Here is a 57,340-nt window from a genome sequence, read left to right as displayed (position 1 = left end):
GCGTGTACGCGATCAGGGGCGGCGCGGTGCGGGTGCGGGCGTCCGCGCAGACCCAGTGGCGCCCGTCCGCCCCGGCGCGCACGCCCACGATCAGGGCCGGCTGCTCCTCCCCGAACAGCCGCCGGGCCGCCCGGTGGGCGAGCAGGCCCCGGCCGTAGAAGGACGTCCCGGCCACGAGGAGTACCAGGGCGATGCGCTGCTGCCCGACGGCGTCGTAGGCGACGCCGGCGTCGGACGGCTCCCCGAACAGGCCCTCGACGAGGATGCCCGCGGCCACCAGGCAGAGGGCCAGCCCGAGATAGACCTGCTGGTGGCCGCGGTGGCCGTCCGTTTCCGGGGTGCCCTTGGGCAGCGGGAAGCGGCGGCCTCCCGCCGCGGCGAGGGCCAGGGCCCGCTGCCGGCGGCGGGCCCGCAGCCGGAGGCAGCTTCCCGTGAGCGCGACGGCGCAGGCGGCGAGGACCACCAGCCATCCGGCCGACGCCGGAGCGTCCACATCGCCGGGCCGGGCCAGGGCCCGGCCCGCCTCCCCGGCGACGAGCAGGGCCGCCGGCACGGCCGCGACCGGAACGTACCGGTACCAGAGCGGCAGGGCGGTCAGCAGGACCAGCCCGGGATACCTCAGCCAGTCCGTCCCCGACCCGACCCCTGATCCGCCCCCGTCCCCGGGCCCGCCGTGCCAGGCCAGGGACGCGGAGGAGATCCCGAACAGCAGGACGTACGCGGCCGCCACCAGCACGGCCAGGATCCAGCCGCCCACGGCCGGGGCGAGAACGGCCGGGACCGCCGCCCTCCGCCAGCGCTCGGCGTCGGTCACGGCCCAGGTGGCGATGCCACCGGACAGCCGGGAGGCGACGCCGCTCCCGGTCACGGTCCAGGTGTCGGATGCGCCCTCGGGCAGGATCCCGGTCGGCAGATGCTTGATGGGGTACGCCGTCACCGGACCACCGCCGCGCGCCCCCGCATGCTCATGCCGTACGCCCCCCGACGCTCGCTCCCCCGTGCACTACCGGCCAGTCTTCCCACGCCGGTCCTCCCCCACACGGCATCACGCGGGCCTCGCACCGCATCGCACGGCATCACGCCACCGCACACGGCGCCGCACCGCGGAGAGCGCTTTCCGGACAAGCATTCCGGTCCGGTAACAACGCCCTCGCCTCCTGCCGCAAGCCTTTAGGGTTCCTCACGGTTGCCCCTTGAAGGTGTTTGGGGGGCTCTCCTGGGGAGGGGGACTGCGAGATGCGCAGTGGAGCGAAGGTCGCCGTGATCGGCGGAGCGTTCGTCCTGGTGGCCGGAGGGATCGGCTACGGGGCGTACAGCATGCTCGGGGACACGGGCGGCGGGGACGGGGGTACGCGGAGCGCGTCCGAGTCGTCGAAGGTGAAGACGGGGCCGCCGAGCGCGGAGGAGATAGCCCAGACGTCGAAGGGCTTCCTCGACGCGTGGGCGACGGGGGACGCGAGGACCGCGTCGCTCCTCACCAACAACGAGACGGACTCGGAGCCGGTGCTCGCCTCGTACGGCGAGGACGCCCGCATCGGCAAGGTGAAGATCACCCCGGGCCCGGCCGTCGGCACGAAGGTGCCCTACACGGTCAAGGCCACCGTCTCGTACGACGGGAAGTCCAAGCCCCTTTCGTACGCCTCGGAGTTGACCGTGGTGCGCGGCCTGACGACGGGCAAGGCCCTGGTCGACTGGGCCCCGACGGTCGTGCACCCGCAGCTGACGGAGGGCGCGACGCTGAGGACGGGCGAGTCCTCTACGCCGACGATCGAGGCCGTCGACCACAGCGGGAAGGTACTGACCAAGGAGAAGTACCCCTCTCTCGGGCCGATCCTGGACACGCTGCGCGAGAAGTACGGGGAGAGCGCGGGTGGTTCGCCCGGCATCGAGACGTGGATCGAGCCCGCCGACGAGACCCAGCCGGACGTCAACCTGCTGACCTTGGCCAAGGGCAAGCCGGGCAGGGTCCAGACGACGATCGACGCGGGCGCGCAGGCGGCGGCGGAGCGGGCGGTGAAGCAGTACGCGGAGGCCTCCGTGGTCGCGGTCAAGCCGTCCACCGGGGCGATCCGCGCGGTGGCCAACAACCCGGCGACCGGGTTCAACGCGGCGTTGCAGGGCAAGCAGGCACCCGGCTCCACGCTGAAGATCATGACGGCGGCGATGCTGCTGGAGAAGGGCCTGGTCACGGCGAACGGGGCGGCGGAGTGCCCCAAGGAGGCCAGGTACTACACCCGCACGATCCACAACCTGGACCACTTCTCGCTGCCGGACGGCTCGACGTTCACGCAGAGCTTCGCCAAGTCGTGCAACACCGCCTTCGTCAAGCTGATCGACGACGTCGACGACGACTCGGCGCTCGCCAAGGAGGCGCGGGAGGTCTTCGGGATCGGTCTGGACTGGAAGTCCGGCGTCGTCACGACCGACGGCAGTGTGCCGGAGGAAGTGCAGGGTGAGGCAGCCGCCCAGTACATCGGCCAGGGCACGGTCCAGATGAACGCCCTCAACATGGCGTCCATCACCGCCACCGCCCGCACCGGCATGTTCCGTCAGCCGGTGATCGTCCCGCAGTCCCTGGACAACCGGCAGTTGGCGACGGCCTCGCGCTCGCTGTCGCCGTCCGTCACCCAGCAGCTCACGACGATGATGCGGGCCACGGCCGCCTGGGGCACCGGCGCGAAGGCGATGGCCTCGGTCGGGGGCGACAAGGGCGCCAAGACCGGTTCGGCGGAGGTCGACGGGCAGGAGACCTCCAACAGCTGGTTCACCGGATTCAGCAACGACCTCGCGGCCGCGGCGGTCGTCCAGACCGGCGGCCACGGCGGCGACGCGGCGGGCCCGGTCGTCGCGGAGGTGCTGAAGGCGGGCGGCTGAGGCCCTACCTGGCCGCCCAGTCCCCCCGCCCCGCCAGGTCCAGCACCAGGGCGGCGATGTTCCACGCGTCGTCGTCGCCCCGGTGGTGGCGGCCCTCCAGCGGGAGGCCGGCCACCTCCAGTGCCTGGGCCATGCCGGGGCGGCGGCGCAGCCCGTACGAAGCGGTGAAGGCGACCTTGGCATTCGTGTGCCGCTGCCCGAAGGGATATTCCGCACCCGTCGCCCGGCACTGGCGCGTGAACTGGTCGCGGTCGTAGTCGCCCCAACTCGCCCACGGCACAAGCCCCGTACGGTGCACGGCCGCCAACACCCGGCAGGCCTCGGCGAAGGGCAGGCCGCCGTCCACCTCCGCCTGCGTCAGCCCGGTCAGCTCCGTGCAGAACGGGCTGACCTCCGAGCGTGCGGGCCGGACCAGCAGCCGGTGCTTGGCCAGCCGTTGGCCGGCGCGGAGGTCCACGACGGTGAGGCCGATCTCGATGATCTCGCTGACCTGGCCGGGCGGCGGCCGCCCGGCCCAGCAGGTGGCCTCGACGTCGACCACGTTCAGCAGGTGGTCGACGTGCCGCCGCTGCTCGTCCTGCTCACCGCGCTCGTCCCGTTCGCCCCGCGCCCCCATGTCCATGGGGCGAGCGTAGGAATACCCCCGCCCCGGGTCATCCGGGTTTCGCCGCCCCGCTCCCGGAGCGCGCGGCGGCGACGGCCCCGGGCAACCCGGCCCCCGGCACACCCGGTTCGGGCAGGGTGCGGAAGAACAGCCAGCTCAGCAGCGGCATCGCCACGAGAGGCGCCAGGGCGGTCCGCAGGGACGTGGCGTCGGCGAGTGCGCCGATGGCGGGACTGGCCAGGCCGCCGATGCTGACGGTCAGACCGAGCGTGATCCCGCCGGCGGTGCCGACGCGGGAGGGCAGGTAGTCCTGGCCGAGCGTCACCTGGAGCGAGAACGGCACGTACAGACCGGCCGAGGTCAGCGCCAGGAACAGGAAGACGGCCGGGCCGGGCACCCACACCACGCCCGCGACGGCCGCGGCCGTGGCCAGGTACGACCAGCGCGCGACCGCCACCCGCTCCCACCGGGCGGCCAGGGAACCGCCGAGCACCGCGCCGACCGTGCTGCCGAGGTAGAGCACGAACAGGGCCGCGGTCCCCACGGCGATGCCGCCGCCCAGGCGCTGGCGGACGTACAGCGCGATGAAGGTGCTCAGGCCGATGAACGCGATCGACCGGAAGACCACGGCCAGGGACAGCCGCACGAAGGAGGCGACGTCGTCGCGCCCGGCCGGCGGCGACGGCGCCTGTGACCCGGCGGCCTGCCGCTGCTGGAGGACGCGCACGACCGGCAGGCACAACGCGGCGCCGACGAGGGCGGGCAGCACGAGCAGGGGCGTCCAGCGCAGCCCTCCGACGCTCATCACGGCGGCGACCATGAGCGGGGCGAGCGCGAAGCCGACCGTGCCGCCCGTGGAGAACCAGCCCATCGCCCGGTGGCTGCCCCGGCCGGCGATCCGGGCGACGCGGGCGGATTCGGGGTGGTAGGCGGCCACTCCGATGCCCGACAGCGCGACGAACACCAGGGTGAGCGGATAGGAGCCGCTGAGGCCGCTGAGCGCGATGCCGAGACCGCCGAGCAGCGTGCCGGCCGGCAGGAGCCACGGCATCGCCCAGCGGTCGGTGAGCATGCCGAACAGCGGCTGCGCCACGGAGGACAGCAGGGATGCGGCCAGCACGATGCCCGAGGCGACCGCGAGGGAGTAGGAGCGCTCGGCGATGAAGAACGGCACCAGGGCCGCGACGGAGCCCTGGTAGATGTCGACGCAGGCATGGCCCACGGACAGCAGCACGATCGGCGTGTTCCTTCGCATCCCGCCATGTTCCGGCCCGAGGCCGGTGTCGCGCTTTCGATAAACTGCCATGTGATGACGAACATCCGCCAGGCTTCCCTCCGCCAGGCCTCCGTCCGGCAGGCCGCCGTCCCACAGGCCGCCGCCTCACGGGCTTCCATCGGGCACGCCGCCATCCGGCACGATCCGGTGGCACCGACCCGCACCCGGCGGCTGGCGCCCGGCGGCTCGATCGACGCACACCGGCACGACGACCACCAGATCGTCTACGCGGGCCGCGGGGTGCTGACCGTCTCGACCGGCGCGGGCTCCTGGGTCGCCCCGGCCACCCGCGCGATCTGGGTCCCCGCGGGCGTCGTCCACGCACACCGGGCCTACGGCGAACTCGATCTGCACCTGGTGGGCCTTCCCGTCACCGAGAATCCGCTCGGCCTCGACTCACCGACCGTGCTGGCCGTCAGCGCCCTGCTGCGCGAGCTGCTCATCGCCTACACGCGCGTCGAGGGCGACGACGACCGCCCCGAGCGGGCCCGCCTGCGCGCCGTACTCCTCGACCAGCTCCGGGCCTCCGCCCAGCAGCCGTTGCACCTGCCCACGCCGGCCGACCCCGTGCTGCGCGCCCTGTGCGACATCCTCCAGGCCGACCCGGGCGACAGCCGTACGCTCGCCGAACTCGGCCGCCGGGTCGGGGCGAGCGACCGGACCCTGTCCCGGCTGTTCCGCAGCGACCTCGGCATGACCTTCCCGCAGTGGCGCACCCAGCTCCGTCTCCACCACGCCCTGATCCTCCTGACCGAACGGACGCCGGTGACCGCGGTGGCGCATCAGTGCGGCTGGTCGTCCACCAGCGCCTTCATCGAGGTGTTCCGCCGCACGTTCGGCCACACCCCGGGCTCCCACCGGACGGAGTGAGGCCGCCTCGCGCCCACCACCCGGAGCCCCCTCGCATGCACACTGCACCGACCGCTAGCGTGCAGCCATGAGCACTCCCGAATCCCCCGAGACCGTGCCCGCCGCCCCCGTCTCCCCCGCCCACCCCCGGTTCGCCGAGGCCCTGGCCGGGCTGGGCCTCCGGGTCGAGGTGCGCCGCTTCCCCGACGCGACCCGTACGGCGGCGGAGGCCGCGGCGGCGGTCGGCTGCTCGCTGAGCGAGATCGTCAAGTCGCTGGTCTTCACGGCGGACGGCGTGCCGGTGCTGGTCCTGATGGACGGGTCCTCGCGGGTGGATGTCGAGCTGGTACGGCGCGAGCTGGGCGCGCAGAAGGTCAAGCGGGCGGACGCGGACCTGGTCCGGGAGACGACGGGTTACGCGATCGGCGGCGTACCGCCCTTCGGCCACGCCACCCGGACCCGGGTCCTGGCGGACCGACGCCTCCTGGACCACGCGGTGGTGTGGGCGGCGGCGGGCACCCCGCACACGGTGTTCCCGCTCGACCCGAAAACGCTGATCGCCCACGCGGGCGCGACGGTCGCGGATGTGCGCGAGCCCGCCAAGTGACCCCTCTGGTCGCTCTCGCGGTCCTCATGGCCGCTGTCACGCACGCCAGTTGGAACGCCATCGCGCACGCGATCAAGGATCAGCTGATCTCGTTCACGCTGATCTCCGGCGGCGGTCTGCTGATCGGCGCGGCGATGGCCCTCTTCGCCCCGTTCCCGGCGGCGGAGGCCTGGCCGTACTTGGGGGCGTCGGCCGCCCTGCACGTGCTGTACATGCTGCTGCTGATGCGCTCGTTCACGCTCGGCGACTTCGGGCAGATGTACCCGATCGCCCGGGGCACGGCCCCGCTGGTGGTGACGGTCCTGGCGGCGGTGTTCGTCGGCGAGCGCCCGGACGCCTGGGCCACGGCGGGCGTCGCGGTGGCCTCGGCCGGGCTGGTCGGGCTGGCGCTGTGGGGCATCCGGGGCTCCGGCAAACGCCCGCACTGGCCGGCGATCGCGGCGGCCCTCGGCACGGGCCTGGCCATCGCCGGATACACCACGGTCGACGGCGTCGGCGTACGCGCCTCGGGCACCCCGCTGGGCTACATTGCGTGGCTGATGATCCTGGAGGGCCTGGCCATCCCGGCGTACGCGTACTACCGCCACCGCGCCGAACTCCTCCCGCGGCTGCGGCCCTACGCGGTACGCGGCCTGATCGGCGCGACCCTGTCGGTGGTCGCGTACGGGCTGGTCCTCTGGGCCCAGACGAAGGCCCCGCTCGCCCCGATCGCGGCGCTGCGCGAGTCGTCGATCATCGTGGGCGCGGCGATCGGCACGCTGTTTTTCAAGGAGCGTTTCGGGGCCCCGAGGATCGCGGCGGCGGGGCTGATGGTGGTGGGCATCGGCTTGATGCTGCACACGAGTTGAGGCCCCCCGCCCCGCGTGACGGTCGGGGCGAGGGGCATCGGTCGTGAGTGGTCGGGCTCAGACGGTCGCCTTGGACGGCTCGTCGTCCTTGTCCCCGTCGTCGCCGTCCGTTCCGCCGGCCTGCCGGGTGCGGACGTATGCGAGGAAGGTGTTCAGCTCGCGCTTGACGACGGGCGCGAGGAGGTAGAGGCCGATGATGTTGACGACGGCCAGGGAGAAGAGCACCGCGTCGGCCAGGTCGATGAGGGTCTGGAGGGTGAGCAGCGACCCGGAGACGGCGAGCAGGGTGTAGAGGGACTTGAAGACGGTCTCGCTGGTGCGGCTGCGGCCGAAGAGGTACGTCCAGGCCTTGAGTCCGTAGTAGCCCCAGGTGAGCACCGTGGAAATCGCGAAGAGCAGCACGGCGACGGTCAGGACGTACGGGAACCAGGGCAGCACGGTCTCGAAGGCGTCCGAGGTGATCGTCACGCCGCCGATCGACTCACCGTCGCGCGCCTCGCCCCAGCTCGCCGGGTTGGCGATGACAATGGTCAGCGCGGTCATGGTGCAGATGACGACCGTGTCGATGAACGGCTCCAGCAGGGCGACCAAGCCCTCGCTGGCCGGGTGCCTGGTCTTGACCGCCGAGTGGGCGATCGGCGCGGAGCCGAGGCCGGCCTCGTTGGAGAACGCGGCGCGCTGGAAGCCGATGATCAGTGCGCCGAGCACACCGCCCGCGACGCCCTCGGGGTTGAACGCGCCTTCGATGATCGTGCCGAACGCGGCGGGCACGGCGGTGACGTTGACGAGGATGACGACGAGGCAGGCGGCGATGTAGATCCCGGCCATCGCGGGGATGAGCCGGCTGGTGACCGAGGCGATGGAGCGGATGCCGCCGAGCAGCACGATGCCGACGAGGGCGGCGACGAGGACGCCGAAGAAGAGCGCCCCGGCGGAGGAGCCCATCGCCCCGTCCTCGCCGCCGGTGACGGAGACGAGCTGGGCGTAGGACTGGTTGACCTGGAAGAGGTTTCCGCCGAAGAGCCCGAAGAACAGGATCATGATCGAGGCGAGGACGGCGAGGACCTTGCCGAAGGTCCTGCCGTTCTTCCCGAAGCGTTCGCCGAGCCCCTTGGGCAGGTAGTGCATCGGTCCGCCGGAGACCGTGCCGTCGGCGTGGACCTCGCGGTACTTCACGCCGAGGGTCACCTCGACGAACTTGGTGGCCATGCCGAGGAGACCGCAGAGGATCATCCAGAACGTGGCACCGGCACCGCCGATGGAGACGGCGACGGCCACACCGGCGATGTTGCCGAGGCCGACCGTGCCGGAGACGGCGGCGGTCAGCGCCTGGAAGTGGTTGACCTCGCCCGCCGAGTCCTTGTCGTCGTACTTGCCGCGCACCACATCGATGGCGAGGCGGAACTTGCGCACCTGGACGAATCCGAACCAGCCGGTGAAGACGAGGCCCGCCACCACCAGCCAGGCGACGATGAGCGGGAGATCCGTCCCGCCGACGGGGACGGCGTAGAAGACGATCTCGCCGAGCCATTCGGCTATCGGTTCGAAGAACCCGCTGACGGCTTCGTCGACGTTCTCGGTTATGGATTCGAGTGACACGTTGGCTACCTCGATGACGCGGGAACGGCGGACAGGTGGGGTGTCTTCGCCGTTCGGTGTGCGATGGGGGGACGTATCTGGAGGGTTGAGCGAACGCCGTGGACCGGTCGGCGATTCGGCGTGTCCCATGGAGTGGACGACGGCGACGATCGCTCCGGCCTGTCACCGGGGCGGTCCCGGCACTGTGCTTCGGCGAGGGTTCCGCCTAGGAAGTTGGGCATTTGTACCACGCTTTTTACCTGATCTTTAGTGATGCAGATCACTTTCTCGGGTAATGCGCGTGAAGATGCCGGGCAGACGAGGTCACCGTTACGTGGAACCGCAGTTACGTTTATCGGACACCTATCGGCAGGTCGGAGGGGGTATCGCCTCCGGGCGGAGGGAGTGTTCCACCTCGCTTACCCCGCCGGTCGCCGCGTAGACAGACCGGCGCGGCTCATCGACCCGTCGCGACGGCCGCGCAGCACTCCCGGATCGCGGCGAGGACCGCCTCCGGCGACTCGTCCAACAGAAGATGCCCCGCCCCCTCGATCACCCTGAACTCCGCACCGAGCCGACGCCGGGCGGCCGGACCCAGGTCGCGTGGCGGCAGAAAGGGGTCGAACCGCCCCGCGACGACCAACGTGGGCACGGAGCCCCGCAGTTCGAGCAGGCCGGACGGAAGGGGAGGCGGAGCGAGGCTGGTACGGCAGCAGCGTCCGACGAGGTCCATCCACTCCCCCAGGACGTCAGCCACATGCCCTTGCCCCGGCGCCGCCATGCGACGCGCCAAAGCAGCCGAACGGGCGACCGTCGGCCGCAGGAGCCAGGGGACCGTGGCGGCCAGAAGAGGGGCGGGCACCCTCAGCCGGACCAGGCCGGCGCTGGCGAGCAGCACCCGGCCGACGATCTGCGGGGCGTCGCAGGCGAGGGCGACCGCGCCGCCCAGGGAATGCCCCACGACGACGACCGGCCCGGGCGCGGCCCGCGCAAGTGCCTCGGTCAGCCACTTCCCGTACCAGGACGAGCGCTTGGCACGAGGCCTTCGGTCCGCGCTGAGCCCCGGCTGACCGGGCAGGTCCAGGACGACCACATGCCGTTCCCGGGCGATCGCCTCCGCCACCGGCAGGCACAGAGCGGCGTTCATGTTCGTCCCCGGCAGCAGGACGACACTCGGCTCCCCTTCGCGCGGCTCCGGCCCTGCGGTCACGACTCCGGTGACCCCCGCCGAGGTGACCACCTCGCTGCGGGCAGCGGCCAGGCCCGAACCGTCGATCCGGTTCACGCACCAGCGCCGCACTTCCGCTCGCGCCTGTTCGCTCCGGTACACGGAAATCATGAGGCCCGTCCTGGTCGGCGGCGATATCCGCATCGGAGGCCACGCACCTCGCGATCGGGGCGGTGAGGTCAGTGCGCCGCGGCGTACGCGACGAAGCCTGCCCACGCGGCGGGGGCGACCGCCAGACGTGGGCCCCGCGCGTTCTTGGAATCGCGCACGTGAACGGCGTCCGGGACGGTCGCGACCTCGACGCACTCGCTGCCGTTGCTGCTGTCGCTGTAACTGCTCCGGAACCACCGCAGGTCGGACGCTTCCCCGGCGAACGGCTTGCACATCATGTCTCTCCCAGCACTTTCTCGATGAAGGCCGTCGACTCCGGAGGGGTGAGAGCCTGGGCACGGATCATTCCACACCGCAGATCAAGGATTCGGACCTGCTTCGGATCCGAGACCGGGCGACCGCCGAACGCCCCCTCGGAACGCCCTACCGCCGTGCCGTCCTTGAACTTCAGCACCTGGATCTCCCCATCGATTCCTGCGTGCTCTTCCCGATCCATCGGCATCACCTGCACGGTCACGTTACGCACTCATGATCAGCAGGTGTTCGAGCTGGCGACGCAACACCATCTTGCCTCCGAGGGGACGCCGGAGCACCACCTCTTCCAGGACGAATCCGAGCGTCGGGGCGGGTGACCGCTCGAAAATGGCCTGCCGAGCCATACGCGCGACAACTCCACGTTCGATCTCCTCCTGCGGGTAGGCAGGTTGGCGCATCGAGAACAACGCTCGCGCATACTCGGTCGTCTGCAACAGCCCATGGACGCTGCTGTTGCCGTACGCAAGCACCTCCACCGCTGCGGCCTCCAGCTTCGCCAGCTCCCGGATCTTCTTCGGGTACCGCACCTCCGCCAAATCGGACTTCATCGCCGCGAGCTTTCCGTCCGCGCCCACCGCAAGGTCCGCCGCGTCCATGAACTCAGGACGGGGGATGCGCCGACCTCCCTCGACCTTGTAGACGAGGTCCTCGCCGTACCCCATGGCGGAGCCCAGCTCGCACGCCCGCAGGCCCGCCGCCTCGCGCCAGGCCTTGATCTGGCGGCCCACCGCCGCGACCACCGCCGCACCCGGCTCGTCATCGGGATCGACGTCCCAGCCGGGCTCGTCCACCCCGCCGTCCCCACGCTCCGTGCCGTCGCCGACCACACTCATGCGAGCCCCGTTTCCAACGCGCCTGTCGTCCTTCTCCCAACCGCGCCCCTGCCCCGTACGTCACGGGGGACAGCCGGGACAAGGCCGGACAAGCCCTGGACACTCACCGTACGCAAGGGCTCGGTCACTGGGCACAGTACGCAGAGGCGGCCACGCTGAGTGACATGAATCGAGAAACCACCCGCACCCAACACCTCCCCGTCGAGCGTGCGTTCACCGTGCTGCTCTCCCCCACCCGCCGAGGGGCCCGGCTGGCTCGACTGCTCACCGCAGCCCATCTCGGAGCGTGGGGGCTCCCGTCCGAGGCGGAGACGGCAGCGCACATCGTCGCGGAGCTGGCGGCGAACGCCACGGTGCACGGGCGCGTGAAGGGCCGGGACTTCCAACTCGGCCTCACCGTCGGCGGAGGCACGCTGCGGATCGAGGTCACGGACACGCGCGGCGACAGCATTCCGCCCGGACCGGGAGCGGTGAAGCCGCCCGAGGACGACGACTCGGAGACAGGGCGGGGCCTGCTCATCGTGGAGGCTCTGGCCGACCACTGGGGCATCACTTCCGGGCCCGTTCCCCGTAAGACCGTATGGGCGGAGATCGACCTCGTACGGTGACGGCTTCCGCCGGGTCGTGCGCTGCCGCGACCCGGTGCCTCCCGATGGACCCCCGACCGGATCGTTCTCGGCCGCGACCTGGTGAAGCGCGACATCAACTACTCAAAGAAACAAGAGAAAGAACCCCACCCGACCCACCCCCGGCGACCACCTGACGCATCCCAGGGGCTCGTCACCCACACGGGTGAGGTTTGCCAACTCGGCTCGCTTTCGGGCGGGTTGTCCGGCATATGCTCACGCCAGCAACACCCCACCCGACATACGTCGGCCCCCGACCGGGACTGCAATCCCGACCGAGGGCCTGACCACCAAGGAAGAAAGCCGCTTCCCGATGGATACCCAGCAGAATACTGCGCTCACGCGCGCCCTGGCAGAGATTCCCGGACCCCTGCCCACCTCCGGCGTGATCCACATCGCCATCCCGCACACCGACCGCTTCACCGTCGTCGGCAACCACCTCGCCCAACACCCCGACCTCAGCTGCACCGCAGTCGGCATCGCCGTACGCATCCAGTCACTGCCCCAAGGCGCGGAAGTCGGCATCAAGGCACTCGCCGCCCACTGCCGGGAAGGCGAGAAGCGCATCGCGACCGCCCTGCGCGAACTGGAAACCCTCGGCTACCTGCAACGCCTCCGGGAACGGCTTCCCAGCGGCCGGGTCATCACCCGCACGGTCTTCTGCAACCAACCCACAGCGCTCTTACGCCCCCGTCGTCCGGCAGTTGCACCCCCTCACACCCAGGCACCGGCCCAGGCCCAGGCACCAACACAGGCGCCGAACCCGGCCCCCGCACCGGCGGCGAGGCCCGAACAACCCATGCCGCCCGACCAGCCCGAACAGCCCAGGCTGCCCGCCCAGTGCGAGCCGCCCGCACCCGAGACGCTCGCAGCTCCGCCCGCACCGCCGCCGCCCTCCTTCGTAACGCCCACGGCCCCGCCCCCACTCTTCGTACCGCTGGTCCCGCCCCCGACCGCACCCAAGCCGCCGCCCCGCCCGCTCCCCCGCCCCAGCGAGCCCGCCCCGGAACTCGACCGTGCGGCCACCGCGTTCCTCAGCGACCTGCACCGCCACGCGCCCCAGTTCACGCTCTCCGAGGACGACGTCCGTCGACTGGTCCCCGGCGTCGCGGCCTGGCTCGAACGCGCGGCCCGCCCCGACGCCATCCGTCACGCCCTCACCGACGACCCGCCCCACCCGCTCAAGCACCCGGCCAAACTCCTCAAGTACCGGCTCACCGAGCTGCTCCCACCACCGCCTCCAGGCATCCGCGACCTCGCCGCACTCGCCCGCCCCCGCATCACCGTCACGCCCTTCCAGACCTGCGACGCCTGCGAACGCGCCTTCCGCTCCCCCACCCCCGGCCACTGTCGCGACTGCCGCGAAGACCGGTCGCGCGCTGCTCAGGTGCCGCTCGGACCCTCGCCGGCGTTGTCGTCCTCTTCGTAGGCGGTGTAGTCGACGGGGATCGGATCGTCGGCCGAGTTCACCCCGACCACCGCGTTCGTGTACAGCAGTACGGCGTGGACCGCGTCCCCCGCAGCCACCAGAGCGGCGAACAGATCGGTCATGGCGGTCGCCGTCTGCGTGTACCAGGCGTCGAACTGCCTCGCCCTGGGCTCGCTGAACTCGCCGCGCTTGTTCTGTCGTGCCACCTGATCGGTGATCATGCCGAGGGAGAAATCACCCAGCGGATCCGTGTTCGCCCACAGGCTGGAACCGCACCGCTGGATCGCGCGGTCGATCCTCTGGGAGAACGCCCCGTATTCGATGGAGTTCTGGTCCCCGTCAGAACTCTTCGTCGCGCCCACCATGGCCGCGCGGAAGTCCCTGTTGTCGCGGCCGGTCGCCGCAGGTCCCACCGCCGCATCCAGCGCGTTCAGAGCTGCTATCGCCGCCGTGTGCAGTGCTTTGAAGTCCTTCACGGAGGCCCTGTCCTCGCGCGACATGTGGGGCGCGCTCTGCCTGAGGAGGTTCTGGCGGGCGTCGAGCCTGCTCCTGAGGCTTGCCGCCGCCCTGGCCGCCACGTCGTGGAACGCGTTGAAGATGTGCTCTCCCTGCAAGGAGGCCCCCGGCTGCTGTGCGGCCTCGCCCTTGGCCTTCTTGGCCCGTTGCACCGCCGGGTCCGACCGTTCCGAGCGGGCACCCGAGGCCGGACCGTGCTCCGTACCCTCCGCGCCCTCCGCCAGGCGCTGGATCGCGGCCGGTCCCCGCATCACGGCGGTGGCGTTGGCCTCGGCTTCGCGTTCGAAGCGGTCGGAGGGGTCGGAGACGCTGAGCCCCGACCCGTTGTCGGTGCCGGCGACGGGTCCCTGACGCTGCTGGATGACGTGGGTGAGCTCGTGGGCGAGGGTGTGCTTGTCACCTCCGCCGTCGCCGATGACGACGTGGCTGCCGGAGGTGTAGGCGCGGGCCCCGATCTCGGCGGCGGAGGCCTTGGCTGCGGCGTCGTTGTGGATGCGTACGTCGGAGAAGTCCGCCCCGAGCCGGGCTTCCATGTCGGTGCGGGTGGCACGGTCCAGCGGCCGCCCCGCACCGCGCAGCACGCCGTGGACGGCCGAACGCTGTACGGGGGCCTGTCCGGCCCGCTCTGCCTGCTCGGCCTGCTCGTGGCCGCAGCCGTCGCCGTGCCGGTGCCGGTCCTGGTCCTGGCCCTGGTCCTGGAGGCGGCCGGACGCTCGGAGCAGTTGAACGACGGCCGCGTTCCCGATCGTGCTCTGGAGGGCGAAGGGGCCGTTGACCGGTACTCCACCCGCCTCGACGGGCTTGGCGGTCTGCACCGGAACCTTGCTGTTCTTGACATCGGGCTCTCGGGCGCCGTCCTGGCTGTACATGGAGACCTCTTCGCGGCTGAGGGAATGGCCCTTCCTTCATACGTGGGGGCACGGCTCCGGTTCCAGGCCCTCAAGGGCACAGTTGGCCGCACGAAGGGACTGCCGACGACCGTGCTGGAAGCCTCAGGGCTGTCCCGCTGTTCCCGGTGGCACAGCCCTCAGTCGCCGAGCGCCGAGACCAGGCTGGCGACGGTGACCGTGTTGAAGACGAAGGCGATGACCGCGTTCGCCGAGATGGTCCGCCGCATGTCGCGGGAGGTCACGTTGACGTCGGTGGTGCCGAAGGTCGTCATGACCGCCACAGCGAAGTAGACGTAATCGGCCCAGGCCGCGGTCCCCGTTCCGGGGAAATCGAGCGCCTCTTCGTCCTCCACCAGATTGTCGGCCTGGAAGGCGACCGCGAACGCCACGACGACGCAGGTCCAGGCGATGACGACCAGCGACAGCGCCATGAGGGCGCGCGGCCCCTCGGCGAAGGTGGTGCTGAGGTGGCCGGGCAGCCACACGACAGCCACGGCCAACGCGGCCGCCGCGATGAGGATGGACGCCCCCGGTCCGGGCGCGGTGCCCAGGACGTACCGCTGGAGGAACGTGCCGCGGGCTTCGCGGTCCGCCCAGGAACGGATCCGCTCCGGTGAGGCGCTCAGGAAGGCGGCCAAGGTGATGGCCAGGTACGGGACCAGGTAGGCGAAGAGCACCAGCACGCCGACGTCGGCGGCCGAGACCCGCACGACACTGTCGAGGGGCAGCACGAGCGCCGCGCTCACCGCGATGAGGAGACACACGAGTGAGCGGCGTCGTTCGGACAGCCAGGAATTCACGGACGGGCTCCTCCGGGCATGCACGGTGCGGATGCGGCGACGCTAGACGAGTCGGCTCCCGCCGAGGCCGGGAGCCCTGGCCGCGTCCAGGAGGTGGTGCGTTCCGTCCCCCGAACGGCGCACGGACGGCCGCCGGCAGGACGGCTCATGACGGATCGGTCCTGGCGTCCGGTTTCCGCGCGACGCACGGCGGTCCGTTCCAGCAGCTCGGGAACCGGCACGGAACGGACCTCAGGAGCCCCCTCCAAGGGAAGGGACTGCGGTCATGCCGCCGTTCGGGTGCCGCGGCGCCAGACGGCGCGGGTGTTGAGAGTGTCGCTGATGTTGCTGGTCGGGTCGCCGTCGACCAGGAGGAGGTCGGCGCGGAGGCCCTCGGCGATACGGCCCCGGTCGCTCAGGCGGAAGCGGCGGGCCGTGGTCGCCGTGGCCGCGCGCAGGGCCCGTGCGGGTGTGAGACCGGCTGCCACCAGGTACTGCAGTTCGTGGTGCAGGCTCGCTCCGTGTGCCAGGCCCCCGAAGAACGTCTCGGGCATGGAGACGTCGGTGCCGGCGAGCACGTCGACTCCGGCAGCGTCCAGTGCGCGCACGGTGTCGTACACGTCGTGGAGCTTGCCCTGCGGGTAGCGGCCATAGCTGGAGCGCAGGGTCCGGTCCCAGTCGGCGTCGAGGCGTGCGGCGACCCGGGGGTCGTCGGCGAGTTCGCTGCCGGTGATCCCCATCATCGAGGCGTTGAGAGTGACGCAGGGGATGACGAACATGCCCGCGTCCCTGATCAGGCTGATGATCTCGGCGGTGTGCGGCTGGTCCATGAACACGTGGGTCACGCCGTCGACGCCGGCTTCGGCGGCCGTCCTGGTGGCCTCCACGGTCAGCGCGTGGGCCACGGTCAGGGCGCCGTACTTCTTGGCTTCGGCGACACCGGCGTGCACGGTGGCCCGGTCGAGCGTGGGCAGCCCGGGGTGTCCCTCTACGCTGCCGTCGTCGATCATGAACTTGATGAAGTCGGACCCCCGGGCGAGAAGTTGCGGCACGAAGGCGGCGGCCTCCTCGGGTGTGGTGGAGAACGGCATCAGGGGCATGACCGGGGGAAGGTCCCACTTGGGCCGAAATCCTTCGGGCATCAGCTCGCTCGGGTGACCACCGGGCGGTGTGATGGCGAAGCCGGAGGAGCGCACGTCAGCCTGTGTGTCGTCGTCGGTGATGGCCCCCCGGTTCTCCCGGGTGTTCATCCCCTGCATCTCCAGTTCGGTCGTCACCCCGAACCGCAGGGCGAGCGCCAGGGAGCCCGGGGCGGAGTGGACGTGGGCGTCGATGAGTCCCGGCAGCAGTGTGGCGCCGCTGCCGTCGACGATCTCGCTGCCCTCGGGAGCGTCGCCACCGACGCGGGCGATCCTCCCGCCGTCGAGGACCACGGTCCGCACGCCGACCGCCTTCTCCCCGTCGAAGATCTGCGCGTTGGTGATCGCGGTGAGTGCCATGGCGGTCCGCCTCTTTTCCTGGTTCGTTCAAGATTTACATACCTGATGCTATGGACTTATTGAATGGTATGCAAATGTGCCGGCCGGGCCTAGACTCGGCACATGAGCAGCACCTCCTCCTCCGAGCAGTCCCCCGACGACCGGACGCTGGATCAGATCGGCCCCGCGCTGTCCCGTCTGCGGCGACGCGCACCGGCAACGGGCAAGGACCTCTCCCGCAACCTCGTACTCAACGTCATCGCCGACGCGCCGGGCGAGACGACCGTCGGCGGGCTTGCCGCCGAGATGGGCGTCGCGCAGCCGGTGGCCAGCCGGACCGTCGCCGCCTGCATAGCGGACGGGCTGCTGCGGCGGGCGGCGTCCCAGTCCGACGGACGCCGCACCGTGCTCGAACTCACCGAGCACGGCGAGGCCGAACGCAACCGCTTCGCCGTCGAACAGCGAGAAGCGTTCCTGGAGATCACTGTCGCCTGGTCACCGGAGGAGCGGACCCAGTTCGCACGACTCCTGACTCGATACGGAGTCGACGCCACCGCCTGGTCAAGGAAACGAACCCCACACCGCGACTGAACGAGCAGCGCCGCGAGACCGAGCCACGGCAGGATCCCGGGCGTCGACCGCGCCGACAGGCGACCCAAATCGATCAGCCGGTCCAGTCGTCCGCGCCCCGCACCCGCCCCCGTGCCAGCTGTTCGGCGAACCCGCGCCCGCCGAGCGCCGCCCGCAACGTCGCGCCGATCCGCTCGACGTCGCCGCGCTCCCCCGGCGGCAACGGCGACCCCACCGACTCCCGTGCGGCCTCCGCCGCACCCAGCAGCCGGGCCGCCTCGTCGTACTGTCCGGCCAACGCGCGCGCACCTGCCGTCCCCTCCAGCGCGAGCGCCACCGCGCGGACGTCACCGGTGCCGCGTGCCGCTGCCAGACCCTCCTCGTGCAGCGCGGTCGCGGCGGCGGCGTCGCCGCGCAGCTCGGCCACGAAGCCCAGTTCGGCCAGGATCAGCGCGATGCCCTGGGCGCCCTCCCACTGACGGCACCAGGCCAGCCATTCGCGCAGGTGCGCCTCGGCCACCGCCAGCCTGCCCTGCCGCCGGGCGACGAGGGCGAGGCCGACCTCGGCGACCTCCCGGGCCCGCTGGTCGGCGTGGTGGACGGCCAGCCTGCGGGCGCGCTCGTGGTACTCCTCGGCCCCGGCGAGGTCGCCGCGCAGCAGCGCGGTGCGGCCGGTGCGGGAGAGCAGAGCGCTGGTCTCGGAGACCAGGCCCAGCTCCTCGGCGATGCGCAGGCCGTCCCGGTCCAGGCGTTCGGCCGCCGCGTAGTCCCCGGCGATCTCGACCAGCCCGCGCCGCACACGCATCGCCCGGAGCATCCCCCAGCCGTCACCGACCTGTTCGAACAGGGCCAGGCTCCGGCCGCTGTCCCGCAGCGCGGTGTCGGCGCCGGAGGCGTGCAGCTGCGATGCCCGTACGCTCAGCGCGGCAGCCGTGCCCCATGGGTCGCCGAGGGCGGTGAACCCGGCGTAGGCGCGGTCGATCAGGTCCTGGCTGACGGCCTGATCGCCGAAGCCGGTGTGCGCGAAGCCGAGGAACCACTGGGCCATGGCGCGCGCGGCCGGGTCGGCGACGGCTGCCGGGAAGTCCGGAACCCGCTCCAGCGGGGCGCGGTCGGCACCGTCCAGGATGAGCAGCGCGATGCCCGCCCGCCAGGCACGGGCCCGCGCACGCAGGTCCGGGACGGGGGCCGGCTCCGGGAGCGGTATCGGTTCCGGGACGGGGCAGGGCACGTCCGGGGCCGGCGCCGGATCCAGCGCCAGATCCAGGGCGCCGCGCGCCTCGCCGAGGCGGCCGCGCAGGTACCAGTACCACGACAGCGCGTTCACCAGCCGCAGCGCCAGTTCCGCCGCGTCCTCGCAGGTGCCGCGGGCCAGGCCGGTCAGGGCCGCCCGCAGGTTGGTGGTCTCGGCGTCCAGCCGGCGCAGCCAGTCGCGTTGCGCGTGGCCGCGCAGTCGGGGCTCCGCCCGCTCGGCCCACTCGACGTAGTAGCGGTGGTGCCGCGCCCGTACCCGCTCGGCCCCGCCCGGCTCGTCGTGCTCGTACTCCGCCAGCCGTTCGCGTGCGTAGGCGTGTACGGACTCCAGCAGCCGGTACCGCGCCGGGGCGCCGGCGACCGCCACGACCAGCGAGCGGTCCACCAGCTGCCCCAGCAGTCCGAGGACCTCCGCCCGCCGCACCCCGTCGCCCGCGCACACCGCCTCGGCCGCCTCCAGCGTGCAGCCGTCCGCGAAGACGGACAGCCTGCGCAGCACGGTCCGTTCGGCCCCGGTCAGCAGTTCCCAGCTCCAGTCGATCACTCCGCGCAGCGTCTTCTGCCGCGCCGGGGCGGCGCGCCGGCCGCCGCCCAGTACCGAGAAGCGGTCATCCAGCCGGTCGGCCAGTTCGGCCGCGCCGAACATCCGCATCCGCGTGGCCGCCAGCTCCAGTGCGAGCGGCAGCCCGTCCAGGCGGCGGCAGACGGCGGCCACCGCGGCGGCGTTGCCCTCGTCGACGGTGAATCCGGGGGCCGCGGCGGCGGCCCGTACGGTGAACAGCCTTACGGCGCCCGACTCCCGCAGCGCACCGTGCGACGCACCCGGCGGCGGAATGTCCAACGGCGGTACCGGGCACAGCAGTTCGCCGGGAACCTCCAGCGGCGCGCGGCTGGTGGCCAGCACGCGCAGGCCGGGCGCCCTCTGCAGCAGCGCCTCGGTCAACTCGGTGACCGGGCCGATCACGTGCTCGCAGTTGTCCAGGACCAGCAGCATCCGGCGGGTGCGCAGCGCGTCGGCCAGTTGGTCGGCCGTGGTGGTGCGGCCCTCGTCGCGCAGGCCGAGGACGGTCGCCAGCGCCTGCGCGATCCGGGGCACGTCCGACGTCCGGTCCAGCACGGCGAGTTCGGCCAGCCACACGCCGTCCTCGTACGGACCGTGCGGCTCGTCGGGCTCGTAGGTGCCGTGCGGATCGGCCGCCTCGGCGGCGGCGGCCAGCGCGAGCCGGGTCTTGCCGACACCGCCCGGGCCGGTGAGCGTGACCAGCCTGCCCCGCCCGAGCAGCTCCCGCACCCCGGCGAGGACGGCTTCGCGGCCGATCAGGCCGGAGAGCGGGGCGGGCAGGTTCGAGGGCAGGGGCGGGGCGGCGGCGTACGGGGCGGAGCCCGGGGTGAGGGCGGGTGCGATAGCCGGTGCGAGGGCGGGCTCCTGGCGGAGCATCGCCTCGTGCAGCGCGGCCAGTTCCGGGCCCGGATCGACGCCCAGCTCGTCGGCCAGCAACCGGCGCAGCTCCTGGTAGGCGGCCAGCGCCTCGCCCTGACGCCCTGCCCCGTACAGCGCACGCAGATGCGCCGCCCGCAACCGTTCGCGCAGCGGGTGGGCGGTGACCGGTGCGCTCAACTCAGCGGCCAGTGAGCTGTGTTCACCCAGTAAGAGCCGTGCCTCCGCCCGGTCCTCCAGGGCGGTCAGCCGCTCCTCCTCCAGCCGGGCGCTCTCCGGCCGCACGAACGCCTCGTCGGCGAAGTCGGCGTACGCGGGGCCGCGCCACAGGGCCAGCGCGTCGGCCAGCAGCGCGGCGCGCTCCGCCGGGGCGGCGGTCGTACGGGCCCGCACGGTCAGCGTCCGGAACTGTTCGGCGTCCACGCTCCCGGGCCCGTCGCCGGTCCGCAGCAGGTATCCGGCGGGGCTCCACTCCACCAGCGCCCGCGCGCCCGGTTCGGCCTGGTCCAGCGCAGCCCGCAGCCGCGACACCTTCGCCCGCAGCGCCGCCGCCGGGTGCACGGGCTGCCGCGTACCCCAGAGGCCGTCGATCAGACGGTCGGCCGTCACCGGTCGCCCGGCGTGCACGAGCAGTGCGGCGAGGACGGCGCGGACCTTGGTCTCGCGGACCTCGACCAGCCTCCCGTCCGCCGCCCTGACCACCAGCGGGCCCAGCACCCCGAATCGCATGTGTCCACGATATGTGCCGACCGACCGGCACCGGAGCGGCACCTCAACGGCACGCCCGGCGGCCACAGTCGTCCCATGACGACGAACGACAGCACCAGCCCCGCATCCGCCCCCGCCCAGCCCCCCGTTCCCGTGGCCCTGCTCGGCCTCGGCCTGATGGGCCAGGCCCTGGCCGTCGCCCTTCTGGAGGCCGGCCACCCCACCACCGTTTGGAACCGCTCGCAGGCAAAGGCGGACGCACTGGTCGCCCAGGGCGCCGTGAGCGCGCCGACCGCCGGCGACGCCGTCCGCTCCTCCTCCGTGGTGATCGTCTGCGTGTCGACGTACGACGTGGTCAACGAGGTGCTCGACCCGCTGGCCGCCGACATGGGCGGCCGCACCCTGATCAACCTCACCAGCGGCACCCCCGACGAGGCCCGCCGGTCCGCGGCCTGGGCCGCCGAGCACGGCGCCGAATACCTCGACGGGGCGATCATGGGCGTGCCGCAGATGATCGGCCTGCCCGACACCCCGCTTCTGCACGGCGGCTCGCGGAAGACGTTCGAGGCCCAGGAAGGCCTGCTGCGTGTCTTCGGCGGCGCCAACACCTACCTCGGCGACGACCCGGGGCTGCCTCTGCTCTACGACATGGCGCTGCTGACGCTGCTCTACGCCACCCAGCAGGGGCTCACCCACGCCCAGGCCATGGTCGGCACGGCGAACGTCTCCGCGACCGAGTTCCAGCCGCTCGCGGCCGGTATCTTCCACTCGGTGCTCGCCGGACTCTTCGACACCGAGAGCGCCCGTGTCGTCGACGAGTCGGACTACGCCACCGAGGTCTCCAACGTCTCCACCAACCAGCTGGCCGTCGGCCACATCATCCGCACCAGCCGCGAACTCGGCCTCCCGACCGACTGGTTGGAGCCCGTCCAGGCAGGTCTCGACCGGGCGGTGCGGGAAGGGCACGCGGCCGACCACCCGGCCCGCGTGATCGAGTACATCCGCCCGAACGCCTCCTAGTCCGCCGCCGGCGGCCGATGGCCGGACGGCGGGACCCGCGCCGGGGCACTCACCCGGCCGCGACTACGATCCCAGCCCATGAGGTCCACCACGCGCGGCGAAGACGGGAACGGGAACCAGGGCGCCGACAGGTACGAGATCGACACCGATCCCGAACGCCTCGACGTCGCCCTGGTTCACCACTGGCTCTCCACCGACGCCTTCTGGGCGCTCGGCCGCAGCCGTGATCTCGTCGAGCGGTCCGTGCGGGGGTCGCTCAACTTCGGTGTCTACGGCCCCGGCGGGGCCCAGGTCGCCTACGCCCGGGTCGTCACGGACCGGGCGACCTTCGCCTGGCTCTGCGACGTCTACGTGGCCCCGGCCCATCGCGGCCGGGGCCTCGGCGTGCGGCTGGCGACCGCCGTGCGCGACCACCTCGCCCCGTACGAGCTCAAGCGGACCCTCCTCGCCACGCTCGACGCCCACGAGCTGTACGCCAAGGTCGGGTTCGCCCCCGTGAGCGACCCCACGATGCTGATGGTCCTGAGCGCCGATCGGTAGGTGGGCGCCGTGCCGGACAGGGACGGGACACCGCTTCCCGGCGAGGGCCCGCGCCGCTCGCTCCGCTCCCTCGCCGCCCTGCTCACCCGGGAGTTCGGCGCGGAGGTCGAGCCGCGGCACGACCCGGACACGGGACGGTGGACGCTGGAGTGGACGGACGGCGAGACCGTCGAGCGCGTGGAACGGGCGGTCCGGGCGGCCGACCCGGAGGCGGCGCGGGGGCTCCCCCACGCGCCGCGCCTCCGGCGGCGGCTCTCCGAGACGGCCGTCGCCCTCGGAGCCGTACGGCTGGCGACCTCCACGGACGGTTCAGGGCCGCGGCCCTCCGTGGACGCGGCCGCCGTCGAGGCGTTCTGGCGGGGCGTACGGCTGCCGAGCCCGCTCACCGAACGCGAGGCGTTCCTCGTGTACGGCCTGATCTACCAGGCCCACGACGACCACCGCCACAACGAGGCCGAGCCCGAGCAGATCTGCCGCCTCGTCCGGCAGGCGGGGCTCGCGGTGTTCCTTCTCCGCCGGCCGGAGGCGCTGACCCCCGCCGAACTGCTGACCGCCCGCTACGCCGGGTCGCACGGTCACCCGGCCTGGCGGTACTGCCTGGTCCCGATGGACGACGCCCGGCTCGTACAGGCGGTGGACGAGGACCGGACCGCCACGGCCGAACACCTGCGGGCCGCCCTCACCCTCGCGACCGCGCTGCCCGGCACCCCGGAGCCGGTCACGTCCCGGCTCCGGGCGCGGCTGAGGCGTCGCGGCTGAGGCAGTGGGGTGGGCAGGCGGTCGATGGGCGATGCCGTCGATCAGCTCCCTGGGTGCCCGTCAAGGATCGCGAGGAGCGGGGCGCTCAGGTAGCCGGAGCCTCCCCGCTCTCCCCTCACCCAGCCCCTACCTCCACTCAGCCACCACCTCCCCGTCCTCCTCCACCCCCGTGGGCCGGAAGCCGAGCGACGTGTACAGATGCGCGGCGGCCCGGTTCTCCGGGGCGTAGGAGAGGCGCACCGCCGTGCCGTCCTCGCGGGCGGAGAGCCAGGACGCCAGGGTCCGTACGGCGGCGCGGCCGATGCCCGCCCGCTGGTGGGCGGCGTCGATCAGCATGCCGCCGATCCAGTGCGAACCGTCCTCGTCGCGGGCCCACATGAGGTGCCCGGCCACCTCGCCGCCCGCGCAGACGGCCAGCGAGGTCCAGGTGTCCTCGCGGCTGCTCAGCACCAGGTAGCGGGCGGCCAGGGCCGGGACCCAGTCGCGCTGGTCGTCGCGGGGCGCGCTGTCGGCGACCGCCCGCCAGTTGTCCGCGTGCACCTCGTGGAGGGTGACGGGGCGGCCGGTCCTGTCCGTGTGTCCGTGGTCGATCATCAGCGCAGGGTAGGTTCCCCGGGCGGTGCCCGACCACGGGTTTACGGCTGCGTCCTCACGGCTGCGCCATCACCTGCCGGAAGCCCGTGTTCACCGCGAGGATCCCGCCGTCCACGCGCAGCGTCGTCCCGGTGATCCAGGCCGCGTCGCTGGAGGCGAGGAAGGCGACGGCGGACGCGATGTCCTCGGGGGTGCCGACGCGTCCGAGCGGGTAGAGGGCGGCGACCTGGTCCAGTTCGGCGTCGCGGCCCGCCCAGGCGTCGGTGCGGATCGTGCCGGGGGCGACCAGGTTGACGCGTACGCCGCGTGGTCCGGCGTGGCCCGCGAGCGTACGGGTGAGGCTGGTCAGGCCCGCCTTGGCGGCGCTGTACGCGTGCCCGCCGAAGTCCTGTTCGCCGTTGACCGAGCCGATGGTGACGATCGCGCCCCGGCCCGAGGCGACCAGGTGCGGCAACGCGGCGCGTGCGCAGCGGAACGGGCCGGAGAGGGTGATGTCCAGGTCGCGTTCCCAGACCTCGTCCGTCTCGTCCTCGAAGAGCGGGGTGTCCGTGCCCGCCGCGTAGGCGTTGTTGACCAGGACGTCGAGCCGGCCGAAGGCGGCGACCGCGTGGGCCACGGCCGCCTCGACCGCCGCCCGGTCGGCCACGTCGCAGACGAGGGATTCGGCGGTGCCGCCCGCCTCACGTATCGCCGCCGCCGTGTGGGCGGCGCGCTTCGCGTCGAGGTCGGTGACGAGGACGGAGGCCCCTTCCGCCGCCAGGCGGCGGGCCGTTGCCGCTCCGATGCCCTGGCCGGCGGCGGTGATCAGGACGCTGTGTCCGGCGAACCGGGCCGGGATCTGCGCGGGTGCTGGTGTCATAGCGCCGACCGTACTGCCCTGACCAGGGCCTGGGCACGGGGGTCGGCGGTGACTCCCTTCTGGAGGCCGTTGGTGACATAGCCCAGCGCGATGCCCGACTCCGGGTCCGCGAAGCCCAACGAGCCGCCCCGGCCCGGGTGGCCGAACGAGCCGGGGCCCAGCAGCGGCGCCGCCGGGCCGTGCAGCATGTAGCCCAGGCCGAAGCGGGTGCTGACGACCAGCACCCGGTCCGGGCCCGCCGACTCCTCGGTGCGGGCCAGGGTGAGCGTCGCGGGCGCGAACAGGCGGCGGTGGCCGTCGACGGGGCCGATCATCGCGGCGTAGCAGCGGGCCAGGCCCCGGGCGGTCGCGATGCCGCCCGACGCGGGGAGTTCGGCCGCGCGGTAGGCGGGGTCGTTCTCGTCGGGGAACGGGTCGATCGCGCCGAACGCCCTGCGGGTGAGCGAGTCCGGGTCGCGGTAGGCCTCGACGACGGATCGTTTGGCGCGTACGCGCAGGGCGCCCGACGCCGCGGCGGCGGCCGGGGGCTCCACCGGGCCGATGCGGCCGATGCGGTGGGCCTCGTCGGCCGGGAGCCCGAACCAGAAGTCGAGGCCGAGCGGGCGGGCGATCTCCTCGGCGATCCAGCGGCCGATGGTGCGGCCGGTGGCGCGGCGGACCAGTTCACCGATCAGCCAGCTGTAGGTCTGGGCGTGGTAGCCGTGGTCGGTGCCGGGCTCCCACTGCGGGCGTTGGGCGGCGACGGCGGCGGGCCCGGAGACCCCGTCGGCGGCCTCGGCGGGGGTGAGGGCGGTGTCCAGGGCGGGGACCCCGGCCCGGTGGGCGAGGAGGTCGCGGACGAGGACGCGTTCCTTGCCGTTCGCCTTGAACTCCGGCCAGTAGGTGGAGACCGGGGCGTCCAGGTCGACCTGCCCGCGCTGATGGAGCAGCAGGGGGACGGCGGCGGCGATGCCCTTGCCCGCCGAGCGGACGATCTGGACGGTGTCGACGGCCCACGGCTCGGTGCCGTCGACGTCTCGCGTACCGGCCCACAGGTCGACGACCTTGCGCCCGTGGCGGTAGACGGCGACGGCCGCGCCGCGCTCCCCGCGCTGCTCGAAGTTACGGACGAACGCTTCCGCGACCGGTTCGAACCCGGGCGCTACCGTGCCCCGTACGTCCACGGCGACGGGGACGTCGACCACGGGACCGTCCGATGCCGTACCCGGCTCGGCCTTGGTGCCTGGTTCCGCGCCCGCGCCTGATCCCGATCCTTGTCCCGGTCCTTGCCCCGGTCCCTGTCCCGATTCCGCATCCGCGCCCGCCGTCGTGCTCACTCCCGCGCTCCCGCTCATCCCCCCATGGTGCACGTCCCGGCGGGGCGTTCGGGGGGCGGGTCGCCGTGACCACCGCGCTGTCACGACCTGTTCACGCCGACGGAACGCCGACGGAGCGCGGGTCGAAGCCGAACGGCAGCTCCAGCCGGTGGGAGCGCATCGGCTTCTCGTCGCACAGGAGGTCCTGCCGGCAGACAGACGGCGAGGGCGGCGTGAAGGCGGCGGCCACGGAGACAGGTGCGTCGATGAAACCATCGGGTACATGCATGGGAGGCTCCGCTTCCGCGGGGTCCGCACGGTCTCCACGCCCGTGCGGACGAGGTCCTGCGGGCGAGGTCATGTACCCATCAACGATAGTGCCCTCCTGCGAACTGCGTGCAGGAGCGGAGGCCCGGCAGGTGGATCCAGCCTCGCCGTGCCGCTTCCGCAAAATATGGGACATTAGAGGACAGAGCTATGCATACAGGAGGAGCCGGCCCATGTCCCCCGTGATCGAAGTACATGCCCGCGCCCGGCTCATCACCGATGGCCCCCTGACCCGCCCGGTCCCCGTCGACCTGCGCTACGACCCGGCCGACGAGCGCCGCACCGTCCACATAGGCCTGCCCGACGGCACCGACTGGGCGTTCGGCCGCGACCTCCTGGAACGCGGCCTGCGGACCCCGATCGAGCGCGGCGACGTCCGCGTCTGGCCGTGCGGCCGTACGCAGCTGATCGTGGAACTGCACTCGACGGACGGGGTCGAGGTGTTCCAGTTCGAGATCCGGACACTGATCCGCTTCCTCGCCCGGACCCGCGCGCAGACGTCGGCCACCCCGCCGGACGCCGGCCGGGAACCGAAGCCGCAGCCGCGGTCGCCGTCCCGCACCACCCGCCCGGAGCGGGGCGCGCAGGCGGAGCGGGGTGCGCAGCCGGCCCGCGGCTGAAACGCGACAGGAAGGGCCCACCGGGAGGGGCGCCAAGAGGAACGCGAGGAGGGCCGCTCAGTCGCGACCTGAACCCGACCCGGCAGGGCCGCCCGAAACAGAGTCCGGCGCAACGTCCGACGTCTCGTCCGACGTCTCGTCCGATGCCGGTGCCGTGTGGAGAATGTCGCGGGCCTGCTCGGCGGCGCGGGCTATGCCCTCGGAGACGAAGTCGAGGAAGCGGGCGACGTTCTCCATGCGGATGGCGGCCGGAGTGCCGGGTCCGAGGACACCCACACCCTGCCGCGCGGTGTCGACCAACTGAGCGGTGGCCCGGGCGCTGACCATCATCGACTGGTACCAGATGTCGTCGTCGACGATATAGCGCTCGCGGCGGCGCTCGTCGCGTTCCCGGCGGACCATGCCCTGACTGTCGAGGAACGCGATCGCCTTGGAGATGGACGCCGGGCTGACCTGGAGGCGCTGGGCGAGCTCGGGTGCGGTGAGGCTGCCCGAGTCGGTGAGGGTGAGGCAGGCCAGCACCCGGGACATCATCAGGGGCATGCCCGACGTCATGATGACGGTGGCGAACTGCTCCTCGTACGCCCGCACGGCCCCGCCATCGCGCCCGTAGGGCTGCGCCGACGCCCGCGGATCCCGGGGGGCCGCCTGCTTCCGCCGGTGCGCACGGTGTTCGGTGGCACGGTGAGCCAGATCGGCGCGGTAGGCGGCGGGGCCGCCGTTGCGCATCACCTCACGCGTGATGGTCGAGGTCGGACGGTCCAGGCGCCTGGCGATCTCCGCGTAGGCGAGGCCGTCGGCCAGGCCCAGGGCGATCTGCTGGCGTTCCTGCTGAGTGAGCCTGCCTCCCGGCATCGCGGTTCTCCTTCGTGGTCCACGGAGCCCCCACTATAGCGTTCACTCTCAATCTATTGCAACGCAACACCATCTGACGTTGCGTTAACCACAAGAACGTTGCAACGATTTAACCACTCCCACCTGCTAGTACAGTAATCACTTGCAACGAATCTGTTGAGCAATCTGTAAATGCAACGTAGCTTTTCCCTCATCGGAAACGACGATCGCAAGGGGAGCACGATGCAGAAGTTCGACACCACCACCCCGGTCACCGCCGTCCTCGACATCCCCGCCGGACGCGTCCAGTTCATCGCCGCAGACCGGGCCGACGCCACCGTCGAGGTCAGGCCCGCCGACGCCTCCAGGAGCCGGGACGTGAAGGCCGCCGACCGGATCGAGGTCGCCTACGGCGACGGCGTCCTGCGCATCGCGGCCCCGGCGGCCGGAAGCCGGGTCCTCGGCGGCTCGGGCTCCGTCGAGGTGACCGTCCAACTGCCCGCCGGGTCCCACGTCGAGGCGCACTCGGGCGCCGCCGAACTCCGCGGCGTCGGACGCCTCGGCGATGTCGCCTTCGACGGCGCCTACCGCCGGATCAAGATCGACGAGGTGGCGAGCCTCCGCCTCACCGCGATCGAGGGCGACGTCGAGGTCGGCCGGCTGGGCGGCAACGCGGAGATCAGCACCACACGGGGCGACATCAGGATCGCCGAGGCCACGCGCGGCGCGGTCGTGCTCCGCACCCAGGCCGGGGACATCTCGGTCACCGCCGCCGCCGGCGTCTCGGCCGCCCTGGACGCCGGCACCGACCGCGGCCGCATCAGCAACGCCCTCAAGAGCGACGGCACCGCCGAACTCGACATCCGCGCCACCACCTCCCACGGGGACATCGCCGCCCGCAGTCTCTGACCGCCCCGCACCCCGGGCACACCCCCGGCCGCACCCTGCGGCCACCCCTCCGAACAGCCCCCGTCCACACTCTTCGAGGAGCAACGACCATGACTCATCCGGCCATCGCGGCGAACGGGCTGCGGAAGTCGTACGGCGACAAGTCCGTCCTGGACGGCATCGACCTGACCGTCCCCGCAGGCACGGTCTTCGCCCTGCTCGGCCCCAACGGCGCCGGCAAGACGACCGCGGTCAAGATCCTCTCCACCCTCATCACCGCCGGCGCCGACTCCGGCGAGATCCGCGTCGGCGGACACGACCTCGCCACCGACGCCCAGGCGATCCGCGCCTCGATCGGTGTCACCGGGCAGTTCTCCGCCGTCGACGGCCTGATCACCGGCGAGGAGAACATGCTCCTCATGGCGGACCTGCACCATCTGCCCAAGCGCGAAGGACGACGGATCGCCGCCGAACTCCTGGAGCGTTTCGACCTGGTGGACGCCGCGAAGAAGCCCGCCTCCACCTACTCCGGCGGCATGAAGCGCCGCCTCGACATCGCCATGACCCTGGTCGGCTCCCCGCGGATCATCTTCCTCGACGAACCGACCACCGGCCTCGACCCCCGCTCCCGCCACACCATGTGGGGCATCATCCGCGAGCTGGTCGCCGGCGGCGTCACCGTCTTCCTCACCACCCAGTACCTGGAGGAGGCCGACGAACTCGCCGACCGCATCGCCGTCCTGAACAACGGGAAGATCGCCGCCGAGGGCACCGCCGAGCAGCTCAAGCGCATCGTCCCGGGCGGCCACGTCAAGCTCCGCTTCACCGACCCGGACGCCTATCGGTCCGCCGCATCCGCCCTGACCGGGGCCGCCCCCGACGACGAGTCCCTGTCACTCTCCATCCCCAGCGACGGCAGCCAGCGCGAACTGCGCTCCATCCTCGACTGGCTGGACTCGGCCGGCATCGAGGCGGACGAGCTCACCGTCCACACCCCCGACCTCGACGACGTGTTCTTCGCCCTCACCGCCTCCACCACCGTGCCCGCACAGGCCGGCCAGCCGAAGGAGAACCTCCGATGAGCACCCTCGCCCTCGCCGTACGCGACACCACCACCATGCTGCGCCGCAACCTCCTGCACGCCCGGCGCTACCCCTCGCTCACCCTGAACCTGCTCCTCACGCCTGTCATGCTCCTGCTGCTTTTCGTCTACATCTTCGGCGACGTGATGAGCGCGGGCATCGGCGGCGAGGACCGCTCCGACTACATCGCCTACATCGTCCCGGGCATCCTGATGATGACCATCGGCTCCACCGTGATCGGGGCCGCGGTGTCCGTCTCCACCGACATGTCCGAGGGCATCATCGCCCGCTTCCGCACCATGGCGATCCACCGAAGCTCCGTGATCACCGGGCACGTCGTCGGCAGCGTGCTGCAGATCCTCGCCAGCCTGGTCCTGGTCGGAGCCGTGGCCGTGGCCATCGGCTTCCGCTCCGTCGACGCCACCGCCCTGGAGTGGCTGGCCGCCTTCGGACTGGTCACGCTCTTCGCCCTGGCGCTCACCTGGATCGCGGTCGGCATGGGCATGGCCAGCCCGAACGCGGAGGCCGCCGCCAACAGCGCACAGCCGCTGATCCTCCTCCCGCTCATCTCCAGCGCCTTCATCCCTGCCGACACCATGCCCGGCTGGTTCCGGCCGATCGCCGAGTACCAGCCCTTCACCCCCGTCATCGAGACCCTGCGCGGCCTGCTGCTGGGCACCGAGATCGGCCACAACGGCTGGCTGGCCCTCGGCTGGAGCCTCGGCCTCGTGGTGCTCGGCTACCTGTGGTCGAAGTCGCTCTTCCTCCGCGACCCGGCGGCGCGCTGACCGCGTGCGGCGCCCCGCCCGCGCCTCGCCCGCCCTCGACAAGAGGAACACCGCAGGAGGAAAGCCCCCGTGCAGTTCGCACGGGGGCTTTCGCTGTGCCCCGGTCCCCGTCCCCACAGGTAACCGGTGCTTCCGGGGCCACGCTCCGCTCGGACGCGGCCCCGGAGCCGGGAGGGCGCCGTCGGGACGGACGGGTCAGACGCGGGCGAGCTCGCGCTCACCCTCGCCGCCGCCGTCACCGGGCCCCTGCTCGGAGCCGGTCTCGTCGGTCAGCCGCTTCTGCAGCTTCTCGCCCTCGACGTCCACGTCGGGCAGCACCCGGTCCAGCCAGCGCGGCAGCCACCAGGCCCGCTTGCCGAGCAGGGCCAGGACGGCGGGCACGATCGCCATCCGCACCACGAAGGCGTCGAAGAGGACAGCGACCGCCAACGAGAAGCCGATCATCTTGATCATCTGCTCGCCCGAGCCGATGAAGCCGGAGAAGACCGCGATCATGATCACCGCCGCGGCCGTGACCACCCGCGCACCGTGCTTGAAGCCGGTCACGATGGCCTGCCCGGGGCTCTCGCCGTGGACGTATGCCTCCCGCATCCGGGTGACGAGGAAGACCTCGTAGTCCATCGCGAGACCGAAGACCACACCGACCATGAAGATCGGCATCATGCTCATGATCGGACCGGTCTGCTCGACGCCGAAGAGCGAGCCGAGCCAGCCCCACTGGAAGACCGCGACGACCGCGCCGAGTGCCGCGACCACCGAGAGCAGGAAGCCCAGGGCCGCCTTCAGCGGGACGAGGATCGACCGGAAGACCAGCATCAGCAGCAGGAACGCGAGGCCGACGACGAGCGCCAGGTAGGGCAGCAGCGCGTCGTTCATCTTCTGCGAGAAGTCGATGTTCATCGCGGTGGCGCCGGTGACCAGCACTTCGGCGCCGGTGTCCGCCTTGATGTCCTGGCCGGCGTCGCGGATGGAGTGGACGACCTCCTCCGTGGCCGCCGAGGACGGCCGGTCCTTGGGGATGACCACGATCGTCGCGGTGTCGCCGGCCTTGTTGAAGGTGGCCGGGGCGACGGCGACGACGCCGATGGACTCGATCTCCTCGGAGACCCGCGCGACGGCGGCCTTGCCGTCGGAGCTGCTCTTCGTGTCGACGACCGTCATCAGCGGACCGTTGAACCCGGGGCCGAAGCCGTCCGAGAGCATGTCGTACGCCTGACGCTGCGTGGTCGACTCCGACTGGGCGCCGTCGTCGGGCAGGCCCATCTCCAGCGAGGCCGCCGGTACGGCGATGACGCCGAGGCCGAGGACGCCGACGAGCATGACCCAGACCGGCTTGCGCAGCACGAACCGCGCCCAGCGGGTGCCCATGTTCGGCTTGGCCTCGGGGCTCTTCTCCGCCTCGGCGGCCTTGCGCGCCTTGCGGCCCATGACCCGCCTGCCGGCGAAGCCGAGGGCGGCGGGCACGAGGGTGAGCGCGATGAGGACGGCGACGGCGACCGCGCCGGCGGCGGCCAGGCCCATCTTCGTCAGCATCGGGATGTTGACGACGGAGAGGCCGGCGAGGGCGATGACCACGGTCAGGCCCGCGAAGACGACCGCGGATCCGGCCGTGCCGACGGCCCGTCCGGCGGCTTCCTCGCGTTCCCGGCCCTCGGCCAGTTCGGCGCGGTAGCGGGAGACGATGAAGAGGGCGTAGTCGATGCCGACCGCGATGCCGATCATCGTGGCGAGGATCGCGGTGGTGGAGCCCAGATCCAGCACATCGGCCAGCGCGGTGATCGTCCCGACCCCGATCGCGACGCCGATGAGCGCGGTCAGCAGCGAGAGTCCGGCGGCGACCAGCGAGCCGAAGGTGATGACCAGGACCACGGCGGCGATGGCCACACCGATGACCTCGGCGGTCCCGGTGTGCGGCATGAGCTGGAGGGCGTCACCGCCGATCTCCACCTTCATTCCGCTGCTCTGCGCGTCCTTGCCCGCGTCCTTCAGGGCTTCCCGGGTCTCTTCGGTCAGCTCCATGGAGCTGACCTCGTAGCCGACCGAGATGTACGCCGTCGAACCGTCCTGGCTCACGGCCTGCTTCAGGAACGGGTCGTCGACCGAGGCGATCTGCTCCGAGCCGGACTCCAGCTCCTTGACGATGCCGGAGATCTCGCTCTTGTTGGCGGGGTCGGTCACCTTGTCGCCGTCGGGCGCCTTGAAGACGACACGGGCGGTGGCGCCGTCGGCACTGGTGCCGGGGTTGCGCTGTTCCAGCAGGTCGAAGGCGCGCTGCGCCTCCGTACCGGGGATGGAGAAGGAGTTGGAGGTGTCGGTGGACGCGGTGGCGAAACCGACTCCGGCGACCGCCAGCAACGCCACCCAGATCAGGGCGACGAAGCGGCGGCGGCGGAAGGTGAGCCGTCCGAGCTTGTAGAGGAAAGTGGCCACGGGGGCGTACTCCCGGTCAGGTCGTATGAGGGAAATTGGGCATGAGGAACCAGCCCGACGACGAGAGCGGCGTGTCAGGTGGAGCGTCGGGGAGAGGGCCGTACGGGTAGGACGGGGACGTCAGACACCGAGGGCGGGGAGAACCACGGAATCCACGTAATCGATGAGGAACGCCTGGTCGACGGGACGGTCCTCGATCAGCTGCCGGGCGGCCAGCGCGCCGATCAGCATGTGCGGGATGTACTTCAGCGCCGGATTGTCCGGACGCAGCTCACCCCGGTCCACCGCCCGTTGCAGCATCTGGTCGAAGCCGGTCATCTCCGGCTCGATCAGCAGCTCGCGCAGGGCCTGGAGCAGCTCGGGGAACTCATGGACGGCATGGCTCAGACCCCGCATCAGCGCGGCGTCCTTCTCCATCTGGCAGTCGTCGGTCCGGCTCAGCGCGGCATGGAAGTCCCCGCGCAGCGAACCGGTGTCGATGTCCGCTAGGTTCCCCGGCTTGTTGTGCCGGAGCGCCTTCGCGACCAGCTCGGGCTTGGAGCCCCACTGGCGGTAGAGGGTGGCCTTGCTCGACCGGGTGCGGGAGGCGACGGCGTCCATGGTCAGGGCGTCGTAACCGACCTCGCGGAGCAGATCGAGGACGGCCTCGTACAACTCGCCCTCACGCTCGGGGGTCAGCCTGGTGCGTGCCATGTGCCGACCTCCTTCGCGTTCGCCCTGCCCGCCGGTGTCCGGCGCGGCAGTTTCGACCAGTCCCGATCAGCGGTCCCGACCGGTATTCCCGACCGGTGTTCCCGATCAACAGCCCCGCTCAGCATCGAACGAAACCGTTTCGTACACCTGAACCGTACCCGCACGGTCCAGCGAAACGAAATCGTTTCGCTTGTGTCCTGCACCACAAGTTGCCCCGGGCCCCGCGCACCGAAAACATTGGGGGGTGAGTGACGACGTCGCGTATCTCCGTTTCCCGCACCTTCACCAGGACTTGCTGTGCTTCGCGGCCGAGGACGACCTCTGGGTCGCGCCCCTCGCTCCCGCCGGGCACCGCCCCGGACGGGCCTGGCGGGTGACCGTCGACCGGACCCGGGTCAGCCATCCGCGCTTCTCGCCCGACGGCTCCTCCATCGCCTACACGACCTGGCGCACCCTGGACCCCGAGATCCACCTGGCCCCGGTGGACGGCGGTCCGGCCCGTCGGCTCACCCACTGGGGCTCGACCGACGCCCGGGTCTGCGGCTGGAGCCCCGATCCGGGCGAGGCCTGCCAGATCCTCGCCGTGTCCTCGCACAACCAGCCGTTCTCGTACTTCTCCTGGGCCTACAGCGTCCCCACCGACGGCGGCCCCGGCGGCAGGCTCCCCTGGGGCCCGGTCTCCGACATCGCGGTCGCCGACATCGACGGCGAGCGCCGCACCCTGCTGCTCACCGGCACGCCCCCGCACGAACCGGCCGCCTGGAAGCGCTACCGGGGCGGGGCCATGGGCCGCCTGTGGCTGCACGGCGAACGCCTGCTCCCGGACATCGACGGCCACCTCGCCAACCCGATGTTCGTCGGCCGCCGCATCGCGTTCCTCTCCGACCACGAGGGCGTCGGCAACCTCTACTCCTGCCTGATGGACGGCACCGACCTGCGCCGCCACACCGACCACGACGCCTTCTACGCCCGCAACGCCGCGAGCGACGGCCACCGGGTGATCTACCAGTGCGCGGGCGAGCTGTGGCTGGTGGAGGACCTGGAGTCGCCCGACGCCACCCCGCGCAGGCTGGAGGTACTCCTCGGCGGCCCGCGCACCGGCCGGCGCGTCCACCAGGTGCCCGCCGCCAGCAACGTCGACTCGCTCTCCGTCGACGAGACGGGCCGGGCCAGCGCCGTCACCGTACGCGGCAGCCTCTACTGGCTCACCCACCGCGACGGCCCCGCCCGCACCATCGCCGACACCCCCGGCGTCCGGGTGCGGCTGCCGGAGATGCTCGGCAGCGGCGGTCGGGTCGCGTACGTCACCGACGCGGACGGCCCCGACGCGGTCGAGATCGCCTACCTGCCGCGCGCCAGCGGCGACCGGCCCCCGCGCAGGCTGGCCTCCGGGCTGCTGGGCCGGGTCCAGGAGATGATCTCCGACCCGGACGGCGAACGCCTCGCCATCGCGTCGAACGACGGCCGCCTGCTGCTCCTGGACACGGGGGAAGGGGAGGCGGAGCTCCTGGAAGCGGAGACTCTGGAACCGGAGACTCTGGAACCGGAGACTCTGGAACCGGAGGCAGAAGCTCCGCAAGCCGCGGAGAAGGCCCCCAGCGGCTCGACCCGCGCCGACCTGCACGCGGCCACGGGCGCGGCGGCCCCGGGCAGTGCCACGCCGATCGACGAGCACCCCGGCCTCACCGAGCTGATCCGCTCGGTCAACGGGCCCGTGCGCGACCTCGCCTTCTCCCCCGACGGCGACTGGCTGACCTGGTCGCACCCGGGCATCGGCCGCTCACTGCGGCAGATCAAGCTGGCCCGGATCTCCGGCCCCGGTGCCCCGGTGATCGTCGACGTCACCAACGGCCGCTTCGAGGACGAGAACCCGGTCTTCACGGAGGACGGCCGCTACCTCGCCTTCCTCTCCTGGCGCGGCTTCGACCCGGTGTACGACGTCCACACCGGCGACCTGTCCTTCCCGCTCGGCTGCCGCCCCTACCTGGTCCCGCTCTCCTCGGCGACGCCCTCCCCCTTCGCGCTCTCCCCGGACGGGCGTCCGGCGGCGGGCGGCCTGGACCCGGTGGACGTGCCGGAGGGCGGTACGTCGGAGGGGTCCACGGTCATGGTCGAGTTCGAGGGGCTGGAGAGCCGGGTGACGCCGTTCCCGGTCTCCGCCTCCAAGTACTCGGCGCTGGCCCCGGTGAGCGGCGGCGGTCTCGTCTGGCTGCGCTGGCCGATCTCGGGGGCGCTGGGCGAGACGTTCGCGAACCCGGCCGACATGTCGGGGCGGCCGACGCTGGAGCACTTCACCATCGCGAAGGCCCGCAGGACCGAACTGGTCGACCACCTCGACTGGTTCGCGGTCAGCGGCGACGCGTCCCGGCTCGTCGTGATGGACGACGGCGAGCTGCGCGCCCTGCCCGCGACGGAACCGGGCGACATCGACTCCACGGTCTACCTGGACCTGCGCCGCATCCTGCACGAGGTCGATCCGGGCGCGGAGTGGCGGCAGGCGTACGGCGAGGCGGGGAGGATCATCCGCTCCTACTTCTGGGAGCCGGACATGTGCGGCATCGACTGGCGCGGGGTGCTGGACCAGTACCGCCCGCTGGTCGAACGGGTCGCTTCGCCGGACGAGTTCGCGGATCTGCTGCGCGAGGTGCTGGGCGAGCTGGGCACCTCGCACGCGTACGTCTCCCCCGCCCGCCGCAACGAGGGCCCGCCGCACTACCAGCGCGCGATCGGCCTGCTGGGCGCCAACCTCGTCTGCCGGGACGGGGCGTGGACCCTCCAGCGCATCCTGCCCGGCGACTCCTCGGACTCCAAGGCCCGTTCGCCGCTGGCGGGTACGGGGATCAGGGAGGGCGCGGCCCTCACCCATGTCGACGGCCGACCGGTGGACCCGGTCGCGGGCCCGTACCCCCTGCTGACGGCGGCGGGCGGCACGACGGTGGAGCTGACCTTCTCCCCGGCGGGCGGGGGCCCGTCCCGCCGGGTGGCGATCATGCCCCTGGTCGACGAACGCCCGCTGCGCTACCAGGACTGGGTGGCCAAACGCCGGGACGTCGTACGGGAGTTGAGCGGCGGCAAGTGCGGTTACCTGCACATCCCGGACATGGGCGGCTCGGGCTGGGCCCAGTTCAACCGCGACCTGCGTCTCGAAGTCTCCCGTCCCGCCCTGATCGTGGACGTACGGGGCAACGCGGGCGGCCACATCAGCGAGTTGGTCGTGGAGAAGCTCACCCGCAGGATCCTCGGCTGGGACCTGACCCGCAACGCCCAGGCGGTGAGTTACGCCTCCAACGCGCCGCGCGGCCCGGTGGTCGCCCTGGCCGACGAGGCGACCTCCTCCGACGGCGACATGATCACCGCCGCGTTCCGGCTGCTGAAGCTGGGCCCGGTGGTGGGCCAGCGCACCTGGGGCGGCGTGGTCGGCATGACCGGCCGCCACCGCCTGGGCGACGGCACGGTGATCACGGTCCCGATGAACGCGGCCTGGTTCGACACGTACGGCTGGTCGGTGGAGAACCACGGCGTGGAACCGGACGTGGAGGCCCTGCGCACCCCGCTGGACTGGGCGGAGGGCCGGTACGCGGTCCTGGACGACGCGGTCCGCCTGGCCCTGGACCTGCTGGCCGCGCACCCGGCGGCGACACCGCCGTCCTACGACACGGCCCCGAACCTGCGGCGGCCGCCGCTGCCGCCACGGCGGTGACCCGGGGCTCGAGACAGAACGTCACCGCTCCCAGCCCCGCCCGGATGCTCTTCGAGTCGACCACGCTGACGGACGATCCGCCGCGAACCGCCGCCCGCCCCGGCCTCCTCCAGCCCCGGGGAGGGGTTGGTCCCCCACGCCAAGAAGGAGGCGCACCCGGTCACCCGGGTGCGCCTCCTGAAGCGACGCGTACGCACGCGCGAACCGCAGCACGCACGCGTCACACCTCGATGACCGTCAACGGTCAAAACGCTCGCGCGCCTGGTCCTTCGCGTCCCGGGCACGGTCCTTCACGCCCGAGGAGGAGTCCGACTCCTGGTCAGGGGCCCGGGAGGCCCGGTCCTGGGCCTCGTCCTTGCCCTGACCGGCCTTCTGCTTGGCCTGGTCGGCGAGCTCCTGCGCCTTGTCCTTGAACTGGTCTGCGATACCCATGCCGTTCACTCCTGGGGGATGCGTGGGGTACGTGGGGGACGGCCCCCTGCGGGGCCTCGCCCAGCGTTGCACGGCCCGACATGCCACGCATTTCGTACCGCTACGTACGGTCAGCGCGCTCCGCACGCGCGTCCTGGTCCGCCGCTCCCCCGGCCCCCACCAGCCCCTTCGGCACGGTGTGCAGCCGCGGCTCGAAGCGCCGCATCTCGCGCTGCCCGCCGATCGCGGTGACGGAGGGCAGATAGCCCCGGACCGACTGCATGCCGCGCAGCCACCACTGGGCGTACACGTGCGGAGAGCGCCGCGCGATCCCGTCCACGATCCGGTCGACGGCCGGGCCGAGCGGGTACGTACGGTTCAGCGGCCACGGCAGCCGCTGCCGCAGCTCGCGCATCACGTCGTCCTGGTCCGCGCCGCGCACCATGTCGGTGTCGGTCCAGGAGAGATAGCCGACGCCGACCTTGACGCCCTTGTAGCCGACCTCGGCACGCAGGCAGTGCGCGAAGGCCTCGACGCCCGACTTGGACGCGCAGTACGCGGTCATCATCGGGGCCGGGGTCATCGTGGCCAGCGACGCTATCTGGAGGAAGTAGCCGCGGCTCTCCATCAGCACCGGCAGGAAGGCCCGCCCGGTGACCGCGCCGCCGATGAGGTTGACCTCGATGACCCGCCGCCAGGCGTCCGGGTCGGAGTCGACGAACGGGCCGCCCGAGGCGACGCCCGCGTTGGCGACGACGACGTCGACCTTGCCGAAGCGCTCCTTGACCTCGCCCGCCACCCGGGCCATCGCCTCGTGGTCGGTGACGTCGGCGAACCAGTGGTCGCTCTCGCCGTGCAGCCGCTCGGAGACGTGCTTCAGCTCGTCCGGCTCCAGGCCGACGAGCGCCAGCGTCGCACCGCGCGCCGACAGCTTGCGGGCCAGCAGCTCGCCCACGCCCCGGGCCGCGCCGGTGACGACGACGACCTGGCCCTCCAGACTCCGCTTGCCGCTCATGCGACATCCTCCTTCTCCGCCGAGGCGGCCTTCCGCTTGGCGGTCGTCCCCGTGGAGACGTACCGGGTGACCAGCTCCCTGATCCTCGCCGTGACGGCCTCCGGGGCCTCCACCGGCGTCATGTGCCCCACGCCCGCCAGCTCGGTCAGGCCGAGCCCGAGGGGCAGTGCGGCCGCGATGGCCCGCGCGTGGACCGGCGGGGTCAGCCGGTCGTCGGTGCCGGCGATCACCGCGGTCGGCACCCGCAGCTCACGCACGCCCGCCGCGAGGTCCAGCCCGGCGAGCACATGACCCCACTCCACCCTCGCGCGGCGCGGGCAGGCGTGCACGATGCGGGCGCACGCGTCGACCCGGCCGGGTGCCGACCCGGCTCCCATCGTGGCGTACTTGAGGACCTTCCTGGAGACCGGGTTGACCGGCCCGAGCGGTGCCTTCGCACCCAGTACGGCGGTGGTGAGCCGGGTCCGCAGCGCACCCGCGCGCAGCGGGAGGACGCGGGCCTCGGCGGCCAGCCGCGTACTGCCGGTGGAACAGAGAAGCACGGCGGCCGCGTGCTCGCGCAGTCCGGGGCGCGCGGCCGCGGCCATCACCGTCATCGCGCCCATGGAGTGCCCGGCGAGCACCGCCCGGCGGCCCGGGGCGAGCGTCGCGGCGAGGACCGCTTCGAGATCGTCGGCCAGCGCGTCCGTGCTGTAGCCGCCGGGGCCGGGTTCGGGGGTGAGCCCGTGGCCGCGCTGGTCGTAGGCGATGACCCGGTGGTCGGCGGCCAGGTCGCGTATCTGGGCGTCCCAGAAACGGGTGTTGCAGGTCCAGCCGTGGGCCAGGACGACCGCCGGGGCGTCCTCGGGGCCGTGCAGTTCGACGTGGATCCGGGAGCCGTCGGCGGAGCGCGCGGTCACCTCGGCCGCGGGCACCGGCGGTACGGTGTCGCGGTGCAGGAGGCGGCTCATCGCGCGGCCTCCTCGGCGACGGAACCGGCGGCCGGGCCGGCGACGGAAGCCGTGTCGGACGTGGCGGTCACGGTCTCGCGATCGGCGCGGCCGGGCTGCTCGGGGACGCGTCCGCTCCCGGCGGCCCGCCGAGACCCGCCCGCCGTACCGGCCCGGACGACGTCGTACTCCGCGAGGTCCACCGAACGCGTCTGCCGCCGGAACTCACCCGTGGTGCCGGGCCAGACGGTGGTGTTGCGGCCCGCCTCGTCCAGGTACCAGCTGGTGCAGCCGCCGGTGTTCCACACCGTGCGCTTCATCCGCTGCTGGACCCGGTCGTTCCACGCGGTGACGGCGGCGGAACGGGCGCCGAGCGCGGCGCGTCCGCCCAGTACGTTCAGCTGCCGCAGGTAGTCGGCCATGTAGTTCAGCTGGGACTCGATCATCAGGATCATGGAGGAGTTGCCGAGCCCGGTGTTGGGGCCGATGATCGTCATCCAGTTGGGGAACCCTGCGGCGGTCGCGCCGCGCAGCGCGTTCATCCCGTCCTTCCAGGACTCGGCGAGCGTGATGCCCTCCTCGCCGACGACCCGCTCCGCGATCGGCATGTCCGTCACATGGAAGCCGGTGCCGAAGACGATCGCGTCGACCTCCGCCTCGCTCCCGTCGGCGGCGACCACCGTGGAGCCGCGGATCTCGCTGAGCCCGGAGGCGACGACGTCCACATTGGGCTGGGCGAGGGCCGGATAGTACGCGCTGGAGAGCAGGATCCGCTTGCAGCCGATGCGGTAGTCCGGGGTCAGCTTGGCCCGCAGGGCCGGGTCCTTGATCGCCCGCGCCATGTTGGACTTGGCGATCCTCTCCACCAGGCCCAGCTGGTCGGGGTGCTTGGTGAAGGCGCTGACCTGCAACTCCCTGATGCCCCACAGCAGTCCGCGACGCGCCGTGCCGGTGACCGGGACGGCCCGGTGCAGCGCCCGCTCGGCCTTGCTTATCGTGCGGTCCATGCGCGGCATGACCCAGGGCGGGGTGCGCTGGAAGAGCGTGAGCTTCGCGGTCCTCGGCTGGATCGCCGGGACGATCTGGATCGCGGACGCGCCCGTACCGACCATCGCGACGCGCTTGCCCGCGAGGTCGTAGTCGTGGTCCCAGCGCGCGGAGTGGAAGACCTTGCCGGGGAAGGAGTCGAGCCCGGGTATGTCGGGCGTCTTCGGGTCGGAGAGCGGCCCGGTGGCGGAGACGACGACGTCCGCGTGGAGCACGGCCCCGTCGGCGGACTCGATCACCCAGTACAGGTTCTCCTTGTCCCAGGTCATCAGCTTCACCTCGTGGTTCAGCCTGATGTGCGGGCGGAGCCCGAAGGTGTCGGCGACCCGCTCCAGATAGGCGCGGATGTGCTCCTGCCCGGAGAAGGTGCGCGGCCAGTCGGGGTTCGGGGCGAACGAGAACGAATAGAGGTGGGACGGTACGTCGCAGGCGCAGCCGGGATAGCTGTTGTCGCGCCAGGTGCCGCCCACCGAGTCGGCCCGCTCCAGGACGACGAAATCGGTGATGCCTTCGCGGCGCAGCCGTACGGCGGCCCCCAAGCCCCCGAATCCGGTTCCGATCACCGCCACACGTACGTGCTCCTGCTGGGCCATGCTGCCGCCTCCCGCGATACGTCACGCGACTCCGCCAGCAATCACTGGCATGGTTCGGAGAGTAGAGGAGGACCGTACTGATGGGTAGGGGGCGGACCCAGGAAAGTTACCGGCGGTACAACATAGGGTGCCCCTGTGGCCGAAGGACGCGAGCACCGCGAATACCGCATGGAGGAGCTGGCCGGAGAGGCCGGCATCACCGTGCGGACCCTGCGCTTCTACCGGGAGCGCGGGCTGATCCCACCGCCTCGCCGCGAGGGCCGCATCGCCTGGTACGACGACCACCACCTGGCCCGCCTGCGGACCATCGCGGGCCTGCTGGAGCGCGGCCACACCCTCAACGGCATCGCCGACCTGGCGGCCACCTTCGAGAGCGGCCGGGACGTCGCCGAGGTGCTGGGCCTGGGCGAACCGACCGAGGAGACCCCGGTCCGCCTCACCCCGGAGCAGCTCGCGGACTACTTCGAGGGCGAGGTCACGCCGGAGAACCTCGCCACCGCACTGGACCTGGGCTATCTCGCCACCGACGGGGACGAGATCGTGCACATCAGCCGCCGCCTCCTGGAGGTGTCGGCCGAGCTCGTACGGGAAGGGGTCCCGCTGTCCACGGTGCTCTCCTCGGGCCGGCGCGTACGCGAGCACGCGGACGCGCTCGCCGAGATCTTCGTACGCGTCCTGCATGCCCACACCAAGGAGGCCGAACCGGCCCAACTCCGCCCACTGGCCCGTGCGGTGGTGGATGCCGAGCTGTCCATGGCCCTCGACCGGAGGCTGCGCCGCGAGGACGGCACACAGCCCCCGAAGTCCGACTGACGCACGCGCCGTCCGGGGCGCCGAGGGACTACCGCCCGTAGACGACCGTCACCGGGGCGTGGTCGCTCCAGCGCTCGCCGTGCGTGGCCGCCCGCTCCACCCAGGCCTTCACCGCGCGCCCGGCCAGCCCCGGGGTCGCCATCTGGTAGTCGATGCGCCAGCCGCTGTCATTGTCGAAGGCGCGCCCCCGGTACGACCACCAGCTGTACGGCCCCTCGGCCTCCGGGTGCAGCGCCCGCACGACGTCCACGTACGCCGCCTCCTCCAGGACCCGGGTCAGCCAGGCGCGCTCCTCGGGGAGGAAGCCGGAGCTCTTGCGGTTGGCCTTCCAGTTCTTCAGGTCCGCCTCCCGGTGGGCGATGTTCCAGTCACCGCAGACCACGACCTCGCGGCCGTCCGCCGCCGCCCGCCCCTTCAGGCCCTGGAGGTAGGGCAGGAAGGCGGCCATGAAGCGCTCCTTCTCGTCCTGGCGCTCGGTGCCGACCTCACCGGAGGGCAGGTACAGGCTCGCGACGGTGACACCGGGGAGGTCGATCTCCACATACCGGCCGCTCGTGTCGAACTCCTCCGCCCCGGGAACCCCGAAGCCGCCGAAGCCGATCTGGACCCGCTCGGGGGCCTGCCGGGAGTAGAGCGAGACGCCGGCCCGGCCCTTGGCGGCGGCGGGCGCGTGGACGGTGTGCCACCCTTCAGGGGTGCCCACCCCTTCGGGCAGCTGGGCGAGCTCGGCCCGCACTTCCTGGAGGCAGACCACATCGGCGTCGGTCCCCGCCAGCCACTCGACGAAGCCCTTCTTCGCGGCGGCGCGGAGCCCATTAACATTCACGCTGGTAACGGTGAGCATCCCGGAACAGTACCCACTCCACCCCTACGCATAGATGTACGATATATAGCATGATTATTCAGACCCGGCCTTTCGACCACCCCGATGCCGTCAAACTCAACGACCAGGTGCAGCTCGAATACGACGAGCGCTACGGCGATGGGGGCGATCTCACACCGCTCGACCCCTCGATGTTCCTTCCACCGCGCGGCCTGTACCTGCTCGCCTACGACGAGCTGGACCGCCCGGTGGCGACCGGTGGCTGGCGGACCCAGGACCGCAACGCCGAGGGCTACGGGGACGGCGACGCCGAGATCAAGCGGATGTTCGTGATACCCGAAGGGCGCGGCAGGGGCCTGGCCCGGCGGATGCTGGCCGCCCTGGAGGAGGACGCGCGCGCCGCGGGCCGCGTCCGGATGGTCCTGGAGACCGGCGACCAGCAGCCCGAGGCCATCGCGCTGTACGCGTCGAGCGGCTACACGGTGTGCGAGAAGTTCGGCCACTACCGGGAGTACGAGAGCAGCATCTGCATGGCCAAGCCGCTCCAGCGGCCCGGCGCCTGATCCGGCTCCCCGGCCCCCGGGGAGCCGGCCCGTCCGGTGGGGCGGTCCCTCAGGCGCCCCCGCCGAGCACCAGGACCACATGCTCGTTCTCGCCGTGCCGCTCCGTGCCGGCCGCCGTGAACCCGCACTTCTCCAGCAGGCGTACCGAGCCGGTGTTCCCGGCGACGGGGTCCGCGTACAACGGGCGGGCCGTCTCCCGCTCCAGGAACGCGGTCAACGCGCGGGTGCCGACGCCCCGGCCCCAGTACGGACGGCCGAGCCAGTAGCCGATTGTGCGCCGCTCGCCGTCCCACCAGGCCACGATGTTCCCCGCCGTGGCGCCGTCCACGACGACCGTCTGCACGAGGTTGGCGGGGTCCCCCAGCACCTTCGACGTCCAGTGCGCCATGAACGCCTCCCGCTCCCGGGGAGGGAAGCGCGATCTCCGGACCGCCTCCGGGTCGTGCTCGTACGCGAGGAAGAACTCCAGGTCCGCCGGCTCGACATCCCTGAGACGCACACTGTTCTCCATGCCGACCGAGTCTGGCACCCGCCACTGACAATCGGCCCGGCCGCTCAGCGCGGGGTGGCCAGCACCTGGGTCCAGTAGGGGCCGCGCGGGGAGTCGGCGATGCCCACGCCCACGTGGACGAAGTCGCAGTTGAAGATGTCGTCGTCGCGGCCCGGACTGTCGCGCCACTCCTCGACGACCGCGGCCGGATCGCTCGTGCCGGTCGCGATGGTCTCCCCGACGGCCGACCAGTCGTAGCCCGTGGCGTCGACCCGGTCGCCCGCGCCCCGGCCCGAGGAGTCGGTGTGGTCGAAGTAGCCGTGCGCGGCCATGTCCTCGGAGTGCCGCTGGGCCACCTCGGTCAGCCGGGGGTCCGTCTCCAGCTCCGGGCAGCCGTTCGCGGCGCGCAGGCTGTTGACCCGGGTGACCACGCCGGCCTCCGGGCGGGGGCGCGGCTCGGCGGGCTCGGGCGGAGCGGAGGGCGACGGGGAGGCGGTGGGCGGCCGGGTGGCGGCGGTGCGGCTCGGCGGCGGCGAGGGCGGGGCCGTGGTGGGCGTGGGGAGCGGCTCGGCGGGGGCGGCCGCGGGCGGCGGGGCCGAGGGGCTGCGCGTGACTCCTCCCCCGCCCCGGGCTTCGGGCGGAGCGGGGGCGGAGGGCCAGATCAGTACGGCCAGGGCCGTCACGGCGGCCGCGCCGGCTATGAGCCCCGCCGCCTTCCCGGCCGAGAAGGCGGCGGAGGCGGAGGGGCCGGAGGTGAGCGGGGCGGAGGCGAGCGGCGCGGAGGCGGCCGGGGCGGTCGCGGACGCGGCGGCCGGGGCTGCCGACGAGGCGAAGGCCACCGCCGCCTGCTGCCCGCTGTCGTAGAGCGGCACCACCAGGGCGAGCCCGGAGAGCAGCCCCTCCGGCGGGACCAGCCCCGCACTGCCGTCGGAGCAGGAGGCGCAGCCCCGTACATGGCGGGCGATCCGCTTGCGCCACAGCGGCGTCGGCGTACCGTCCCAGTCGCCCAGCAGGTCCTGGAGGGCCGGGCAGCGCGGGTCGGACGCCAGGGCCCGGACGACCGCGCGGCCGACGTCGAGCTGGTTCTTCACCCGCTGGACGCGTACGGCGGCGTGCTGCGGGGAGAGGCCGAGCGCCTCGGCGAGTTCGGGCCGGGTGAGGTCGCCGGTCGTCTCCAGCCACCACAGGGACAGCACGTCGCGCTCGGAGTCGTCCAGCCAGCGGGTGGCCTCGGCCGTCTCGCGCCGCTGGCCGGAGAGTTCGAGGCGCAGGATCGTCAGGTCGACGAAGTCGGCGGCGGGGTCGGCGGGCTCCTCGGCCGCCTCCAGCGGGGCGGGCCGGTGGCCGAGACCGGACCAGCGGCTGCGGACCTGGTTCATGGCGATGGCGACGAGCCAGGACCGGAAACGGGACGGATCGCGCAGCGAGGGCAGCCCGGACAGCGCCCGGAGCATGGTCTCCTGCACCACGTCGTCCACGTCCGGATGGCCGTTGAGGGCGCGCCCGACGACGTTGTAGACCAGGGGGAGGTACTGGGCGGCCAGCCGGTCCCCGGCGGCCCGGTCGCCCTCCCGTGCCGCGATGACCAGAGCGATGCCGTCCACGTCGTTCACGCCCTTCGTTCGGTCCGCACCGGGATGTGGGACAGGTCACCCCTGAGGGTTTTGTTATCCGTCCCCCGTCCGGTGGTCAACCAGTATGCGGGGGCCCGTAGGCCGTCCCGCCGAGAGAGTGCCGGGAACGGGAGGGACATGTCGAGCGATACGGACACCGAGGCGCAGGTGACCGAGGCGCAGGTCACCGAGGCCCACGCCACCGCGGCGCGGACGGGCGAGGCCATCACCGCCTCGGCCCTGCACGCGGCGGCGACCGGCGCCGACACCTTCCCCGGGGCCCTGCGGGAGGCCCTGAACCGCCGCGGGCTCTCCCTGGAGCGGGTCAGCGAACGGCTCAGGGTGCGGGGCATCGCCATCAGCCAGGCCACCCTCAGCAGTTGGCAGCGCGGCCGCAGCCAGCCCGAACGGGCCCGGTCCCTGCGGGCGGTGGACGTGCTGGAGGAGATCCTGGAACTGCCCGCCGGAACCCTGCGCTCGCTGCTCGGACCGCGCCGGCCGCGCGGCCGGATCACGCCGCCCGGCGCGGAGGGCGCGGCGCTCCAGATCCTCGGCGAGGACTCCGTGGTGGAGAAGGCGCTCGGCGCGCGCTTCCGCCACTTCAACCAGGAGACCAGCTCCCTGATGGTCCACGACATCGTGCGGATGGGAGAGAGCGGCACCCTGAGCGCGATCTCCACCACGAACGTGCTGCGGGCCAGCCGGGCGGGGGCCGACCGGGCGATCTTCGTGCTCAGTTTCGACGACGAGGCGGCCGAACCGGTCGACATCAGGGTCAGCTGCGGACGCCTCGCCGAGGCCACCTACCTGAAGGGGCTCAAGTCCCTGGTGCTGGAGATCCACTTCGGCCGGGAGCTGGCCAAACTGGACACGACGGTGGTGAGTTACGCGGTCGAGGTGAGCCCGTCCGAGATGCCTGCCACCCACTACGAGCGCTGGTCGCGGACCAATCTCCACGAATACCTCCAGCAGGTCTTCTTCCACCCCGGCGCCCTGCCGTCGGACTGCCACCGCTACGTCCGGGAGAAGGTCGGCGACCCGCCCCGCGCCCGGCGGCGCATCCCGTTGAGCGAAGCGCACGACGTCCACGTGCTCACCTCCCGGTGCAAGCCCGGCGTCCACGGGGTGGCGTGGGACTACGGGACGGGAACAGGTGGAACGGGAGACCGCCCAGGATGAGTGGACGGCCTCCCGCGTGGGGGGTGGCCTTCGGCCGGTCCGGATCCGTCGTCCGGCTACTTGGTGTTGAGCGTCAGCCCGTAGTACGCGAGGGCGTCGTCGAGCGGCTGGAAGTAGGAGGAGCCGGGCGAGTTGACCTGGCCGTTGCAGCGCTGGTTGCTGGGACCGCCGGACGTCATGCCCTGGGCCTGGTCACCGGAGATGTACGCGCCTCCGCTGTCCCCTCCCTGGGTGCAGACGCTGGAGCTCGCCAGGCCGGTCACGACGGTGTCCGGGCCGCCGTTCTGGTCGGTGTAGGTGACGCTGACGTTGTACGAGCCGACCTTGCCGCAGGTCCAGTTGGTGGTCTGGCCGGACTTGCAGAGCGCCGCGCCGGACGGGGCCCGCTTGCTGCCCCTGACCGGGACGGTGCCGGCCCGGCCGTACGTGGTGACGTCGAGGCCGATCGAGTGGCCCGCGTCGACGGAGGCGATACCCATGTCGACGCTGCGGGTGCCCAGCGCGAACCGGGTGTGGGTGCCCTTGGCGAACCGGGTGCCGTTGTAGGCCAGCGCGGGCAGGTCCTCGATGCAGTGCCCGGCGGTCACGAGCACCTGCTTGCCGCCGCGGTCCTTGGCGCCGTAACCGACGGAGCAGAGATAGCCGTTGAAGGTCATCCGGCTGCCGGGCGGGACGACGGCCTGGGTCTCCAGCTTCTCCTGGCCCTTCACGACGCGTACGGCGTCGCCGTTGCTCCTCGCCGCCTCGAGGAAGCTGCGGGTCGCGGCGTCGGAGTCGCCGTTGACCTCGACGGTCACGGTGTCCGACGCGAGGTCGACCGACCACGCGGACACCCCGGCCGGGGCGCTCCCGAGCGCCTCGGCGTCGAGCCGCGCCTTGATCCGGTCCAGCTCGCTCTCGCCGCGCTCGGGGACGCGGGCCTTGAGCCCCGCGGCCCGGACGTCCACCGCCGCTTCGGCGTCGGCGGCGTTGACGACCAGCGAACCGTCCTCGGCGAAGAAGGCCCCGAGCGTGTCGACCCGGTCCTTCCGCAGCTCCGCGAACCGGTCCTGCTGGTCGGCCTCGCGGTCCAGCCGCCGCACCGCGGCCTTCTCGCTGACGCCCAGGGTGGTGGCGAGCGCCTTCACCATCTCCGGCTGGTACGCCGGAGCCGAGGGGGACGAGGGCTCCGACGTCGTACCGGCATAGGCTCCCGTGGCGACTCCGGCCGACAGGAGGACGCCGATCGAGGCGGCCACGACGGATCTGCGCGCGTTCTTCTTCCTGCTGTGCTTCACGCGATTCCTTCCGCTACGCAGGCAAGCGTCCAGACAATGGGGGGGTGGCCACACCGCGCCTGGGGAAGCGCGACGTGTTCCATGGACACTGCCCGGCGGCGATGACATGTTCCTGTCGCCGCGCCTCGAACTCTGGCGCAGCCGTAACTGCCTCGACAAGAAGTGGCGGTGGGGCTCTTTTCTACAGAACTGGCCGAGAACTGTAGAGAAACCCGGCGGAGACATGGTGGAACGGCGGCAGCGGCCGGTGAGGGTTCACCGCGCCGGAGAGCCGCCGGCCCCCCGTCGCCTCCGGAGCGCCGGCGTCAGCGCGGCCGCTGCCAACGCTGCCAGAGCCGCCGTCACGAAGGCCGTCCGGAAACCCGCCGCGGACGGTACGAGCGACGCCGTCCCGGCGACCGACGCGGCGTCCCAGTCACGCGACAGGATCTCGGTCATGACGGCACTGGACACCGTCATGCCGATGGAGCGCATCAGTGTGTTGAGGCCGTTGGCCGCCGCCGTCTGCTCGGGCCGGACGTCGGCCACGATCAGGGCCGGCATCGCGGCGAAGGCGAAGGCGAGTCCCGCCCCGACGACGACCGATACGGCGACCACCCCCCAGACCCCGCCCCACAACGGGACTCCGGCCGCGTAGCCGAGCCCCATGACCGCGGCGCCGCAGCCCAGCGTGGACCGGGCCCCCCACCGCGCGCAGGCCCCCGCCGCCCGGGGCGAGAGCAGCATCATCACCACGCCCGCGGGCGCCAGGCAGAATCCGGCGCTCACCATGGAGAGTCCGGAGCCGTACCCCGTCGCGCGGGAGAGCTGAAGGATCTGAGGAAGGATCATCGACAGGGCGAACATGGAGAAGCCGACGAGCAGCGCGGCGACATGGGTGGCGAGCAGGGATCTCCCCACGGACGCGCGCAGATCGACCAGAGGGTCCGGGCGCCGGAGTTGGTGGTGCACCCACACCCGGCCGATCACCGCGGCACCGCCGAACGCGCCGAGCGTGTACGGACCGGTCCAGCCCCACTCGGTCCCCCGTGAGATCCCCAGCAGGAGCAGGGTCAGCACGACGGTGAGACCGAACGCGCCCACATGGTCGAACCTGCCGCCCGTCGCGCGGGGCGAGGCGGGCACGCACCAGCGGACCAGCAGGAGGTTGGCCACACTCGTCACGGTCGCCAGCCAGTACACGGCGTGCCAGTCGACGTACTGCGCCATGAACGCGGCCAGCGGAAACCCCAGGGCGCCGCCGAGCCCGACCGACGAACTCATCAGGGCGAGGGCGCGGCCCAGCCGCTCGGGGGCGACCTCGTCCCGCATGACGCTCAGGCCGAGCGGCAGGATGCCCGCCCCGGTGCCCTGGAGGGCCCGGCCGACGACGAGCACGAGGACCGAGTCGGCCACGGCGCACAGCAGCGAGCCGGCGACCATCAGGGACAGGCACCACAGCATGACCCTCCGCTTGCCGTACATGTCCCCCAGCCGCCCGCTGATCGGCGTACAGACAGCGGCGGCGAGCAGGGTCGCGGTGACGGCCCAGGAGGCGTTCGACGGCGAGGTGTGGAGGACCTCGGAGAGCCGGGGGAGCATCGGCACGGGCAGGGTGTTCATGAGGGAGACCGAGGTGCCGCACGACGCGAGGGCCGGGACGAGGGCGCGCCCGCGGACACCCGATGACCCGGGGCGCGGCCCTGTGGTCACCGTCATCGGCTCCCGGGGCCCTTCGTGGGCCGGGACAGCCCGCGCGCCATCGCCCGCAGGGTCGGTTCCCGTACGAAGTCGGCCATCGGGTACTGGACGCCGAACGCGTCGCGGACCCGCGTGAGAACCCGCACGGCCCGCAGCGAGTTGCCGCCGAGGTCGAAGAAGGACCGGTCGCCGGGCAGGGACGCGACACCCAGTTCGTCGCACCACAGGTCGTGCAGCACCTGCTCGGTCGCGTCGGGCGCGTCGGCGCCGGGAACGGGCGGCGGGGGCTCCGGCAGCCGGTCGACGGCGATCTTGCCGCTCGGCCCCACCGGCAGACGGGGTACCCGCACCCACCGCTCCGGTACGAGGTAGTCCGGCAGCACCGCTCGCAGCGCGGCGCGCAGGGGGTCGGCCCAGTCGGTCCCTCCGGCCGGCTCCCCGGCGAGGACCACATGGGCCACCAGGGTGTTCTCACCCCTCTCGTCGGTCCGCACCGTCACGGCGGCGTCCCGCACTCCGTCCAGGCGGCACAGTGCGGACCGCGCCTCGCCGGGCTCCACCCGGTGGCCGCGCACCTTCACCTGGTCGTCGAGCCGCCCGACGAACTCCAGCACCCCGTCGCCGCGTCGACGCACGAGGTCCCCGGTCCGGAACAGCCGCTCGCCCGGAACCAGCGGGTGGGTGACGAACCGTTCGGCCGTGAGCCCCGGGTCACCGAGATATCCCGCGGCGGGCGCCTCGCCCCCGATGTGGAGCTCACCGACGGCTCCCACCGGAAGGTGCCTCCCCGCCGCGTCGAGCACATGGGCCGTGACTCCGGATAGGGGCCGCCCGATCGGCACGGGCTGCCCGTCCCGCTCCGTCACCTCGTGCGACGTGACGATGACCGACGCCTCGGTCGGACCGTACTGGTTGAAGAGCCGCAGCCCCGGGTGGGCGTCCAGGAAGGCGCGCAGCCCGGGCGTGACCAGCAGGGGCTCCCCGGCCGCGCACACCTCCTTCAGGGAGGGCACGCGCAGTCCGTACCCGGTCACGTACTTCAGGGGCGTGGAGGGGAGGTGGAGCCGTTCGACCTGGTGCCGGTCGAGAAGCTTCTCCAGGACGGCGGGGTCCGCTCGCGCCTCGTCCGGCACGGTGACGAGCGCGGCGCCGGAGGCCAGCGTCGTGAAGATCTCCTGGACGCTGACGTCGAACCCCGCCGACGTCCACTGGGCGGTGCGCAACGGCTCGTTCTCGCGCAGGTGCCAGCGCACCAGGTTGACCGGCCCCCGGTGCGGAACCCGCACGGCCTTGGGGCGGCCGGTCGAGCCCGAGGTGTAGATGAGGTAGGCGATGTCGTCCCGGGCGTCGGGCCACCCGGCGGGATCGGCGGAGTCGACGGGATCGGTGGAGTCGACGGAGCTCGTGGCGGTCCCGTCGAGGGCGAGCGCGGCGTCATCGGCGTGCAGGTCCTCCGTCAGGCCCTCCAGCCCCGGATGCGCCTCGCGGAAATCCGCGTCGCTGACGACCAGCACGGCCTCGCTGTCGGCGACGAAGTGCTCCAGTCGGGCCGTCGGCACGGCCGGGTCCAGGGGAAGGTAGGCCGCTCCCGCCCTGAGCACGGACAGCAGGGCGACGACGAGCCCCGCTCCGCGCGCCATCCCGACGGCGACGATGTCGCCCCGGCCGACCCCCCGGCCGGCGAGCCCGCGCGCCAGCCGGCCGGCGGCGGCGTCCAGCTCCGCGTACGTGAGGACCGCGTCGCCGTCGATGACCGCGGGCTCGTGCGGTGTGGCGCGTGCCTGGTCCCGGACGAGTCCGTGCAGCGTGGCCGGCGCCTCCGCGGCCGCCGGGCCCTGCCAGGCGGCGAGCAGATCCCGGTCCGCTTCGGTGAGGGCCGTCAGGTCGGCCGGCCGTACATCGGGGTCCGCGCAGCCGCGCTCCAGGGCCCGCGCGACGTAGTCGAGCAGCCGCCGCACGGTGGCCTCTTCGTAGAGGTCCGCGCGGTACTCCACGGTGCAGCGCAGCCCGCCGTCGTGCCGGGCGAGGTACAGGGTCAGGTCGAACGGCGCCCGGTCACTGGGTACGTCGAGGATCTCGGCCCGGACCGCCGGCTCCGCGAACTCCGTGCCCGTGTGCTTCTCGTACTCCACCATCACCTGGAACAGCGGGTTCGCCCCGGCCACCCGGGGCGGGTTGAGCGCGGTCACCAGATCGTCGAACGAGACGTCCTGGTGGTCGTACGCACGGGTGCTGCGCTCCCGCACCCTGCGGACCAGGCCGCCGAATCCGGGCTCGCCGGAGAGATCGATCCGCAGCACCACGGTGTCCACGAAGAGACCGACCGCGTCCTCCGTCCCCGCGGGCCGGTTGGTCACCGCGGTCCCGAGCAGCACGTCCTCCTGCCCGCTCATCCTGCCCAGGACGGCGCCCACGGCCGCCACGAGCACCATGAACGGCGTGGCTCCCCGATCGCGGGCGAACGCCGAGAGCCGGTCGGCCAGGTCCGGGCCGAACTCGTGGACGAGATGGGCGCCCCGACCGGCCGCCTGCCCGGACCGCGGGCGGTCGGTCGGCAGTGCGAGCGCAGGTGCGCCGTGCAGCTCCCGCACCCAGAAGGCGAGCCCGTCCTCCCGGCCGCCGGCCCCCGGCGACGACGGCGCGCCGCCGACCGGCACCGGAGGAAGACCGGCGGGCAGTCCGGGCCAGGCCCGGTAGCACGCGCCCAGGTCCCGGACGAACACCCGCGTCGAGAACGAGTCGAAGACGATGTGGTGCGCGTGGAGGTACAGCAGGTGCTGCTCGTCGGAGAGCCGGATCAGGCGCGCGAGCAGGAGCGGGCCGCGGGCCAGGTCGAACACGGTGTGCCGTTCCGCCCGTACCGCCTCGGCGAGCGCTTCCTCCACCGGGACGCCCTCCCGGTCGATGACCGGGCAGGGCACCGGGGCAGCGGGCCGGTCGAACCGGCGTACCTCACCGTCGCTCTCGCGGAAGACGGCCCGCAGCTGCGGATGGCGGGCGACGACCCGGTCGAGTGAGTCCTGCAGCGCGCCGTGGTTCAGGCGCCCGGTCAGGAGGATGCCCTTCGGCTCGTGGTAGTCGTTGCTCCCCGGGTACATCTGTTCGAGCAGCCACAGGCGGCGCTGCGCCGGAGGGACCGGCACGCCCGCATCGCGTACGGGCACCGAAGCGGTGGCGGGCCGAGGGAGAGGGGCGACGGGCCCGACGACCGGCGTCACCGGGGAGGGCACGGGCGGGATTCCGGTGCCCCCGGCAGCCTGCCGCTCGTTCAGCTCGCGGATCAGCGGCAGGCCCGCCGCCATCAGCTCCGGCGCCATGCCGAAGTCGACGAAGCACGCGATCTCGTCGGCCCCCGCGTCGCGCACGGCCTCGACGATCGGCGCGCCGCTTTCGACCGTGCCGATCAACGCCCGGCTCTCGCAGTAGCGTTCGTACGCGCGCCGCAGCAGGAAGTCGACGTCCTCCGGCGCCGTACGTTCCAGATCGGCGTCCAGCCCGAGGCTGTTCGCCATTCGGTCGAACAGCGACAGCGACGACCGCAGATAGGAGACGAAGGGAGCGGCGGCCTCCTCGCGCGCCTCGGCGAGGTCCTCTCCCAGGTAGGTGTGCAGCAGCACCACCACCCGGCCGCCGGCGGGATCAAGGCCGCCTTCCTCCCGCGTGCACCGGTAGAGGGCGATGTTGTCCGCCAGCTCCGCCACGCTCTGGGACATCAGGTTGGTGACGATGCCCAGGCCCTGGAGCGCGGCGCGACGGTAGCTCTCCGGGTTGTCGACCACCGCGGCGAACAGGGGGATGTCGTCCTGCACCGGACGCGGGTACAGCGTGACCTCGGTGGGCTCGCCCGTTCCCGAGACCGCGGACAGGCGGCCGCCGGACCAGAGGGTACGGACGTCCTCCAGCTGCTCGTACATCAGCTCCCGGTGGCGGCCGAAATTGCCCGGCGCCAGGACGAAGTCCCGCGCGTGCCACCCGGAGGCGATGCACACGCCCGCACGGCCGTCGGAGAGGTTGTCCACCATGGCCCACTCCTCCGCGACCCGGATGGGGTGGTGCAGGGGGAGGACCACCGACCCCGCGTGCAGCCGGACGCGTGAGGTGCGGGTGGCGAGCGCCGCCGCGAGGACCGAGGGGTTGGGGAAGAGACCGCCGAAGGAGTGGAAGTGCCGCTCGGGCAGCCACACGGTGTGGAAACCGTTGCGGTCGGCGAACTCCGCCGCGTTCAGGAGGTTCTCGTAGCCGCCCGCGCCCTGGTGGTCCGGGTAGTCGCCGAAGAAGTAGAGGCTGAAGTCGAGGGCCGCCCGCCGGGCACCGGCCCCGGCCCCGGCCACCGGTCGCCGGAGCGGGGCCGCGGGAGCTTTCCCGGCCGCCGGGGCCCCGGCCGCAGGAGCCCTGGCCGCCGGGACCCTGGCCGGTGTGTCCGCAGGCGCGGCGGCCTTCGCGGCGGCCTTCGCGGTGGCCTTCGCGGTGGCCTTCTCCGACGTGACTGCCGGTCGGGCCGGCGCGACGGGAAGGGCGGGGCGTGTCGTGGGCAGCTTGTCCAGCTGGCGTTCCATGAGGCCGGTGACCTGCCGGACCAGGTTGTCGACCACCTCCAACTGCGTACGGAGGAGGGAGCCGACGCCCTCCGGGTCGGCCGACGCCGACAGCGCCGGGGCGGCCGGACCGCCCTCGGGCACCTGCTCCTGGACCGCCGGTTCCGGAACCAGCGGTTCCTGTACCGCGCGTATCCGGACCGCAGGTTCCCGGGCCGCGGGTATCCGGACCGCAGGTTCCTGGACCTCAGGTTCCCGAACCGCGGGTCGCGGGCCGCTGTCCCGTACCGCCCCGGCGCCGGAGCGCGAGGAGGCCACGGCCTGGGCCAGCGCGCGCGGGGTCGTCCAGGTGTCGAACAACTCCCGTACCGGCACGCGCAGTCCGTGCTCACGTTCCACGTCGCGCGCCAGGGCGACCAGTGTCAGCGAGTCCCCGCCCAGCGCGATGAACTCGGTGTCGGCCTCCACGTCGTCCGGGCGCAGTCCGAGGTGTCGCGCCGCCAGGGTGGTCACTGAGGTGAGGAGCTCGTCGGGCATGTCGGTGTCCCTTTGCTGTTCGAGACGTTCACGCGGCGCCCGGGTCAGGTCGGTGTCCCGGAAGTCACGGCGCTGGAAGGGGGTCGTGGGCAGCGGCACACGGCGCACGGAGGTCCGACCGGCGCCGAGGTCCACCGGATGGCCCTGGCAGTACAGTTCACCGGCCGCCAGGAGCGCCGACCGCGCCGGGTCGCCGGAGCGGTCCACCGTGGGAATCCACCGCAGGTGGGGCAGCGCCCTCCGGCCGAGGACGGTCAGCTCGTCGCGCGGACCGACCTCGACGACGCTCGGCGCGCCCGTACCGGACAGCGACCGGAGCTGGAGGTCGAACCGTGCGGTACGGCGGGCCTGGTCCACCAGGTGCCGGGGGGCGATCGTCGAACCGGCCGGATGAACGGTGCCGTCGGTACCGGCGATCAGGGCGATCTCCAGGCGGCCGAGCGCACACGCCCGGACGGACCGGGCGTACGGGTCGAGGACCGGGTCGATGAGTGCCGAGTGGAAGGCGCGGTCGACGGCCAGCCGGCGGGCGGGGACGTCCTCTCCCCGCAGCAGGCGCTCCGCGTGCGCGATCGCGTCCGGGGTTCCGCTCAGCACCACGGAGTCGGCTCCGTTGCGAGCACCGATGTCGAGCCCACAGGTCCGGGCGACGCGCCGCGCCTCGGCCTCACCGAGCCGCGCGGCCAGCATCGCCCCCTCCGCCGTACCCTCCGCCATCAGCCGTCCCCGCGCGGCGGTCAACCGGACCCCGTCGTCGAGGGAGAGCCCGCCGGCGGCGTGAAGTGCCGCGATCTCGCCGAGGCTGTGGCCCAGCACGTGCCCCGGTACGACGCCGAGCGCCCGCCAGTACGCGGTGAGCGCCGCCTGAAGGGCGAACAGGGCGGGTTGGGCGAGCCGGGCGGGCAGCGGGGCGCCCGGGGTCCCCCGGAGCAGAGCCTCCAGCAGCCCGGCGCCGTGCTCGTCGGTGTGGACCCGGTCGCAGTGGTCCAGGACGTCCCGCACCGCGGGAATCGCCTCGTAGAGCTCCCTGGCCATGCCGTACACGGCGGTCCCCTGGCCGGAGTAGGCCAGCACGACATCCGTGCCGGCCGACGCGGCCGGTCGTCCCGTCCGGTGGAGCGGACCCCGCTCGCGCGGCGGCCCCGCGGCCAGCCCGTCGAGTGCCTCCAGCAACTGGGCTTCGGACGCCACGACGGCCACGGCCCGGACGGACCGCGCCGGCCGGGCCGCGAGACTCGCCGCGACGGCCGCGACGCCGGTGCCCGGACGGGCCCGCAGCCAGTCGCCGACGTCGGCGGCGAGCCGGCCGAGCGCCTGCTCGGTCGGGGCGGTCAGCGGCACGGCGACGGGGTGGCTCCCGCGGTCGGCGCTTCGGCCGGACGCCGCCGCCTCGGGTGCGGACTCCACCACGACGAACGCGTTGGTCCCGCCGACGCCCAGGGCGTTCACACCGGCCCGCAGCGGTGCGCCGGGGCGGGCCGGGGACAGCGGCTCGTGCGCGGTGGCCAGGCGGAGCGGGCTGCCGGAGAGGCCGAGCGCCGGGTTCGGGGTGCGGAGGTTCCCCGAGGGGACGACCGCCCGGTGCCGGAGCATCAGCAGCACCTTGATCAGCCCCGCCATGCCCGCGCAGGTGTCGAGGTGCCCGATGTGCCCCTTGACCGAACCCACCGCGCAGTGGCCGGTCCTGGTCGAGGTGGCGGCCAGGGCCCGGGAGAGGGCCGCGAACTCGACGGGGTCGCCGATCGGGGTGCCGGTGCCGTGCGCCTCGATGTATCCGAGGTCGTCGCCGGTGATACCGGCCCGCCGCAGCGCCGTGCGTACGACGTCGACCTGGCCGTCGACGCTGGGCGCGGTGAAGCCGATCTTCCGGGCGCCGTCGTTGTTCACGGCCGTACCGGTGATCAGGCCCAGGACGGGGTCGCCGTCGGCCAGGGCCGCCGACAGGGGCTTGAGCAGGACGGCGGCGACGCCGTTGCCGCCCACGGTGCCGTCCGCGTCGGCGTCGAAGGGGCTACAGGCGCCGGTCGGGGACAGCACCGCGTCCGGGTGGGACACATACCCCGACTCCTGCGGCAGGTGGACGGCCGCCGCTCCGGCGAGGGCCATGTCCGCGTCGCCGCCGCGCAGCGCCTGCACGGCGAGGTGCACGGCGACCAGCGAGGTGGAGCAGGCCGTCTGCACCGACAGGGCGGGGCCGGTGAGGCCCAGCCGGTAGGCCGCGCGCGTCGCCAGGAAGTCCGGCGTCCCGCCGATCGCGGCCCGCATCGACGTGGTGAGATCCCCCTCCGCGGGAGCCTCCTGCCCCCTCTGGTAGTCGACCAGGTTCATTCCGGAGCCCGCGTAGACACCGATGCGGACACCGTCGCGCGGTTCGGCGTGACCGGCGGATTCCAGGGCCTCGTAGGCGCACTCCAGGAACAGCCGGTGGCCGGGGTGGGTAAGCGCGGCCTCCGCCGGGCTCATGCCGAAGAACGGCGGGTCGAAGGCGTGGACACCGTCCAGGACGCCTGCCACCGGCCGCCGCGCGGGATCGGTGACCGCCGCGCGGGAGAGCCCGGCGGCGCGTTGCTGGTCCGGGGTGAAGGTGGTCAGACG

Annotated in this window: 44 protein-coding genes and 2 pseudogenes (2 of these 46 cut by a window edge); 18 read left to right on the top strand and 28 right to left on the bottom strand. The window is 72.6% G+C overall.

Annotation, left to right across the window (positions count from 1 at the left end):
* Positions 1-937, bottom strand: the 5' portion of a protein-coding gene (locus ACIRJT_RS12730; protein WP_403907935.1) for a hypothetical protein. It extends 494 nt beyond the left edge of the window; 937 of the gene's 1,431 nt are visible here — the first part of the coding sequence; it begins with the start codon at positions 935-937; the stop codon falls past the left edge of the window.
* 299 nt (positions 938-1,236) lie between these two features.
* Between ACIRJT_RS12730 and ACIRJT_RS12725 the strand changes: the two genes are divergently transcribed.
* Positions 1,237-2,874 carry a penicillin-binding transpeptidase domain-containing protein gene (locus ACIRJT_RS12725; RefSeq protein WP_403907933.1) on the top strand — a complete coding sequence of 546 codons (1,638 nt, stop codon included), beginning with the start codon at positions 1,237-1,239 and terminating at the stop codon, positions 2,872-2,874.
* 4 nt (positions 2,875-2,878) lie between these two features.
* Here ACIRJT_RS12725 and ACIRJT_RS12720 read toward each other — a convergent pair whose 3' ends face one another.
* Together ACIRJT_RS12720 and ACIRJT_RS12715 are read right to left on the bottom strand one after the other, a co-directional pair.
* The gene (locus ACIRJT_RS12720; RefSeq protein WP_403908245.1) at positions 2,879-3,490 is read right to left on the bottom strand and encodes an exonuclease domain-containing protein; all 612 of its coding nucleotides are present in this window, start codon (positions 3,488-3,490) and stop codon (positions 2,879-2,881) included.
* A gap of 37 nt (positions 3,491-3,527) precedes the next feature.
* Complete coding sequence (locus ACIRJT_RS12715; protein WP_403907931.1) at positions 3,528-4,733, bottom strand: MFS transporter; 1,206 nt, start codon at positions 4,731-4,733, stop codon at positions 3,528-3,530.
* A 54-nt stretch (positions 4,734-4,787) separates the two neighbouring features.
* Here ACIRJT_RS12715 and ACIRJT_RS12710 point away from each other — a divergent pair, with 54 nt between their 5' ends.
* From ACIRJT_RS12710 to ACIRJT_RS12700, 3 genes are all read left to right on the top strand, one after another.
* The gene (locus ACIRJT_RS12710; protein WP_403907929.1) at positions 4,788-5,624 is read left to right on the top strand and encodes an AraC family transcriptional regulator; all 837 of its coding nucleotides are present in this window, start codon (positions 4,788-4,790) and stop codon (positions 5,622-5,624) included.
* 67 nt (positions 5,625-5,691) lie between these two features.
* Complete coding sequence (locus ACIRJT_RS12705; RefSeq protein WP_403907927.1) at positions 5,692-6,210, top strand: YbaK/EbsC family protein; 519 nt, start codon at positions 5,692-5,694, stop codon at positions 6,208-6,210.
* Positions 6,207-7,058 carry an EamA family transporter gene (locus ACIRJT_RS12700; RefSeq protein ID WP_403907925.1) on the top strand — a complete coding sequence of 284 codons (852 nt, stop codon included), beginning with the start codon at positions 6,207-6,209 and terminating at the stop codon, positions 7,056-7,058. The genes ACIRJT_RS12705 and ACIRJT_RS12700 overlap by 4 nt, the downstream gene beginning before the upstream one ends.
* Before the next feature lie 57 nt (positions 7,059-7,115).
* Here the strand turns inward: ACIRJT_RS12700 and ACIRJT_RS12695 are convergent, their stop codons facing one another.
* From ACIRJT_RS12695 to ACIRJT_RS12680, 4 genes and pseudogenes are all read right to left on the bottom strand, one after another.
* Positions 7,116-8,657 (bottom strand): alanine/glycine:cation symporter family protein, encoded by a 1,542-nt coding sequence (locus ACIRJT_RS12695; protein ID WP_371623945.1) that lies wholly within the window; start codon positions 8,655-8,657, stop codon positions 7,116-7,118.
* 436 nt (positions 8,658-9,093) lie between these two features.
* Positions 9,094-9,975: an alpha/beta fold hydrolase gene (locus ACIRJT_RS12690; protein ID WP_403907923.1), complete on the bottom strand. Its 882-nt coding sequence runs from the start codon at positions 9,973-9,975 to the stop codon at positions 9,094-9,096.
* A gap of 68 nt (positions 9,976-10,043) precedes the next feature.
* Entirely contained in the window at positions 10,044-10,253 is a 210-nt protein-coding gene (locus tag ACIRJT_RS12685) for a DUF397 domain-containing protein (RefSeq protein ID WP_403907921.1), read from the bottom strand.
* Positions 10,250-11,123: pseudogene (locus ACIRJT_RS12680) on the bottom strand (helix-turn-helix domain-containing protein). The gene ACIRJT_RS12685 and the pseudogene ACIRJT_RS12680 overlap by 4 nt, the downstream one beginning before the upstream one ends.
* 164 nt (positions 11,124-11,287) lie before the next feature.
* On the opposite strand from ACIRJT_RS12680, the gene ACIRJT_RS12675 reads away from it, so the two are divergent.
* Together ACIRJT_RS12675 and ACIRJT_RS12670 are read left to right on the top strand one after the other, a co-directional pair.
* Positions 11,288-11,731, top strand: coding sequence for an ATP-binding protein (locus ACIRJT_RS12675; RefSeq protein ID WP_403907919.1), 444 nt, complete (start codon positions 11,288-11,290; stop codon positions 11,729-11,731).
* Between the two features lie 331 nt (positions 11,732-12,062).
* Positions 12,063-13,178, top strand: coding sequence for a hypothetical protein (locus ACIRJT_RS12670; protein WP_403907917.1), 1,116 nt, complete (start codon positions 12,063-12,065; stop codon positions 13,176-13,178).
* On the opposite strand, the gene ACIRJT_RS12665 is transcribed toward ACIRJT_RS12670, so the two are convergent.
* From ACIRJT_RS12665 to ACIRJT_RS12655, 3 genes are all read right to left on the bottom strand, one after another.
* The gene (locus ACIRJT_RS12665) at positions 13,133-14,563 is read right to left on the bottom strand and encodes a DUF4157 domain-containing protein (RefSeq protein WP_403907915.1); all 1,431 of its coding nucleotides are present in this window, start codon (positions 14,561-14,563) and stop codon (positions 13,133-13,135) included. The genes ACIRJT_RS12670 and ACIRJT_RS12665 overlap by 46 nt on opposite strands.
* A gap of 158 nt (positions 14,564-14,721) precedes the next feature.
* A complete protein-coding gene (locus ACIRJT_RS12660; protein WP_403907913.1) occupies positions 14,722-15,384 on the bottom strand; it encodes a DUF1345 domain-containing protein in 663 nt (220 codons plus the stop codon).
* Positions 15,385-15,647: 263 nt separating this feature from the next.
* Positions 15,648-16,862 (bottom strand): amidohydrolase family protein, encoded by a 1,215-nt coding sequence (locus tag ACIRJT_RS12655; RefSeq protein ID WP_403907911.1) that lies wholly within the window; start codon positions 16,860-16,862, stop codon positions 15,648-15,650.
* Between the two features lie 102 nt (positions 16,863-16,964).
* Between ACIRJT_RS12655 and ACIRJT_RS12650 the strand changes: the two genes are divergently transcribed.
* Positions 16,965-17,432: a MarR family winged helix-turn-helix transcriptional regulator gene (locus ACIRJT_RS12650; protein WP_403907909.1), complete on the top strand. Its 468-nt coding sequence runs from the start codon at positions 16,965-16,967 to the stop codon at positions 17,430-17,432.
* A gap of 73 nt (positions 17,433-17,505) precedes the next feature.
* Here ACIRJT_RS12650 and ACIRJT_RS12645 read toward each other — a convergent pair whose 3' ends face one another.
* Positions 17,506-20,832, bottom strand: coding sequence for a BTAD domain-containing putative transcriptional regulator (locus tag ACIRJT_RS12645; RefSeq protein WP_403907907.1), 3,327 nt, complete (start codon positions 20,830-20,832; stop codon positions 17,506-17,508).
* A gap of 75 nt (positions 20,833-20,907) precedes the next feature.
* On the opposite strand from ACIRJT_RS12645, the gene ACIRJT_RS12640 reads away from it, so the two are divergent.
* The 3 genes from ACIRJT_RS12640 (at position 20,908) to ACIRJT_RS12630 (ending at position 23,130) form a co-directional block, all read left to right on the top strand.
* Entirely contained in the window at positions 20,908-21,831 is a 924-nt protein-coding gene (locus tag ACIRJT_RS12640; RefSeq protein WP_403907905.1) for an NAD(P)-dependent oxidoreductase, read from the top strand.
* Between the two features lie 78 nt (positions 21,832-21,909).
* Complete coding sequence (locus ACIRJT_RS12635; protein WP_403907904.1) at positions 21,910-22,371, top strand: GNAT family N-acetyltransferase; 462 nt, start codon at positions 21,910-21,912, stop codon at positions 22,369-22,371.
* Between the two features lie 9 nt (positions 22,372-22,380).
* Complete coding sequence (locus tag ACIRJT_RS12630; RefSeq protein WP_403907902.1) at positions 22,381-23,130, top strand: hypothetical protein; 750 nt, start codon at positions 22,381-22,383, stop codon at positions 23,128-23,130.
* A gap of 126 nt (positions 23,131-23,256) precedes the next feature.
* On the opposite strand, the gene ACIRJT_RS12625 is transcribed toward ACIRJT_RS12630, so the two are convergent.
* From ACIRJT_RS12625 to ACIRJT_RS12610, 4 genes and pseudogenes are all read right to left on the bottom strand, one after another.
* Positions 23,257-23,724: a GNAT family N-acetyltransferase gene (locus ACIRJT_RS12625; protein WP_403907900.1), complete on the bottom strand. Its 468-nt coding sequence runs from the start codon at positions 23,722-23,724 to the stop codon at positions 23,257-23,259.
* A 55-nt stretch (positions 23,725-23,779) separates the two neighbouring features.
* Positions 23,780-24,583 carry an SDR family NAD(P)-dependent oxidoreductase gene (locus tag ACIRJT_RS12620; RefSeq protein WP_403907898.1) on the bottom strand — a complete coding sequence of 268 codons (804 nt, stop codon included), beginning with the start codon at positions 24,581-24,583 and terminating at the stop codon, positions 23,780-23,782.
* Positions 24,580-25,746 carry a serine hydrolase domain-containing protein gene (locus tag ACIRJT_RS12615; RefSeq protein WP_403908243.1) on the bottom strand — a complete coding sequence of 389 codons (1,167 nt, stop codon included), beginning with the start codon at positions 25,744-25,746 and terminating at the stop codon, positions 24,580-24,582. Before ACIRJT_RS12615 ends, ACIRJT_RS12620 begins: the two co-directional genes overlap by 4 nt.
* Before the next feature lie 244 nt (positions 25,747-25,990).
* A pseudogene (locus ACIRJT_RS12610) lies at positions 25,991-26,086 on the bottom strand (cobalt ABC transporter ATP-binding protein); the annotation flags it as partial.
* Positions 26,087-26,378: 292 nt separating this feature from the next.
* Between ACIRJT_RS12610 and ACIRJT_RS12605 the strand changes: the two are divergent.
* Positions 26,379-26,825 (top strand): SsgA family sporulation/cell division regulator, encoded by a 447-nt coding sequence (locus tag ACIRJT_RS12605; RefSeq protein ID WP_403907896.1) that lies wholly within the window; start codon positions 26,379-26,381, stop codon positions 26,823-26,825.
* A gap of 57 nt (positions 26,826-26,882) precedes the next feature.
* On the opposite strand, the gene ACIRJT_RS12600 is transcribed toward ACIRJT_RS12605, so the two are convergent.
* A complete protein-coding gene (locus ACIRJT_RS12600; protein ID WP_403907894.1) occupies positions 26,883-27,680 on the bottom strand; it encodes a helix-turn-helix domain-containing protein in 798 nt (265 codons plus the stop codon).
* A gap of 222 nt (positions 27,681-27,902) precedes the next feature.
* On the opposite strand from ACIRJT_RS12600, the gene ACIRJT_RS12595 reads away from it, so the two are divergent.
* From ACIRJT_RS12595 to ACIRJT_RS12585, 3 genes are all read left to right on the top strand, one after another.
* Entirely contained in the window at positions 27,903-28,568 is a 666-nt protein-coding gene (locus ACIRJT_RS12595) for a DUF4097 family beta strand repeat-containing protein (protein ID WP_403907892.1), read from the top strand.
* Between the two features lie 89 nt (positions 28,569-28,657).
* Positions 28,658-29,629 (top strand): ATP-binding cassette domain-containing protein, encoded by a 972-nt coding sequence (locus tag ACIRJT_RS12590; RefSeq protein WP_403907890.1) that lies wholly within the window; start codon positions 28,658-28,660, stop codon positions 29,627-29,629.
* Entirely contained in the window at positions 29,626-30,417 is a 792-nt protein-coding gene (locus tag ACIRJT_RS12585) for an ABC transporter permease (protein WP_403907888.1), read from the top strand. Before ACIRJT_RS12590 ends, ACIRJT_RS12585 begins: the two co-directional genes overlap by 4 nt.
* 195 nt (positions 30,418-30,612) lie before the next feature.
* On the opposite strand, the gene ACIRJT_RS12580 is transcribed toward ACIRJT_RS12585, so the two are convergent.
* Both ACIRJT_RS12580 and ACIRJT_RS12575 read right to left on the bottom strand, forming a co-directional pair.
* On the bottom strand, positions 30,613-32,847 hold the full coding sequence (locus ACIRJT_RS12580; protein ID WP_403907886.1) for an MMPL family transporter: 2,235 nt from the start codon (positions 32,845-32,847) through the stop codon (positions 30,613-30,615).
* Between the two features lie 120 nt (positions 32,848-32,967).
* Positions 32,968-33,540, bottom strand: a complete 573-nt coding sequence (locus tag ACIRJT_RS12575; RefSeq protein ID WP_403907884.1) for a TetR/AcrR family transcriptional regulator — start codon at positions 33,538-33,540, stop codon at positions 32,968-32,970.
* Positions 33,541-33,784: 244 nt separating this feature from the next.
* Between ACIRJT_RS12575 and ACIRJT_RS12570 the strand changes: the two genes are divergently transcribed.
* Positions 33,785-37,240: a S41 family peptidase gene (locus tag ACIRJT_RS12570; RefSeq protein WP_403907882.1), complete on the top strand. Its 3,456-nt coding sequence runs from the start codon at positions 33,785-33,787 to the stop codon at positions 37,238-37,240.
* A 237-nt stretch (positions 37,241-37,477) separates the two neighbouring features.
* On the opposite strand, the gene ACIRJT_RS12565 is transcribed toward ACIRJT_RS12570, so the two are convergent.
* The 4 genes from ACIRJT_RS12565 to ACIRJT_RS12550 all read right to left on the bottom strand — a co-directional run bounded on the left by ACIRJT_RS12565 (position 37,478) and on the right by ACIRJT_RS12550 (position 41,235).
* Positions 37,478-37,672 (bottom strand): hypothetical protein, encoded by a 195-nt coding sequence (locus ACIRJT_RS12565; RefSeq protein WP_403907880.1) that lies wholly within the window; start codon positions 37,670-37,672, stop codon positions 37,478-37,480.
* Positions 37,673-37,772: 100 nt separating this feature from the next.
* On the bottom strand, positions 37,773-38,666 hold the full coding sequence (locus ACIRJT_RS12560; RefSeq protein WP_403907878.1) for an SDR family oxidoreductase: 894 nt from the start codon (positions 38,664-38,666) through the stop codon (positions 37,773-37,775).
* Complete coding sequence (locus ACIRJT_RS12555) at positions 38,663-39,616, bottom strand: alpha/beta fold hydrolase (RefSeq protein WP_403907876.1); 954 nt, start codon at positions 39,614-39,616, stop codon at positions 38,663-38,665. The genes ACIRJT_RS12560 and ACIRJT_RS12555 overlap by 4 nt, the downstream gene beginning before the upstream one ends.
* Positions 39,613-41,235 (bottom strand): flavin-containing monooxygenase, encoded by a 1,623-nt coding sequence (locus tag ACIRJT_RS12550; RefSeq protein WP_403907874.1) that lies wholly within the window; start codon positions 41,233-41,235, stop codon positions 39,613-39,615. Before ACIRJT_RS12550 ends, ACIRJT_RS12555 begins: the two co-directional genes overlap by 4 nt.
* Before the next feature lie 168 nt (positions 41,236-41,403).
* Here ACIRJT_RS12550 and ACIRJT_RS12545 point away from each other — a divergent pair, with 168 nt between their 5' ends.
* Positions 41,404-42,048, top strand: coding sequence for a MerR family transcriptional regulator (locus ACIRJT_RS12545; protein ID WP_403908241.1), 645 nt, complete (start codon positions 41,404-41,406; stop codon positions 42,046-42,048).
* 28 nt (positions 42,049-42,076) lie between these two features.
* Here the strand turns inward: ACIRJT_RS12545 and ACIRJT_RS12540 are convergent, their stop codons facing one another.
* On the bottom strand, positions 42,077-42,892 hold the full coding sequence (locus ACIRJT_RS12540) for an exodeoxyribonuclease III (RefSeq protein WP_403907872.1): 816 nt from the start codon (positions 42,890-42,892) through the stop codon (positions 42,077-42,079).
* A gap of 50 nt (positions 42,893-42,942) precedes the next feature.
* Between ACIRJT_RS12540 and ACIRJT_RS12535 the strand changes: the two genes are divergently transcribed.
* Complete coding sequence (locus tag ACIRJT_RS12535) at positions 42,943-43,434, top strand: GNAT family N-acetyltransferase (RefSeq protein WP_403907870.1); 492 nt, start codon at positions 42,943-42,945, stop codon at positions 43,432-43,434.
* 49 nt (positions 43,435-43,483) lie between these two features.
* Here the strand turns inward: ACIRJT_RS12535 and ACIRJT_RS12530 are convergent, their stop codons facing one another.
* Together ACIRJT_RS12530 and ACIRJT_RS12525 are read right to left on the bottom strand one after the other, a co-directional pair.
* Positions 43,484-43,945 carry a GNAT family N-acetyltransferase gene (locus ACIRJT_RS12530; RefSeq protein WP_403907869.1) on the bottom strand — a complete coding sequence of 154 codons (462 nt, stop codon included), beginning with the start codon at positions 43,943-43,945 and terminating at the stop codon, positions 43,484-43,486.
* 44 nt (positions 43,946-43,989) lie between these two features.
* Positions 43,990-45,537, bottom strand: coding sequence for a sigma-70 family RNA polymerase sigma factor (locus tag ACIRJT_RS12525; protein WP_403907867.1), 1,548 nt, complete (start codon positions 45,535-45,537; stop codon positions 43,990-43,992).
* Positions 45,538-45,675: 138 nt separating this feature from the next.
* On the opposite strand from ACIRJT_RS12525, the gene ACIRJT_RS12520 reads away from it, so the two are divergent.
* Positions 45,676-46,716 (top strand): helix-turn-helix domain-containing protein, encoded by a 1,041-nt coding sequence (locus ACIRJT_RS12520; RefSeq protein WP_403907865.1) that lies wholly within the window; start codon positions 45,676-45,678, stop codon positions 46,714-46,716.
* 56 nt (positions 46,717-46,772) lie between these two features.
* Here the strand turns inward: ACIRJT_RS12520 and ACIRJT_RS12515 are convergent, their stop codons facing one another.
* From ACIRJT_RS12515 to ACIRJT_RS12505, 3 genes are all read right to left on the bottom strand, one after another.
* Complete coding sequence (locus tag ACIRJT_RS12515) at positions 46,773-47,993, bottom strand: S1 family peptidase (protein WP_403907863.1); 1,221 nt, start codon at positions 47,991-47,993, stop codon at positions 46,773-46,775.
* 255 nt (positions 47,994-48,248) lie between these two features.
* Entirely contained in the window at positions 48,249-49,595 is a 1,347-nt protein-coding gene (locus ACIRJT_RS12510) for an MFS transporter (RefSeq protein WP_403907861.1), read from the bottom strand.
* 92 nt (positions 49,596-49,687) lie between these two features.
* On the bottom strand, positions 49,688-57,340 hold the 3' portion of the coding sequence (locus ACIRJT_RS12505; protein WP_403907859.1) for an amino acid adenylation domain-containing protein. It continues 2,238 nt past the right edge of the window; 7,653 of the gene's 9,891 nt are visible here — the last part of the coding sequence; its start codon lies off the right edge, out of view — the gene reads right to left on this strand; it ends in the stop codon at positions 49,688-49,690.

This window comes from Streptomyces sp. NPDC102283, from assembly GCF_044766265.1.
GTDB lineage: Bacteria > Actinomycetota > Actinomycetes > Streptomycetales > Streptomycetaceae > Streptomyces.
This window is presented reverse-complemented; position numbering and strand designations above follow the sequence as displayed.

What these genes read in the sequence shown, in the direction of transcription:
- ACIRJT_RS12725 (WP_403907933.1), top strand. Translation starts at nt 1,237, where the DNA reads ATGCGCAGTGGAGCGAAGGTCGCCGTGATCGGCGGAGCGTTCGTCCTG.
- ACIRJT_RS12720 (WP_403908245.1), bottom strand. Translation starts at nt 3,490, where the DNA reads ATGGGGGCGCGGGGCGAACGGGACGAGCGCGGTGAGCAGGACGAGCAG.
- ACIRJT_RS12715 (WP_403907931.1), bottom strand. Translation starts at nt 4,733, where the DNA reads ATGCGAAGGAACACGCCGATCGTGCTGCTGTCCGTGGGCCATGCCTGC.
- ACIRJT_RS12710 (WP_403907929.1), top strand. Translation starts at nt 4,788, where the DNA reads ATGACGAACATCCGCCAGGCTTCCCTCCGCCAGGCCTCCGTCCGGCAG.
- ACIRJT_RS12705 (WP_403907927.1), top strand. Translation starts at nt 5,692, where the DNA reads ATGAGCACTCCCGAATCCCCCGAGACCGTGCCCGCCGCCCCCGTCTCC.
- ACIRJT_RS12690 (WP_403907923.1), bottom strand. Translation starts at nt 9,975, where the DNA reads ATGATTTCCGTGTACCGGAGCGAACAGGCGCGAGCGGAAGTGCGGCGC.
- ACIRJT_RS12685 (WP_403907921.1), bottom strand. Translation starts at nt 10,253, where the DNA reads ATGATGTGCAAGCCGTTCGCCGGGGAAGCGTCCGACCTGCGGTGGTTC.
- ACIRJT_RS12675 (WP_403907919.1), top strand. Translation starts at nt 11,288, where the DNA reads ATGAATCGAGAAACCACCCGCACCCAACACCTCCCCGTCGAGCGTGCG.
- ACIRJT_RS12670 (WP_403907917.1), top strand. Translation starts at nt 12,063, where the DNA reads ATGGATACCCAGCAGAATACTGCGCTCACGCGCGCCCTGGCAGAGATT.
- ACIRJT_RS12665 (WP_403907915.1), bottom strand. Translation starts at nt 14,563, where the DNA reads ATGTACAGCCAGGACGGCGCCCGAGAGCCCGATGTCAAGAACAGCAAG.
- ACIRJT_RS12655 (WP_403907911.1), bottom strand. Translation starts at nt 16,862, where the DNA reads ATGGCACTCACCGCGATCACCAACGCGCAGATCTTCGACGGGGAGAAG.
- ACIRJT_RS12650 (WP_403907909.1), top strand. Translation starts at nt 16,965, where the DNA reads ATGAGCAGCACCTCCTCCTCCGAGCAGTCCCCCGACGACCGGACGCTG.
- ACIRJT_RS12645 (WP_403907907.1), bottom strand. Translation starts at nt 20,832, where the DNA reads ATGCGATTCGGGGTGCTGGGCCCGCTGGTGGTCAGGGCGGCGGACGGG.
- ACIRJT_RS12640 (WP_403907905.1), top strand. Translation starts at nt 20,908, where the DNA reads ATGACGACGAACGACAGCACCAGCCCCGCATCCGCCCCCGCCCAGCCC.
- ACIRJT_RS12635 (WP_403907904.1), top strand. Translation starts at nt 21,910, where the DNA reads ATGAGGTCCACCACGCGCGGCGAAGACGGGAACGGGAACCAGGGCGCC.
- ACIRJT_RS12625 (WP_403907900.1), bottom strand. Translation starts at nt 23,724, where the DNA reads ATGATCGACCACGGACACACGGACAGGACCGGCCGCCCCGTCACCCTC.
- ACIRJT_RS12620 (WP_403907898.1), bottom strand. Translation starts at nt 24,583, where the DNA reads ATGACACCAGCACCCGCGCAGATCCCGGCCCGGTTCGCCGGACACAGC.
- ACIRJT_RS12605 (WP_403907896.1), top strand. Translation starts at nt 26,379, where the DNA reads ATGTCCCCCGTGATCGAAGTACATGCCCGCGCCCGGCTCATCACCGAT.
- ACIRJT_RS12600 (WP_403907894.1), bottom strand. Translation starts at nt 27,680, where the DNA reads ATGCCGGGAGGCAGGCTCACTCAGCAGGAACGCCAGCAGATCGCCCTG.
- ACIRJT_RS12595 (WP_403907892.1), top strand. Translation starts at nt 27,903, where the DNA reads ATGCAGAAGTTCGACACCACCACCCCGGTCACCGCCGTCCTCGACATC.
- ACIRJT_RS12590 (WP_403907890.1), top strand. Translation starts at nt 28,658, where the DNA reads ATGACTCATCCGGCCATCGCGGCGAACGGGCTGCGGAAGTCGTACGGC.
- ACIRJT_RS12585 (WP_403907888.1), top strand. Translation starts at nt 29,626, where the DNA reads ATGAGCACCCTCGCCCTCGCCGTACGCGACACCACCACCATGCTGCGC.
- ACIRJT_RS12575 (WP_403907884.1), bottom strand. Translation starts at nt 33,540, where the DNA reads ATGGCACGCACCAGGCTGACCCCCGAGCGTGAGGGCGAGTTGTACGAG.
- ACIRJT_RS12565 (WP_403907880.1), bottom strand. Translation starts at nt 37,672, where the DNA reads ATGGGTATCGCAGACCAGTTCAAGGACAAGGCGCAGGAGCTCGCCGAC.
- ACIRJT_RS12560 (WP_403907878.1), bottom strand. Translation starts at nt 38,666, where the DNA reads ATGAGCGGCAAGCGGAGTCTGGAGGGCCAGGTCGTCGTCGTCACCGGC.
- ACIRJT_RS12555 (WP_403907876.1), bottom strand. Translation starts at nt 39,616, where the DNA reads ATGAGCCGCCTCCTGCACCGCGACACCGTACCGCCGGTGCCCGCGGCC.
- ACIRJT_RS12550 (WP_403907874.1), bottom strand. Translation starts at nt 41,235, where the DNA reads ATGGCCCAGCAGGAGCACGTACGTGTGGCGGTGATCGGAACCGGATTC.
- ACIRJT_RS12545 (WP_403908241.1), top strand. Translation starts at nt 41,404, where the DNA reads ATGGAGGAGCTGGCCGGAGAGGCCGGCATCACCGTGCGGACCCTGCGC.
- ACIRJT_RS12540 (WP_403907872.1), bottom strand. Translation starts at nt 42,892, where the DNA reads ATGCTCACCGTTACCAGCGTGAATGTTAATGGGCTCCGCGCCGCCGCG.
- ACIRJT_RS12535 (WP_403907870.1), top strand. Translation starts at nt 42,943, where the DNA reads ATGATTATTCAGACCCGGCCTTTCGACCACCCCGATGCCGTCAAACTC.
- ACIRJT_RS12530 (WP_403907869.1), bottom strand. Translation starts at nt 43,945, where the DNA reads ATGGAGAACAGTGTGCGTCTCAGGGATGTCGAGCCGGCGGACCTGGAG.
- ACIRJT_RS12520 (WP_403907865.1), top strand. Translation starts at nt 45,676, where the DNA reads ATGTCGAGCGATACGGACACCGAGGCGCAGGTGACCGAGGCGCAGGTC.
- ACIRJT_RS12510 (WP_403907861.1), bottom strand. Translation starts at nt 49,595, where the DNA reads ATGAACACCCTGCCCGTGCCGATGCTCCCCCGGCTCTCCGAGGTCCTC.